This is a genomic window from Serratia quinivorans (assembly GCF_052113645.1).
In the GTDB taxonomy this organism is placed as follows: Bacteria; Pseudomonadota; Gammaproteobacteria; order Enterobacterales; family Enterobacteriaceae; genus Serratia; species Serratia quinivorans_B.
This window is the reverse complement of the sequence record NZ_JBIEIU010000023.1, coordinates 1-50,563: the sequence shown is the minus strand read 5'-3', so window position 1 is coordinate 50,563 and position 50,563 is coordinate 1. Positions and strand designations below refer to the sequence as shown.

At 57.2% G+C, this 50,563-nt stretch carries 46 protein-coding genes and 1 pseudogene; 38 read left to right on the top strand and 9 right to left on the bottom strand.

Going from position 1 to position 50,563, the window contains the following annotated elements; translation table 11 throughout:
- From ftsY to rpoH, 4 genes are all read left to right on the top strand, one after another.
- Nucleotides 1–1,252: signal recognition particle-docking protein FtsY (gene ftsY, locus ACGS9J_RS25185; RefSeq protein ID WP_442233345.1), on the top strand; the 1,252-nt coding region annotated here is incomplete at its 5' end.
- 5 nt (nt 1,253–1,257) lie between these two features.
- Nucleotides 1,258–1,929: a cell division ATP-binding protein FtsE gene (gene ftsE / locus ACGS9J_RS25180; protein ID WP_020824813.1), complete on the top strand. Its 672-nt coding sequence runs from the start codon at nt 1,258–1,260 to the stop codon at nt 1,927–1,929.
- Complete coding sequence (ftsX, locus tag ACGS9J_RS25175) at nt 1,919–2,872, top strand: permease-like cell division protein FtsX (protein ID WP_442233344.1); 954 nt, start codon at nt 1,919–1,921, stop codon at nt 2,870–2,872. Before ftsE ends, ftsX begins: the two co-directional genes overlap by 11 nt.
- A 315-nt stretch (nt 2,873–3,187) precedes the next feature.
- Entirely contained in the window at nt 3,188–4,045 is an 858-nt protein-coding gene (gene rpoH, locus ACGS9J_RS25170) for an RNA polymerase sigma factor RpoH (RefSeq protein WP_020824815.1), read from the top strand.
- A 66-nt stretch (nt 4,046–4,111) separates the two neighbouring features.
- On the opposite strand, the gene ACGS9J_RS25165 is transcribed toward rpoH, so the two are convergent.
- The 3 genes from ACGS9J_RS25165 to panM form a co-directional block, all read right to left on the bottom strand.
- Nucleotides 4,112–6,109: a hypothetical protein gene (locus ACGS9J_RS25165; RefSeq protein WP_442233346.1), complete on the bottom strand. Its 1,998-nt coding sequence runs from the start codon at nt 6,107–6,109 to the stop codon at nt 4,112–4,114.
- A 70-nt stretch (nt 6,110–6,179) separates the two neighbouring features.
- Nucleotides 6,180–7,397: a DUF3142 domain-containing protein gene (locus ACGS9J_RS25160; protein WP_442233343.1), complete on the bottom strand. Its 1,218-nt coding sequence runs from the start codon at nt 7,395–7,397 to the stop codon at nt 6,180–6,182.
- Entirely contained in the window at nt 7,394–7,786 is a 393-nt protein-coding gene (gene panM / locus ACGS9J_RS25155; RefSeq protein ID WP_442233342.1) for an aspartate 1-decarboxylase autocleavage activator PanM, read from the bottom strand. Before panM ends, ACGS9J_RS25160 begins: the two co-directional genes overlap by 4 nt.
- Nucleotides 7,787–8,192: 406 nt before the next feature.
- Here panM and ACGS9J_RS25150 point away from each other — a divergent pair, with 406 nt between their 5' ends.
- The 12 genes from ACGS9J_RS25150 (at nt 8,193) to ACGS9J_RS25095 (ending at nt 20,591) form a co-directional block, all read left to right on the top strand.
- Complete coding sequence (locus tag ACGS9J_RS25150; RefSeq protein WP_442233341.1) at nt 8,193–9,308, top strand: branched-chain amino acid ABC transporter substrate-binding protein; 1,116 nt, start codon at nt 8,193–8,195, stop codon at nt 9,306–9,308.
- Between the two features lie 125 nt (nt 9,309–9,433).
- Entirely contained in the window at nt 9,434–10,360 is a 927-nt protein-coding gene (gene livH, locus ACGS9J_RS25145) for a high-affinity branched-chain amino acid ABC transporter permease LivH (RefSeq protein WP_442233340.1), read from the top strand.
- Entirely contained in the window at nt 10,357–11,640 is a 1,284-nt protein-coding gene (locus ACGS9J_RS25140; RefSeq protein WP_442233339.1) for a high-affinity branched-chain amino acid ABC transporter permease LivM, read from the top strand. The genes livH and ACGS9J_RS25140 overlap by 4 nt, the downstream gene beginning before the upstream one ends.
- Nucleotides 11,637–12,404 (top strand): high-affinity branched-chain amino acid ABC transporter ATP-binding protein LivG, encoded by a 768-nt coding sequence (gene livG, locus ACGS9J_RS25135; RefSeq protein WP_442233338.1) that lies wholly within the window; start codon nt 11,637–11,639, stop codon nt 12,402–12,404. The genes ACGS9J_RS25140 and livG overlap by 4 nt, the downstream gene beginning before the upstream one ends.
- A 3-nt stretch (nt 12,405–12,407) precedes the next feature.
- Nucleotides 12,408–13,109: a high-affinity branched-chain amino acid ABC transporter ATP-binding protein LivF gene (gene livF / locus ACGS9J_RS25130; RefSeq protein ID WP_442233337.1), complete on the top strand. Its 702-nt coding sequence runs from the start codon at nt 12,408–12,410 to the stop codon at nt 13,107–13,109.
- 42 nt (nt 13,110–13,151) lie between these two features.
- Nucleotides 13,152–14,339, top strand: a complete 1,188-nt coding sequence (locus ACGS9J_RS25125; RefSeq protein WP_442233336.1) for an aminotransferase-like domain-containing protein — start codon at nt 13,152–13,154, stop codon at nt 14,337–14,339.
- 190 nt (nt 14,340–14,529) lie between these two features.
- Nucleotides 14,530–15,849 carry a sn-glycerol-3-phosphate ABC transporter substrate-binding protein UgpB gene (gene ugpB / locus ACGS9J_RS25120; protein ID WP_442233335.1) on the top strand — a complete coding sequence of 440 codons (1,320 nt, stop codon included), beginning with the start codon at nt 14,530–14,532 and terminating at the stop codon, nt 15,847–15,849.
- 113 nt (nt 15,850–15,962) lie between these two features.
- Nucleotides 15,963–16,850, top strand: a complete 888-nt coding sequence (gene ugpA / locus ACGS9J_RS25115; RefSeq protein WP_099065493.1) for a sn-glycerol-3-phosphate ABC transporter permease UgpA — start codon at nt 15,963–15,965, stop codon at nt 16,848–16,850.
- On the top strand, nt 16,847–17,692 hold the full coding sequence (ugpE, locus tag ACGS9J_RS25110; protein ID WP_442233334.1) for a sn-glycerol-3-phosphate ABC transporter permease UgpE: 846 nt from the start codon (nt 16,847–16,849) through the stop codon (nt 17,690–17,692). The genes ugpA and ugpE overlap by 4 nt, the downstream gene beginning before the upstream one ends.
- 16 nt (nt 17,693–17,708) lie before the next feature.
- Complete coding sequence (locus ACGS9J_RS25105) at nt 17,709–18,785, top strand: sn-glycerol-3-phosphate import ATP-binding protein UgpC (protein ID WP_442233333.1); 1,077 nt, start codon at nt 17,709–17,711, stop codon at nt 18,783–18,785.
- Nucleotides 18,782–19,528 carry a glycerophosphodiester phosphodiesterase gene (gene ugpQ / locus ACGS9J_RS25100; RefSeq protein WP_269935318.1) on the top strand — a complete coding sequence of 249 codons (747 nt, stop codon included), beginning with the start codon at nt 18,782–18,784 and terminating at the stop codon, nt 19,526–19,528. Before ACGS9J_RS25105 ends, ugpQ begins: the two co-directional genes overlap by 4 nt.
- Before the next feature lie 106 nt (nt 19,529–19,634).
- Complete coding sequence (locus ACGS9J_RS25095) at nt 19,635–20,591, top strand: AEC family transporter (RefSeq protein WP_442233332.1); 957 nt, start codon at nt 19,635–19,637, stop codon at nt 20,589–20,591.
- Here the strand turns inward: ACGS9J_RS25095 and ACGS9J_RS25090 are convergent.
- A complete protein-coding gene (locus tag ACGS9J_RS25090) occupies nt 20,572–20,901 on the bottom strand; it encodes a hypothetical protein (protein WP_442233331.1) in 330 nt (109 codons plus the stop codon). The genes ACGS9J_RS25095 and ACGS9J_RS25090 overlap by 20 nt on opposite strands.
- Nucleotides 20,902–21,051: 150 nt before the next feature.
- Between ACGS9J_RS25090 and ACGS9J_RS25085 the strand changes: the two genes are divergently transcribed.
- A complete protein-coding gene (locus ACGS9J_RS25085; RefSeq protein WP_442233330.1) occupies nt 21,052–21,915 on the top strand; it encodes a carboxylate/amino acid/amine transporter in 864 nt (287 codons plus the stop codon).
- Between the two features lie 33 nt (nt 21,916–21,948).
- On the opposite strand, the gene metR is transcribed toward ACGS9J_RS25085, so the two are convergent.
- On the bottom strand, nt 21,949–22,899 hold the full coding sequence (gene metR / locus ACGS9J_RS25080; protein WP_442233329.1) for an HTH-type transcriptional regulator MetR: 951 nt from the start codon (nt 22,897–22,899) through the stop codon (nt 21,949–21,951).
- 90 nt (nt 22,900–22,989) lie between these two features.
- Between metR and metE the strand changes: the two genes are divergently transcribed.
- Entirely contained in the window at nt 22,990–25,281 is a 2,292-nt protein-coding gene (metE, locus tag ACGS9J_RS25075; protein ID WP_442233328.1) for a 5-methyltetrahydropteroyltriglutamate--homocysteine S-methyltransferase, read from the top strand.
- A 90-nt stretch (nt 25,282–25,371) separates the two neighbouring features.
- Here the strand turns inward: metE and ACGS9J_RS25070 are convergent, their stop codons facing one another.
- Nucleotides 25,372–26,208 carry a dienelactone hydrolase family protein gene (locus ACGS9J_RS25070; protein WP_442233327.1) on the bottom strand — a complete coding sequence of 279 codons (837 nt, stop codon included), beginning with the start codon at nt 26,206–26,208 and terminating at the stop codon, nt 25,372–25,374.
- A gap of 511 nt (nt 26,209–26,719) precedes the next feature.
- On the opposite strand from ACGS9J_RS25070, the gene udp reads away from it, so the two are divergent.
- The 12 genes from udp to hemB all read left to right on the top strand — a co-directional run bounded on the left by udp (nt 26,720) and on the right by hemB (nt 37,536).
- Nucleotides 26,720–27,481: a uridine phosphorylase gene (gene udp, locus ACGS9J_RS25065; protein ID WP_044554459.1), complete on the top strand. Its 762-nt coding sequence runs from the start codon at nt 26,720–26,722 to the stop codon at nt 27,479–27,481.
- A 170-nt stretch (nt 27,482–27,651) separates the two neighbouring features.
- Nucleotides 27,652–28,434, top strand: coding sequence for a tyrosine-protein phosphatase (locus ACGS9J_RS25060; protein ID WP_442233326.1), 783 nt, complete (start codon nt 27,652–27,654; stop codon nt 28,432–28,434).
- Nucleotides 28,435–28,521: 87 nt separating this feature from the next.
- A complete protein-coding gene (locus ACGS9J_RS25055) occupies nt 28,522–29,052 on the top strand; it encodes a DedA family protein (protein WP_442233325.1) in 531 nt (176 codons plus the stop codon).
- A gap of 140 nt (nt 29,053–29,192) precedes the next feature.
- Complete coding sequence (gene rmuC / locus ACGS9J_RS25050) at nt 29,193–30,740, top strand: DNA recombination protein RmuC (RefSeq protein ID WP_442233324.1); 1,548 nt, start codon at nt 29,193–29,195, stop codon at nt 30,738–30,740.
- 79 nt (nt 30,741–30,819) lie between these two features.
- Nucleotides 30,820–31,575 carry a bifunctional demethylmenaquinone methyltransferase/2-methoxy-6-polyprenyl-1,4-benzoquinol methylase UbiE gene (gene ubiE / locus ACGS9J_RS25045; protein WP_442233323.1) on the top strand — a complete coding sequence of 252 codons (756 nt, stop codon included), beginning with the start codon at nt 30,820–30,822 and terminating at the stop codon, nt 31,573–31,575.
- A 13-nt stretch (nt 31,576–31,588) separates the two neighbouring features.
- The gene (gene ubiJ / locus ACGS9J_RS25040; RefSeq protein ID WP_442233322.1) at nt 31,589–32,197 is read left to right on the top strand and encodes a ubiquinone biosynthesis protein UbiJ; all 609 of its coding nucleotides are present in this window, start codon (nt 31,589–31,591) and stop codon (nt 32,195–32,197) included.
- A complete protein-coding gene (ubiB, locus tag ACGS9J_RS25035; RefSeq protein WP_442233321.1) occupies nt 32,194–33,825 on the top strand; it encodes a ubiquinone biosynthesis regulatory protein kinase UbiB in 1,632 nt (543 codons plus the stop codon). Before ubiJ ends, ubiB begins: the two co-directional genes overlap by 4 nt.
- Nucleotides 33,826–33,905: 80 nt before the next feature.
- Nucleotides 33,906–34,169 (top strand): Sec-independent protein translocase subunit TatA, encoded by a 264-nt coding sequence (gene tatA, locus ACGS9J_RS25030; protein WP_006323098.1) that lies wholly within the window; start codon nt 33,906–33,908, stop codon nt 34,167–34,169.
- Nucleotides 34,170–34,172: 3 nt separating this feature from the next.
- Nucleotides 34,173–34,739: a Sec-independent protein translocase protein TatB gene (tatB, locus tag ACGS9J_RS25025; protein ID WP_442233320.1), complete on the top strand. Its 567-nt coding sequence runs from the start codon at nt 34,173–34,175 to the stop codon at nt 34,737–34,739.
- A 3-nt stretch (nt 34,740–34,742) separates the two neighbouring features.
- Nucleotides 34,743–35,513, top strand: a complete 771-nt coding sequence (gene tatC / locus ACGS9J_RS25020; RefSeq protein WP_442233319.1) for a Sec-independent protein translocase subunit TatC — start codon at nt 34,743–34,745, stop codon at nt 35,511–35,513.
- 203 nt (nt 35,514–35,716) lie between these two features.
- Nucleotides 35,717–36,499, top strand: a complete 783-nt coding sequence (tatD, locus tag ACGS9J_RS25015; RefSeq protein WP_442233318.1) for a 3'-5' ssDNA/RNA exonuclease TatD — start codon at nt 35,717–35,719, stop codon at nt 36,497–36,499.
- Nucleotides 36,500–36,513: 14 nt separating this feature from the next.
- Nucleotides 36,514–37,536 (top strand): porphobilinogen synthase, encoded by a 1,023-nt coding sequence (hemB, locus tag ACGS9J_RS25010; protein ID WP_442233317.1) that lies wholly within the window; start codon nt 36,514–36,516, stop codon nt 37,534–37,536.
- 45 nt (nt 37,537–37,581) lie between these two features.
- Here hemB and rfaH read toward each other — a convergent pair whose 3' ends face one another.
- Nucleotides 37,582–38,070 (bottom strand): transcription/translation regulatory transformer protein RfaH, encoded by a 489-nt coding sequence (gene rfaH / locus ACGS9J_RS25005; RefSeq protein WP_442233316.1) that lies wholly within the window; start codon nt 38,068–38,070, stop codon nt 37,582–37,584.
- Nucleotides 38,071–38,314: 244 nt separating this feature from the next.
- Here rfaH and pepE point away from each other — a divergent pair, with 244 nt between their 5' ends.
- The 3 genes from pepE (at nt 38,315) to fre (ending at nt 41,377) form a co-directional block, all read left to right on the top strand.
- Entirely contained in the window at nt 38,315–39,040 is a 726-nt protein-coding gene (gene pepE, locus ACGS9J_RS25000; RefSeq protein WP_442233315.1) for a dipeptidase PepE, read from the top strand.
- A gap of 64 nt (nt 39,041–39,104) precedes the next feature.
- Entirely contained in the window at nt 39,105–40,625 is a 1,521-nt protein-coding gene (gene ubiD, locus ACGS9J_RS24995) for a 4-hydroxy-3-polyprenylbenzoate decarboxylase (RefSeq protein ID WP_442233314.1), read from the top strand.
- Nucleotides 40,626–40,675: 50 nt separating this feature from the next.
- Entirely contained in the window at nt 40,676–41,377 is a 702-nt protein-coding gene (fre, locus tag ACGS9J_RS24990) for an NAD(P)H-flavin reductase (protein ID WP_442233313.1), read from the top strand.
- A gap of 171 nt (nt 41,378–41,548) precedes the next feature.
- On the opposite strand, the gene fadA is transcribed toward fre, so the two are convergent.
- Together fadA and fadB are read right to left on the bottom strand one after the other, a co-directional pair.
- Entirely contained in the window at nt 41,549–42,712 is a 1,164-nt protein-coding gene (gene fadA / locus ACGS9J_RS24985; RefSeq protein ID WP_442233312.1) for an acetyl-CoA C-acyltransferase FadA, read from the bottom strand.
- Nucleotides 42,713–42,722: 10 nt separating this feature from the next.
- The gene (gene fadB, locus ACGS9J_RS24980; RefSeq protein ID WP_442233311.1) at nt 42,723–44,912 is read right to left on the bottom strand and encodes a fatty acid oxidation complex subunit alpha FadB; all 2,190 of its coding nucleotides are present in this window, start codon (nt 44,910–44,912) and stop codon (nt 42,723–42,725) included.
- A 212-nt stretch (nt 44,913–45,124) separates the two neighbouring features.
- On the opposite strand from fadB, the pseudogene ACGS9J_RS24975 reads away from it, so the two are divergent.
- From ACGS9J_RS24975 to hemG, 5 genes and pseudogenes are all read left to right on the top strand, one after another.
- Nucleotides 45,125–46,342: pseudogene (locus ACGS9J_RS24975) on the top strand (MFS transporter); the annotation flags it as partial.
- Nucleotides 46,343–46,459: 117 nt separating this feature from the next.
- A complete protein-coding gene (gene pepQ / locus ACGS9J_RS24970; RefSeq protein WP_442233310.1) occupies nt 46,460–47,791 on the top strand; it encodes a Xaa-Pro dipeptidase in 1,332 nt (443 codons plus the stop codon).
- The gene (locus ACGS9J_RS24965; protein ID WP_442233309.1) at nt 47,791–48,405 is read left to right on the top strand and encodes an IMPACT family protein; all 615 of its coding nucleotides are present in this window, start codon (nt 47,791–47,793) and stop codon (nt 48,403–48,405) included. Before pepQ ends, ACGS9J_RS24965 begins: the two co-directional genes overlap by 1 nt.
- A 34-nt stretch (nt 48,406–48,439) precedes the next feature.
- Complete coding sequence (gene trkH / locus ACGS9J_RS24960) at nt 48,440–49,891, top strand: Trk system potassium transporter TrkH (protein ID WP_442233308.1); 1,452 nt, start codon at nt 48,440–48,442, stop codon at nt 49,889–49,891.
- A gap of 22 nt (nt 49,892–49,913) precedes the next feature.
- Nucleotides 49,914–50,447, top strand: a complete 534-nt coding sequence (gene hemG, locus ACGS9J_RS24955) for a menaquinone-dependent protoporphyrinogen IX dehydrogenase (RefSeq protein WP_442233307.1) — start codon at nt 49,914–49,916, stop codon at nt 50,445–50,447.
- Nucleotides 50,448–50,563 lie beyond the last annotated feature (116 nt).

Sequence of the window (50,563 nt, the reverse complement as noted above, 5' to 3'; positions counted from 1 at the left end):
TGAGCCTGAGCCTGAGCCTGAGCCTGAGCCTGAGCCTGAGCCTGAGCCTGAGCCTGAGCCTGAGCCTGAGCCTGAGCCTGAGCTTATTATCGAGCCCGAACCTGAAGCGGTCGTCGTATCAGAGCCGGAAGTGATCGCACCGGAACCGGTTATCGAAACCGTGCCGGAAGTGATTGCGCCCGAGCCAGAAGTGATTGTGTCAGAACCGGAACCGGAGACATTGCCGGCCAACGTAGCGCTGGAACCGATTATCGTCGCTCCAGCCACTGAAGAAGAACAACAACCTGAGCTGCTGGCCCCGGCGGTGACTCAGGAGCAGGAACGCCCGACCAAAGAAGGCTTCTTTGCCCGCCTGAAACGCAGCCTGGTGAAAACCAAGCAGAATCTGGGCTCCGGCTTTGTCGGCCTGTTCCGCGGCAAGAAAATTGATGACGAACTGTTTGAAGAGCTGGAAGAACAGCTGCTGATTGCCGACGTCGGCGTGGAAACCACGCGTAAAATCATTACCTCCTTGACCCAGCACGCCAGCCGCAAGCAGTTGAAAGACGCCGATGCGCTGTACGGTAAGCTGAAGGAGGAAATGTCTGAAATTCTGGCTAAAGTTGATCAGCCGCTGGATGTTGGCGGTAAAAACCCGTATGTCATTCTGATGGTTGGGGTGAACGGCGTGGGTAAAACCACCACCATCGGTAAGCTGGCCCGCCAGTTCCAGGCGGAAGGCAAATCGGTGATGCTGGCGGCGGGGGATACCTTCCGTGCGGCGGCGGTAGAGCAGTTGCAGGTGTGGGGCGAGCGCAACCGGATCCCGGTGGTGGCGCAGCATACCGGCGCGGACTCCGCCTCGGTGATTTACGACGCGGTGCAGGCCGCCAAGGCGCGCGGCATCGACGTGCTGCTGGCTGATACGGCAGGCCGTTTGCAGAACAAAGCGCACCTGATGGAAGAGCTGAAGAAGATCGTCCGCGTCATGAAAAAACTGGACGACCAGGCCCCCCATGAGGTTATGCTGACTCTTGATGCCAGCACCGGACAGAATGCTGTCAGCCAGGCGAAATTATTTAATGAGGCCGTGGGCTTAACCGGTATCACACTGACTAAACTGGACGGTACCGCCAAGGGCGGGGTGATCTTCGCCATTGCCGATCAGTTCGGTATCCCGATTCGCTATATTGGCGTTGGGGAAGGCATCGAAGATTTGCGGCCGTTTAAGGCTGACGATTTTATTGAGGCACTTTTTGCCCGAGAGGATTAATACGGATGATTCGCTTTGAACAGGTCAGTAAAGCTTATCTGGGCGGACGGCAGGCACTGCAGGGGGTAGATTTTCATCTGCGCCCGGCGGAGATGGCGTTTCTGACCGGCCATTCCGGCGCGGGGAAGAGTACCCTGCTGAAACTGATTTGTGGTATCGAACGGCCAAGCGCCGGCCATATTTGGTTTGGCGGCCACGACATCAGCCGGTTGAAAAACCGCGAGGTGCCGTTCCTGCGTCGTCAGATCGGCATGATTTTCCAGGATCACCATCTGCTGCTGGATCGTACGGTGTATGACAACGTGGCGATGCCGCTGATCATCGCCGGTGCCAGCACCGAAGATATCCGTCGCCGCGTTTCCGCCGCGTTGGACAAGGTCGGGCTGCTGGATAAGGCGAAAAACTTCCCGATCCAGCTTTCCGGCGGTGAACAACAGCGTGTGGGCATTGCCCGTGCGGTGGTGAACAAGCCCGCGGTCCTGCTGGCGGATGAACCCACCGGTAACCTGGACGATGCGCTGTCGGAAGGCATTCTGCGCCTGTTCGAGGAATTTAACCGCGTGGGCGTGACCGTGCTGATGGCTACCCACGACACCGGGCTGATCGCCCGACGCAATTACCGCATTCTGCGCCTGAGTCAGGGCCGCATGGCTGGAGGAGCGCATCATGGCGAATAATGCAAAAACCGCCAAGAGCAAAGCGCTGCGCGGCGGCTGGCGTGAACAATGGCGCTATGCCTGGATGAATGCCGTCAAGGATATGCTGCGCCAACCGTTGGCAACGCTGCTGACGGTGATGGTGATTGCCATCTCCCTGACATTGCCGAGCGTGTGTTACATCGTTTGGAAAAACGTCAGCACTGCGGCGACCCAATGGTATCCCACGCCGCAACTGACGGTTTATCTGGATAAATCGCTGGATGATGACGCGGCGGTGAAAGTGCTCGACGCCATCAAGGCGGAAGCCGGCGTTGAAAAAGTGAATTATCTGTCGCGTGAAGAGGCCCGGGGCGAGTTCCGCAACTGGTCCGGCTTTGGCGGCGCACTGGATATGCTGGAAGAGAACCCGTTGCCGGCGGTTGCTATCATCACGCCGAAAATGAGCTTCCAAAGCTCCGACACCCTCAATACCCTGCGCGATCGCGTTGCGGCAGTTCAGGGGGTGGATGAAGTGCGAATGGATGACAGTTGGTTTGCCCGTCTGGCGGCACTGACCGGACTGGTGGGGCAGGTCGCTGCGATGATCGGCGTGCTGATGGTGGTGGCGGTGTTCCTGGTGATCGGCAACAGCGTGCGGTTGAGCATCTTCAGCCGTCGCGACACTATCAACGTGATGAAACTGATCGGCGCCACCGACGGCTTTATCCTGCGGCCGTTCCTGAACGGCGGCGCGATGCTGGGCTTCTTTGGCGCGTTGCTGTCGTTGCTGTTGTCCGGGGCGATGGTGTGGCGGCTGGAGTCGGTGGTCACCGGCGTGGCCAAGGTCTTCGGCACCACCTTTGCCTTGCACGGCCTGGGTTGGGATGAGGCGCTGCTGCTGTTGATTGTCTCCGCGATGATCGGCTGGATCGCCGCCTGGCTGGCGACGGTGCAACATTTACGCCGATTTACACCACAATAAAGATTTTTTGGTATACTCTTCTCCTGCTGCTCCGAGCGTGTTGCGGGAGAAGAGCTACCGGCACTAACCTAAGCCCCATCCAGTCTCTTCTTAGCGCACAAATTCCCTATCGGCCTAAGTCTTCGTCACGTATTGTCATGCACAATGCGATCGAAAAACTGTGAACTAATAGGGCGGAACGCGGTCAAAATCTGCAGCAAAATGTTAAGGTGCCCGGCGTGTGGACCGCTTTTGCAATAGCAACTGCCGTAGAATCAATCATTTCCCCGCCGTGACAATCACCTGCATGACCTGTTTTTTCAAGAGAGGGTTTGAATGACCAAAGAAATGCAAACTTTAGCTTTAGTGCCCCAGGGCAGTTTGGAAGCCTATATTCGGGCCGCCAACACCTATCCGATGCTGACGGCAGAGGAAGAGCGGGAGCTGGCTGAACGGCTGCATTATCAGGGCGATCTGGAAGCCGCTAAGCAGCTAATCCTGTCTCACCTGCGCTTTGTCGCTCATATTGCCCGCAATTACTCGGGTTACGGCCTGCCGCAGGCAGACCTGATCCAGGAAGGTAATATCGGCCTGATGAAAGCAGTTCGCCGCTTCAACCCAGAGGTTGGTGTGCGTCTGGTTTCCTTTGCGGTGCATTGGATCAAGGCAGAGATTCACGAGTACGTACTGCGCAACTGGCGTATCGTCAAAGTTGCTACCACCAAAGCACAGCGTAAGCTGTTCTTTAACCTGCGTAAAACCAAGCAGCGTCTGGGCTGGTTCAATCAGGATGAGGTGGAATTGGTCGCCCGCGAATTGGGTGTGACCAGCAAGGACGTGCGCGAGATGGAATCCCGCATGGCGGCGCAGGACATGACCTTCGATCCAACGCCGGACGACGAAGCCCGTGACGGCCAGTCAATGGCACCGGTGCTGTACCTGCAGGATAAAAGCTCGGACTTCGCCGAAGGCATCGAGGAAGATAACTGGGAAAGCAACGCCGCAGACAAACTGGCCTATGCGCTGGAAGGTCTGGACGAGCGTAGCCAGCATATCATTCGCGCCCGCTGGCTGGACGACGACAACAAATCCACGCTGCAAGAGCTGGCCGATCAGTACGGTGTTTCCGCTGAGCGCGTACGTCAGCTTGAAAAGAACGCCATGAAGAAATTGAAAATGGCGATCGAAGCCTAATCCCGCATAAGCGTTAAAAAGCCCGGTTAATGATTAGCCGGGCTTTTTTGTGCCTGAAATTAGGCGTTATGGCGCAACTGCGGCGAAGTCTGGCGCCGGGCAGTCATAGCCAAACTTGTTGGCCCAGGGATAGCGCGTCCCGGTATTGATATAGCGTTGATACAGCACCCGACCGGTTTTCGCGTCACGCTTGATCACCCAACCGGCGGCATTGCACAGCACTGCGGCGTAGGCCTGGCTTTTTGGCGGCAGCAAGTCGGCGGCCTGTTGGGCCAGTGCGACCGCCTGCCAGCGATAGTGCAGGAAGCGATTATCCTGTGGCGGTAACGCCGCTTTGGCCCGTGCAGCCTCGGCACTGCTGATCCAACTCTTATGCTTGAGCTCGCGCGTATCAAAGGCATCCCCCAGATAGGAATAACCGGCGTCATAAATTGCATAGTCCGGCGTCATCTCATAACCCGTGAACACCAATCCTTGGCTACGCAGCAGCGTTGCTGCCTGATAGTAGGCTTTGGCCTGCGTCAGCTTGTCTGCGGATTTATCCTGCGCCGTTTTCAGCGTATCGGCGTACTGTTGTGCCGCCTGACGGTAATTTGGAATGTCAAAATAGGCCATCGCCTCTTGAGGGTGTCCTGCGCGCATCAAGCGCCGCGCCAGCAGTTCACGCAGTTGCACCTCTGGCGTCATCGGTTGACCGTTGTACTCGTCCGGAATGACTGGTTTCAATGGCGTAACCGGGGCTGGCACATGCTTATCAACAAAGCCTTTCAGTTCGTCGATGGTCAGCACGCGCTCGGCCACATCGGCGACGTCCGCCCAGTAAATATCTTTGCCGCGATAAAGGAAGTCCATTGCCTGCAGATAGTCGCCGCGATCCAGGGCCAGAATGGCCCGCTCCCCCGCGACCCGGCATTCGGGCACGATGGTTTCTGGCGTAAAGTCCGCGTTGCGCTGTTCGCCCCAGCTTTCACTGGAAGGGAACGCGGCCGCCGCTTTGGCGTAGTCTGCGGTGGCGGCTTTGACATCCCCGTCGCGCAGCGCCATTTTGGCGCGTAACCACCAGGCCAGGCCACTGTCGCCGGCGTGTTTCAGCAGGCTGGCCGCCATCGGGTATTGTCCTGCTCGGTAGGCCAGCGCCGCCAGCCGGTCACTGCCGCTGAAACCGCTTTTCACCGAGGCGTCCAGTAGCGTCAGGATTTGGCCGATGATTTGTGCAGAGCGGGTACCGGTGCCGTCCGTATCGGTCATTTGCAGATTACTGCTGCGGGCAAACAGCTCAATAGTGACCAGTTGTTGGATCAGCGGATCGGCGATTGTCTGCTTCAGAACATCGAAGTGATCCGGATTGACCAGGTAACTGGAGACGTACTGCAGCGACAGACCGCCATCCTGGTCGCCCTGTGCCGCCTGCTGCGCATATAGCCTGGCTGCTTGGGTGATGTTGCCGAGCCAGAAATGAATGCGGGCCTGCTGCCCCAGGCTGCTCAGTGCCAGTTGATCAGGATCGGCCGTACCGCCTTTCACTTTATCAATCACCTGCTGGAAGGCCGCTAGCGCCTGCTCGAGTTGCGGCTTCGCCGGGTGTTTGACCTTGCTGGTCGAGGCGTCACCTTCGTGTTCTGGCGTGCCGTGATCGCCCATCAACAACCGACCGAGTGAATACTGTGCCCTTAGCCCCCAGTCGCCCTGTTCTGCGGCGGGCAAGGCCAGAACTTGCTGGAAGTACTCGCCGGCGCGCGGATCTTTACCGGCGAAGGCCACTGCGCCCAGCAGGTATTGACGTGCCGCGTCAGATAGCCCTTGAGTATTGACCGCATCGGCCTCTTCAACGGTTTTGGCCGCACGCATTTTGCCGATGATGATAGTTTCCGGCGACAATGGCATCGGTTTCGGCGGCGTGGCCGGCGCTGGCGCTTTCCACAACGGCAGCTGTTTATCCACTGCGACCAAACGCCCGGCTTCAAAGGCAAAGTTGCCTTCCGGCATATACAGCAGCGTGCCGTTGCGATCGATCAGCAAACGGTTGGGGAAATCCGGCCCACAGGCGTAGCCATTAAGTGGCATCGCCAGCGCCGAGCCGATCAGGGCAGCCAGTGGAAGAGTTCGGCCGCGCAGAGTCCGTGTAGCGCGTGCATTATGGTGTGACAAGGGTGCCTCCTGGCGTCAGTTGTTGGCAGCGCAGCCAGCCCAGCGGCCGGGATTGCCCGGCGCGCAACTGGTCACTGCGGATCAGCACAAAGCGTTGCCGTTGAGGCTCGCTTTCCAGCCGGTAGTTGCCCGCCGCGTCCGCCGCCAGGCATTTGCCGGCGATGATGATGATTTCACGCGGTAGCGGTGCATCCACCGGCCCGTTATTTTGAATTATCAGATCATTGGGCCCATTTTGCTGTGTCTGAGGGCTAAATTTTACCTGCCAGTCAACGCTGAGCGGCTGCTTTTCTATCACCGCGCGCAGCGTAGCCAGTGACCAGGCACGACGATCGTCTGCCAACGGCAGTCGGAACCAGATCAGGCCTCGCAGGTGGGGCAAGGTCTGCATGTTCAGTTGCTGCAGAAAATCGGCCACCTGTTGCGGCGCCACCGTCAGTTCGCGCGAGGTATCCGCCACGCGCAAAGAGGCTTCGCTTTCAACCTGTGCGCCCTGCGCATCGAACCCGACCAAACCCATGCCATAGGCAGGCAGTGCTACCCGGAAAGGTTTTGGTGTGATTTGTGCGTACTGTTTTATCCAACGCAGCGCCAGCGGGGCGGCAAATAACCCTTGCTCAGGCGACAGCACGGCATGCACCTGCAGTACCGAGCTGTCGGCCTGCTGTAAAACGCCAGGCAGCGCCGCGGAGCCGATCCAGGCCGGCAATGCGGTAATGCCCAGTTGCAGTGAAGAAGGCAACTGTTGACGCAGCTGCTGCAGGAAATGCCGATAGGCGGGCAGGCGGGCGGTAGCGGCGTCATGGTCTATTTCAACGCCGATGACCTGCAGCCCGGCGGCCTGCCAGCGTTGCACCTGTTTGAGCAGCCGCTGGCGAATTGCCGATTCATCCAGCTGCGCCAGCTGTCCGTCCAGACGAGCCACCAGCCACAACGGGCGGCCATCTTGTTTCAGTAAGGGGAGATTGACCGGGATTTCCCGCCAGCCCTCACGCGGGTGCACTTGTAAACCCAGCACCCGCAGCGTAGGGAACAGGTCGCGGCTTTGCGCCAGCGCGGCAACATGCTGCGGCGTCCAAACGCGTTGCCAGACGTAGGCCTGATTATCCCAGGTCGGCTGTATCCGCAGCGCCTGCTGGCGGCCGCCGAACCAGCTGATGAACGCCAGCGCCAGCAGCAATAGTGCGACGAGTCCACGTTTCATTGCTGCCAGAGTTCGCCTTGCTGAGTGAAACCGCAGGCGCGCATAAAGTTATCCACCTCACCGCGCTCGCGTGGCGTCAGACCTGCGGTTGAAAGCTGCCAGTGCGTTATCTGCGGCAACTGGCGTTGCGCGTCCTGCACCAGATACAGCCCGACACCGCGGCGGCGCGTCACTTCACGCACCAGCAAATCCTGCAGTTGAGCACGCTCACCGTCCAGCTCGATTTTTACCGCACCCAGCAGCCGTTCATTGAAGCGGGCGGCAAACAGCGCTTTATCGCCGCTCAACCCGCTCTGCCACTGTTCCGGCTGCTGATGCGGCCAGATTTTGCCAAGGTCGATCAGGTCTTGTGGGGACAGCGTGGTTAATCGCTCAATAGTCAGTTTCATGCAGGATTTCCGAACGGCTAATCAATGCCGACAGTGTAATAGATCTTGCACAGAGCGTTGTGTAAGTTTTTCTGTACGATTACTGCGCGAAATGTTTTTTGCAGGACGCATTTTCCGAGTAAATAGGTAGTAAAGCGATCGGGAACCAGCATAACGCGCTGTACCTGATGCAAAACAGCGCAGATTCAATCCGGATTTTATGCTGTTTACACCGCTTGTTTCTGATTGTGCAAGTTGATTTGCAGCAGAAAATTCCTGTTTAATGGCATGAAAAATAAAGTCTTATTAGAAAATATTGCCGCATAAACACCTAAATCATTATTACTTATGAATAAAAGCAGTAAATAAGGGTCAGGTGCAGGCAAACACAACAGGTACGTTCACAACGACAGATGGGGATTTGCGGATGAAATTAACAAAAGGTAAGGCGCTGTTGGCGGGCTGTATCGCCATGGCTATCGGGCATACGGCAATGGCGAAAGACATCAAGGTGGCGATCGTCGGGGCAATGTCCGGCCCGGTCGCGCAGTATGGCGATATGGAGTTCACCGGCGCGCGTCAGGCGATTGCCGATATCAATGCCAAGGGCGGCATCAAGGGTGACAAACTGGTCGGTGTGGAATACGACGATGCCTGCGATCCGAAACAGGCGGTAGCCGTGGCCAACAAAGTGATCAACGACGGGATCCGCTATGTGATCGGCCACCTGTGCTCGTCTTCGACGCAGCCGGCTTCCGACATCTATGAAGATGAAGGCGTGATCATGATTACGCCGGCGGCCACTAACGCCGATCTAACCACCCGTGGTTACAAAATGATCATGCGTACCACCGGCCTGGATTCCGATCAGGGTCCGACGGCGGCGAAATACATCCTCAGCGAGATCAAACCCAAGCGCATTGCCGTGATCCACGACAAGCAGCAGTACGGCGAAGGTCTGGCACGCTCGGTGCGCGACAGCCTGAAAAAGCAGGGGACCGATGTGGTGATGTTTGAAGGTATCACCGCCGGCGATAAAGATTTCTCTACCCTGGTGGCGCGCCTGAAGAAAGAAAACGTCGACTTCGTTTACTTCGGTGGCTACTACCCGGAAATGGGCCAGATCCTGCGCCAGGCCAAACAGGCCGGCCTGACCACCCGCTTTATGGGGCCGGAAGGCGTGGGCAACTCCTCACTGTCCAACATCGCCGGTGCCGCCTCTGAAGGCATGCTGGTGACCTTGCCTAAGCGTTACGATCAGGTGCCTGCCAACAAACCTGTCGTCGATGCACTGAAAGCCAAAAAGCTGGATCCGACCGGGCCGTTTGTCTGGACCACCTATGCGGCGCTGCAATCTCTGACCACCGGGATGGAGCGCAGCGGCAGCCAGGAGCCGGAAGACATCGTCAAGGATCTGAAAACCGGCAAGCCGGTGGACACCGTGATGGGGCCGTTGAGCTGGGATGACAAAGGCGATCTGAAAGGCTTCGAGTTCGGCGTGTTCCAATGGCATGCCGACGGCACTTCAACGCCGATTAAATAAGCCATAATAATTAGGGTAAGGCGCAGCTAGCTGCGCCCGCAGGCTGGCTTGCCGGCCCGCACCCCTTTACCTGAATTTCTCACCGCGTTCAGGTTTGCTATAAAAGCGCAGCCAAGGGTCAGAGTATGTCAGAGCAGGTTCTCTATTTTCTGCAGCAGATGTTCAACGGCGTCACGTTGGGCAGCACCTATGCATTGATCGCCATCGGTTACACCATGGTCTACGGCATCATCGGCATGATCAACTTCGCCCACGGCGAGGTGTATATGATCGGCAGCTATGTCTCCTTTATTGTTATCGCCGCCCTGATGATGATCGGCATCGACGTCGGTTGGCTGCTGATTGGTGCGGCCTTCCTGGTGTCGATCGTGATTGCCAGCGCCTACGGCTGGAGCATCGAGCGGGTGGCCTACAAGCCGGTGCGCAATTCCAAACGACTGATCGCGCTGATCTCCGCCATCGGGATGTCGATATTCCTGCAAAACTACGTCAGCCTGACGCAGGGTTCGCGCGATCTGGCGTTGCCCAGCCTGGTCACCGGCCAGTGGGTGCTGGGTGAAAGCAACGGTTTCGCCGCCACCATCAGCACCATGCAGCTGATTATCTGGGGAGTCACCTTCCTGGCGATGCTGGCGCTGACGATGTTTATTCGCTATTCACGCATGGGCCGCGCCTGCCGCGCCTGCGCGGAGGATTTGAAGATGGCCGGCCTGCTGGGCATCAATACCGACCGGGTGATCTCACTGACCTTCGTGATCGGCGCCGTCATGGCGGCGGTCGCCGGCGTACTGCTCGGGCAGTTCTACGGGGTGATCAACCCATACATCGGTTTTATGGCCGGTATGAAAGCCTTCACTGCGGCGGTGCTGGGCGGCATCGGCAGCATCCCCGGCGCGATGATTGGCGGCCTGGTGCTGGGCGTGGCGGAAGCGCTGACGTCGGCTTACCTGAGTACCGAATATAAAGATGTGGTGTCGTTCGCGTTGCTGATCGTGGTGTTGCTGATCATGCCAACCGGCATCCTTGGGCGTCCGGAGGTTGAGAAGGTATGAAACTCAATCTGCTCAACGCGCTGATCGCCACCCTGGTGCTGTTTGTGATGGCTTCATTCCTGATGGGCATGCAACTGAGCCTGGACGGTACCAAACTGGTGGTGCACGGCGCGGCGGAAGTGCGCTGGATGTGGATCGGCATTGGCTGCGTCATCGTGTTTTTCTTCCAGTTGCTGCGCCCATTGATGCAGCAAGGGCTGAAAAAGATCTCCGGCCCGACCTGGGTATTGCCGAGCTTTGATGGCACCACTGCGCGCCAGAAACTGCTGGCAGCGGCCATCATTGTCGCTGCGGTTGCCTGGCCGTTTTTGGTATCGCGCGGCACGGTAGATATCGCCACGCTGACGCTGATCTACGTGATGTTGGGCTTGGGCCTTAACGTGGTGGTCGGGCTGTCCGGTCTGCTGGTGCTGGGCTACGGTGGTTTCTATGCCATTGGCGCCTATACCTACGCCTTGCTGAACCACTATTACGGCCTCGGTTTTTGGGAAAGCCTGCCGCTGGCGGGCATGGTCACCGCCGTCTTTGGTTTCCTGCTCGGCTTCCCGGTGCTGCGTCTGCGCGGCGACTACCTGGCGATTGTGACGTTGGGCTTCGGTGAAATCGTGCGTATCCTGTTGTTGAACAACACCGAAATCACCGGCGGCCCGAACGGCATCAGCCAGATCCCGAAACCGACCTTCTTCGGTCTGGAGTTCAACCGCAGCGTGCGCGACGGCGGTTGGGACACCTTCCATAACTTCTTTGGCCTGAAATACGATCCGAGCGATCGCATCGTCTTTCTGTACCTGGTGGCGTTGCTGCTGGTGGTATTGACGCTGTTTGTGATTAATCGCCTGCTGCGCATGCCGCTGGGCCGCGCCTGGGAAGCGCTGCGCGAAGATGAAATCGCCTGCCGTTCGCTGGGGCTCAACCCGACCAGAATCAAACTGACTGCCTTTACCATCAGCGCCGTCTTCGCCGGTTTTGCCGGCACGCTGTTCGCCGCGCGTCAGGGCTTCGTCAGCCCGGAATCCTTTACCTTTGTGGAATCGGCCTTCGTGTTGGCGATCGTGGTCCTGGGCGGTATGGGGTCGCAGTTCGCCGTGATCCTGGCGGCGATCCTGCTGGTGGTGTCGCGCGAATTGATGCGTGACCTGAACGAATACAGCATGCTGTTGCTGGGTGCCCTGATGGTATTGATGATGATTTGGCGGCCGCAAGGGCTGCTGCCGATGAAGCGGCCACAGCTGAAACTGAAGGCGGCGGATATGCAAGCAGGCAAGGGGGAACAAGCATGAGCATGCAACCTCTGCTGAAGGTAGAAGGGCTGTCGATGCGTTTTGGCGGCCTGCTGGCGGTCAATAACGTGGCGCTGGAACTCAACGAGGGCGAGATTGTTTCGCTGATCGGCCCGAACGGCGCGGGCAAAACCACGGTATTTAACTGCCTGACCGGCTTTTACCGCCCAACCGGCGGCACCATCAAACTGCGCGAGCGCCATTTGGAAGGCCTGCCCGGCCAGACCATCGCTCGTATGGGCGTGGTGCGCACTTTCCAGCACGTGCGGTTATTTCGTGAAATGACGGTGATCGAGAACCTGTTGGTCGCGCAACACCAGCATCTGAAAAGCGGTGTCTTCGCCGGGCTGTTGAAAACGCCTGCCTTCCGCCGTGCCGAAGCCGATGCCTTGGAACGCGCCTCGGTATGGCTGCAACGGGTTGGCCTGCTGGAAATGGCTAACCGTTCGGCGGGCAATCTGGCTTATGGCCAACAGCGGCGGCTGGAGATTGCGCGCTGCATGGTCACCCGGCCGGAGTTGTTGATGCTGGACGAGCCGGCGGCGGGCCTGAACCCGAAGGAAACCGACGAGCTGGATCAACTGATCGTCGAGCTGCGCAATCAGCATAAAGTGTCGGTGTTGCTGATTGAGCACGACATGAAACTGGTGATGGGCATCTCCGATCGCATCTACGTGGTGAACCAGGGCACGCCGCTGGCGCAGGGCACCCCGGCAGAAATCCGTAACAACCCGGACGTGATCCGGGCCTATCTGGGCGAATAATTTATGTTGTCATTTAATCAGGTATCCGCCCATTACGGCAAAATCCAGGCGCTGCATCAGGTTAGCCTGAACATCAAGCAGGGCGAGATTGTCACTCTGATCGGCGCTAACGGCGCCGGTAAAACCACGCTGCTCGGCACGCTGTGCGGTGAACCCCGCGCCAGCGAAGGCAGCATCACCTTTCTCGATCAGGACATTACCCAGTGGCAGACTTCGCGCATTATGCGCGAGGCGGTGGCGATCGTGCCGGAAGGGCGGCGGGTATTCGCGCGCATGACGGTGGAAGAAAACCTGGCGATGGGCGGTTTCTTTGCCGATCGCCAGCAGTATCAACAGCGCATTGAAAGGGTGTTCGGCCTGTTCCCGCGCCTGCTCGAACGCCGTGCCCAGCGATCCGGTACCATGTCCGGCGGTGAGCAACAGATGTTGGCGATCGGTCGTGCGCTGATGAGCCAGCCGAAGCTGTTGTTGCTCGACGAGCCTTCTCTGGGGTTGGCGCCGATCATCATTCAGCAGATTTTTGACATCATCCAGCAACTGCGCGAAGAGGGCATGACCATCTTCCTGGTGGAGCAAAACGCCAATCAGGCGCTGAAACTGGCAGATCGCGGTTATGTACTGGAAAACGGCCGCGTGGTGTTGGAAGATACGGGAGCCGCATTGTTAGCAAACGAAGCTGTTCGCTCCGCTTATCTCGGTGGATGATTTGTCCCAGGAACTAATAATAATCAGGAATGAGAATAAGAAATGAACACAGAAGGGTTACTCGCGCAGCGCATCGTAAAAGTAAAAAGCTCGGCAATTCGTGAATTGCTCAAGCACAGTAAAATGGAAAACGTCATTTCGCTGGCGGGCGGCATCCCCTCTGATGCCCTGTTTGATTTCGAAGGGCTGAGCATCGCCACGCATCAGGCGATCACCGATCAGCCGAAAAGCGCCTTTCAGTATGGCCTGACCGAAGGCAGCCCAGTGCTGCGTGAACGCATCTGCGAGCTGTGCGCCCAGCGCGGCGTTACGGCGACCGCCGAAGAAGTGATGGTCACCGCCGGATCTCAGCAGGCGCTGGATTTGGTGATGCGCGCCATCGTTAACCCCGGCGACGTATTTGTGGTGGAGCGTCCGACCTATCTGGCAGCGTTACAGACGCTGGAGCTGGCGGAAGCCAATATCATGTCGGTGTCATCCGACAGCGATGGCATGGTGGTTGAAGAACTGGCCGAGCTGTTGAAAACGCAGCGCATCAAAGGCGTGTACGTGGTGCCGAACTTCGGCAACCCAAGCGGTATCACCCTGAGCGCACCGCGTCGCGAGCTGTTGGTGAAGTTGGCGGCCGAGCACAACTTCCTGATTATCGAGGATGATCCGTACGGCGAACTGCGCTTTACCGAAGAGCGTAACGCGACGCTGCACCAGATTTCGCAGCAGGTGCTGGGCCATACCGATAACATTATCTACACCTCGACCTTCTCCAAAATCCTGGCCCCCGGCCTGCGTTTGGGTTGGGCCATTTTGCCGCCGTTCCTGCTGCATAAAGTGGCGATCATCAAGCAGGCGGCGGATCTGCATGCCAGCGCGTTGTCACAGAGCATCGTAGAATGTTACCTGGGGCTGGATCGCCTGCCGGCGCAGATCGAAAAGATCCGCGCGGCTTACAAGCACAAGGGCGAGATCCTGGCCGCTCTGGTGGAGAAAGAGCTGGGTGACCATATCAGCTTCGATATGCCGAAAGGCGGTATGTTCCTGTGGGCGCGTTTCCGTCAGCCGTTCAACGCCACCGAATGGCTGAAAACCACCCTGCAGCAGGGCGTGGTGTTTGTTCCGGGGGAATACTTCTTCTCGGACAACCCGGATCGCTCGACCTTCCGCCTGTCGTTCGCCACCGCCACTGAACAGCAAATGCAGGAAGCGGTTGCCCGCCTGCGCCGTTCACTGTGATCCCCACGGCGGCGGGGATCTTTCCTCGTCGCCGACATCAAACCGCAATCTGCACTTCACTCTTCCGTCATATGGCTGTCATCTGACGGTTATTTTTCTGTCATCCGAGCATGGCATGTTAGCTTCCGAACAAAAAACTGATTCTTTTCGCTCACGCGCTTATTACACCAGCTTTTTTCAGGAGTTAGGCATGCTCACCTACGCTATTCGCAAAACCACGCTGTGCGTCGCGTTGACCCTGGCGGTCAGCACTCAGGCACTGGCGGCGACCGAGATCCCGTTCTGGCATTCGATGGAGGGCGAACTGGGTAAAGAAGTGGATTCCCTGGCGGATCGCTTTAACCAGTCGCACACCGACGTCAAAATCGTTCCGGTTTATAAAGGCAACTACGAACAGAGCCTGGCGGCGGGCATCGCGGCCTACCGCTCCGGTAAAGCGCCGGCGATCCTGCAGGTGTATGAAGTGGGCACTGCCACCATGATGGCCAGCCAAGCGATCAAGCCGGTGTACGAAGTGTTTAAAGACGCGGGCATCAGCTTTGACGAATCGGTATTCGTGCCTACGGTGTCCGGTTACTACACCGACAATAAAAGCGGACACCTGCTGTCGCAGCCGTTCAACAGCTCCACCCCGGTGCTGTATTACAACAAAGATGCGTTTAAAAAAGCCGGTTTGAACCCGGACCAGCCGCCAAAAACCTGGCAGGAACTGGCGGCGGACACCGCCAAGCTGCGTGCAGCCGGTATGAAGTGCGGCTATGCCAGCGGCTGGCAGGGCTGGATCCAACTGGAGAACTTCAGCGCCTGGCACGGTGTGCCGTTTGCCACGGAGAACAACGGCTTTGGTGGCGCGAGCGCCAAGCTGGAGTTCAACCAGCCGTTGCAGGTCAAGCACATCCAACTGCTGGAAGAGATGAACAAAAAAGGTGACTTCACCTATTTCGGCCGTAAAGACGAATCCACCGAGAAGTTTTACAGCGGTGACTGCGCCATTACTACCGCGTCATCCGGCTCGCTGGCGGACATCAAGCATTACGCCAAATTCAACTATGGCGTGGGCATGATGCCGTATGACGCCGATGCCAAAAATGCGCCGCAGAACGCCATTATCGGCGGTGCCAGCCTGTGGGTGATGAACGGCAAAGATGCCGCCACTTATAAGGGCGTGGCCGAGTTCCTGCAGTATCTGGCTCAGCCGGAAATTGCCGCCGAATGGCACCAGAAGACCGGTTATTTGCCGATCACCACTGCCGCTTACGATCTGACCAAGCAACAGGGCTTCTATGACAAGAACCCGGGCGCGGACGTGGCGACACGCCAAATGCTGAACAAGCCGCCGTTGCCGTTCACCAAAGGCCTGCGCCTGGGCAATATGCCGCAGATTCGCACTGTCGTGGATGAAGAACTGGAAGGCGTGTGGACCGGTAAGAAAACGCCACAGCAGGCGTTGGATGCCGCCGTACAGCGTGGTGACGTGTTGCTGCGTCGCTTCGAGTCGCAGACCAAGTAGCGTCAACCGGGACTCCGTTCCGGCGAACGACACCGATCCACCCCCTCTCCCCTGGGAGCGGGCCGGGGTGAGGGGCTCAGTCAGCCCTCTCCCCACATTAACGGTTAACCCCTATGTCATCTTCCCGTCCCGGTTTCGGCTGTAGCTGGCTGCCCTACGTATTGGTGCTGCCGCAACTGTTGATCACCGCAATCTTCTTCCTGTGGCCCGCCGGCGAGGCACTGTGGTATTCGGTGCAGAGCCTCGATCCGTTCGGCCTGTCCAGCCAGTTTGTCGGGCTGGATAACTTTACCCAGCTGTTCCAGGACCCCTACTACCTGGACTCGTTTTACACCACGCTGATTTTCAGCTTCCTGGTGGCAGGCATTGGGCTGGTGGTGTCGCTGTTCTTCGCCGCGTTAGTGGATTACGTGCTGCGCGGCAGCCGGATTTACCAGACGCTGATGATCCTGCCTTACGCCGTGGCGCCTGCGGTGGCGGCGGTATTGTGGATCTTCCTGTTCAACCCCGGCCTGGGGCTGATTACCCACTTCCTCAGCGGGCTGGGTTACAACTGGAACCACGCGCAAAACAGCGGGCAGGCGATGTTCCTGGTGGTGCTGGCTTCGGTATGGCAGCAAATCAGTTATAACTTCCTGTTTTTCCTGGCCGCATTGCAGTCCATTCCACGCTCTCTGGTCGAAGCGGCAGCCATCGACGGCGCCGGGCCGGTGCGGCGTTTCTTCAACCTGGTGCTGCCGTTAATCACGCCGGTGAGTTTCTTCCTGCTGGTGGTGAATCTGGTGTACGCCTTCTTCGATACCTTCCCGGTGATCGATGCCGCGACCGGCGGCGGGCCAGTACAGTCCACCACCACGCTGATCTACAAGATTTACCGCGAAGGTTTTGCCGGCCTGGATCTGTCCAGCTCTGCGGCGCAATCGGTGATCCTGATGCTGCTGGTGATTGGCCTGACGGTGATCCAGTTCCGTTTTGTCGAACGTAAGGTGCGTTACCAATGATTGAGAACCGACGCGGGTTGGATATCTTCAGCCACGTAATGCTGATTATCGGCGTGCTGGTGGTGTTATTCCCGCTGTATGTGGCCTTTGTCGCCGCCACGCTGGACGACAAACAGGTGTTCCAGGTGCCGATGACCCTGATCCCGGGCGGTCACCTGTGGGAAAACATCAGCAATATCTGGCAGGGCGGTGTGGGAAACCTTAAGGTGCCGTTCTCGCTGTTGCTGTTGAACAGCGTGGTCATGGCGCTGGCCATCACCTTCGGCAAAATCCTGGTGTCGGTGCTGTCAGCCTACGCCATCGTTTATTTCCGTTTCCCGCTGCGCAGCCTGTTCTTCTGGCTGATATTCCTCACCCTGATGTTGCCGGTAGAGGTGCGTATTTTCCCGACGGTGGAAGTCATCTCCAACCTCAACCTGCTGGACAGCTACACCGGCCTGACGCTGCCGCTGATGGCGTCGGCGACCGCCACCTTCCTGCTGCGCCAGTTCTTTATGACGTTGCCGGACGAACTGCTGGAAGCGGCGCGGATTGACGGTGCCGGCCCGATGCGCTTTTTCTGGGATATCGTGCTGCCGCTGTCGAAGACCAATCTGGCGGCGCTGTTTGTCATCACCTTTATCTACGGCTGGAACCAGTATCTGTGGCCGATCCTGATCACCAGCGATGCCTCGATGGGCACGGCGGTGGCGGGTATCAAGAGCATGATCTCCACCTCCGGCGCGCCGACCCAGTGGAATCAGGTGATGGCGGCGATGATTCTGACTTTAATTCCACCGTTGACGGTGGTTCTTCTGATGCAGCGCTGGTTTGTACGCGGCCTGGTTGATAGCGAAAAGTAACGAGAGAAATTTTCACATGGCAGGTTTAAAACTACAGGCAGTCACCAAGTCTTACGATGGCAAAACGCCGGTGATCAAGCAGATTGACCTCGACGTGGCAGACGGTGAGTTTATCGTGATGGTCGGCCCTTCCGGCTGCGGTAAATCGACGCTGCTGCGCATGGTGGCAGGGCTGGAACGTACCACCAGCGGCGATATTTATATCGACAGCCAACGCGTAACGGATATGGAGCCGAAAGATCGCGGAATCGCGATGGTGTTCCAGAACTACGCGCTGTATCCGCACATGAGCGTATACGACAACATGGCCTACGGCCTGAAAATTCGCGGCTTCGGCAAGCAGCATATCCAACAGCGGGTGGAGGAAGCTGCGCGTATTTTAGAACTGGAGCCGCTGTTGCAACGCAAGCCGCGTGAGCTTTCCGGCGGCCAACGCCAACGGGTGGCGATGGGGCGCGCTATCGTGCGTGAACCGGCGGTGTTCCTGTTTGATGAACCTTTGTCCAACCTGGACGCCAAGTTGCGTGTCCAGATGCGTCTGGAACTGCAGCAACTGCACCGTCGGTTGAAAACCACCAGCCTGTACGTCACACACGACCAGGTGGAGGCGATGACGTTGGCACAACGGGTGATCGTCATGAACAAAGGCGTGGCGGAACAAATTGGCACCCCGAGCGAGGTGTATCAGCGCCCGGCGTCGCTGTTCGTCGCCAGCTTTATCGGTTCGCCGGCGATGAACCTGTTGCCCGGTACCCTGAGCGCCGACGGCAGCCAACTGCAGCTGGCGGAGGGGGTGACGTTGAATTTACCGCAGCCCAAGGCGCAGTGGGGCGGCCGTCGGTTGACGCTCGGCATCCGTCCGGAGCATATTCAACTGACTACTTCGGAGCAAGGGGGCGTGCCGCTGGCACTGCAAACGCTGGAGTTGTTGGGGGCGGATAACCTGGCGCACGGGCAGTGGGGCGGTCACGGCGTGATTGCGCGTTTATCGCATGAAACTATGCCGACGGCGGGCAGCACGCTATATTTGCAACTGCCTGCACAGGCACTGCACTTTTTTGATACCGATAGCGGATTACGGATGGAATCATGACCACAGCCTGGCCTTATCCCCACATTGTCGCCCACCGCGGCGGCGGTTCTTTGGCACCGGAAAATACCCTGGCGGCGATCGACGTTGGCGCGCGCCACGGTCATAAAATGATTGAGTTCGACGCCAAGCTGGCGCAGGACGGGCAAATTTTCCTGCTGCACGACGATACTCTGGATCGCACCAGCAACGGCTGGGGCGTGGCGGGTGAGCTGCCGTGGGACAAGCTGGTGCAGCTGGACGCCGGCAACTGGTATAACTCCGCTTACAAGGGCGAACGCTTGCCGCTGCTGGCCGAGGTGGCGGAGCGCTGCCTGCAGCACGGCATGATGGCGAACATTGAAATCAAACCCACCACCGGCAGCGACGATGAAACCGGCCGGGTCGTGGCGCTGGCGGCGCGCCTGCTGTGGCAGGGCCAGACCGATCCGTTGCTTTCCTCGTTCTCGATTGAGGCGCTTGAGGCAGCACAGCGCACAGTGCCGGAGCTCCCACGTGGCCTGCTGCTGGATCAATGGGACGACAACTGGCAGGCGCTGACCGAACGGTTGGGCTGCGTGTCGTTGCACATCAACCATAAAGAATTGACGGCCGAACGGGTGTCGGCGCTAAAAGCGGCGGGATTGCGCATTTTGGTTTATACCGTTAACCAGCCGGCGCGTGCGCGACTGTTGTTGAACTGGGGCGTTGACTGTATTTGTACTGACCGGATAGATTTGATCGGCCCGGACTTTCCCAACGAGTAACCCCCGTTGCCACGGACGCAGGTTGCTGCGTCCGTGAGAAAGCCGTCGGCGCCTGTTGAATATTGCGACGTCAGCCCTTTGCCGCCGCGCTAACGGAAGGGATGTGATGTCTGTTTTCATGGTTTCTTTGTGGCACCAAATAGCGCTGTCCTTGCCGCTGTTTGTGCTGATCGTGCTGGGATATGGCCTGATCCGCTGGGGTAAATGGCCGGCTTCTATTACCGACGGTTTAACGCGTTTTGTCTTCTCTCTGGCCCTCCCTGCCATGTTGTTCCGCATGATGTGCGACTTTTCGCAGCGTCCGGCGGTCGATGCCCGCCTGCTGATCGCCTTTTTCGGCAGTTGCCTGATTGTGTTCGTGATCGGTCGGATCACCGCGCGCCGGGTGTTTAAACTGGATGGAGTGGCGGGATCGGTGTTTGCGTTGGGGGGGATTTTCTCCAATAACGTGATGCTGGGCCTGCCCATCGCCAGTGTGATGCTCGGCGAAGCGGCGATCCCGTCGGTGGCGTTGGTGCTGGTGTTTAACGGCCTGATCCTCTGGACGCTGGTAACCATCTCGATTGAATGGGCGCGCAATGGTTCGCCGACGTTGCAGGGCTTTATCAAAACGGCACGCAGCGTGCTGACCAACCCGCTGATTATCGGCATTCTTTCCGGCACCTTGTTCAGCCTGACCGGCCTGCCGCTGCCGACGTTTGTCGACCAGCCGGTCAGTATGCTGGGCCAGGTCGCCGCACCGCTGTCATTGGTGGTGCTGGGGATGGGGCTGGCGGAATATCGCATCAGCGAAGGCTGGCGCCTCAGCAGCGGCATCTGCTTTCTCAAACTGATCGTCCAGCCGCTGATCATCTGGCTGCTGGCCTGGTTGATGGACCTGCCGCCGATGGAAACCCGGGTGGTGGTGTTGCTGGGTTCGATGGCGGTCGGGGTCAATGTCTACCTGATGTCACGCCAGTTCAACGTGCTGACCGGCCCTGCCGCTACCAGTTTGGTGATGTCCACCGTGCTGGCAGCGGTGACTACACCGCTGATCCTGACCATCATGGGCGTACGGGGCTAGCCGGCAGCGGTGGTTGTGGAACCGCAGGTGTCGTGCGGTTGAATGGGCTGCGCGGCTGGTTGCCATTGGGCAGCAGTTGCCCGCCATTCGGCGCCGTTTGCTGCAGTTGCTGTTGATGGTTATCGAACTGCCGCTGTTGCTGCAGACGGCGCTGATCCAACTGCTGATTATTCAGCATGCGCTGTTGTTGCGCCTGTTGAGTGCGTTGGTTGAGAAACTGCTGTTGCGAGCTGAGCTCGGTGACGCCATTGGCTGCCGTGGCCAATCCGGACAGCAGCAACAGGCCATAGAGCAGATGATAACTTTTCATGATGTTCTCCTTGTCTTTTATTAAGCCTAACTCAGCGGTGAAAATTTGCCGACAGTTTGTATTTTGCGCAGATGTAAACCGCCTTTTCGCCACACCCCCGCTTGCCTTCCGTTACAATCGCCCTTTCTGAATCTTTAGGGTGAACCCATCGTGCTGCTTCTGGTGATTACTACCATCCTGTGGGCATTTTCTTTCAGCCTGATTGGCGAATATCTGGCAGGACAGGTCGACAGCTGGTTCTCGGTGCTGATGCGCATCGGCCTGGCGGCGGCGGTGTTCCTGCCTTTCCTGCGCTGGCGCAACATCAAGCCGAAAGTGATCCTGCTGTACATGCTGGTGGGCGCCTGCCAGCTTGGCATCATGTACCTGTTCAGCTTCCGCGCTTACATGTACCTGACGGTGCCGGAATTCCTGCTGTTTACCGTGCTGACGCCGCTGTATGTCACGCTGATTTATGACCTGATCAGCGGCCAGCGCCTGCGCTGGGGTTATGTGTTCAGTGCGCTGCTGGCGGTGCTGGGGGCCGCGATTATCCGTTACCATCAGCTGAGCGAGCATTTTTGGTGGGGGCTGTTGCTGGTGCAGGCGGCGAACATCAGCTTCGCCATCGGCATGGTCGGTTACAAGCGCCTGATGGAAGTGCACCCGTTGCCGCAACACACCGCGTTTTCCTGGTTCTATCTGGGGGCGTTGGTGGTGGCGGTGGTCGCCTGGTGCCTGTGGGGCAACCCGCAACAGCTGCCGAGCACGAATTTGCAGTGGGGCATTCTGGTGTGGCTGGGCGTGGTGGCTTCCGGGCTGGGTTATTTCATGTGGAACTACGGTGCAACGCAGGTAGATGCCGGCACGCTGGGCATCATGAATAACATGCATGTGCCTGCCGGGCTGTTGGTTAATCTGGCTATCTGGCAACAACAGCCGCACTGGCCAAGTTTCATTATCGGCGGGGCGGTGATTGTCGCTTCGCTGTGGGTACATCGCCGTTGGGTGGCACCCAAAATAATCAGTAAATAAACCGGGCCGCCCAAGCGCAGGCAGCCCTTATTGTCAGGGTTGTGAAGCCAGCGGTTTGACGCTGGCAACACCGGCGCCTGGGCGGTCTGCATCACGCACGAAGGGCAGATGGTTGCAGGCGTGCTGGCGTGCCGAACGGATAAAGGCTTCCGTGACCGCCTGGCGCTGTTCACCGTCGCGCACCGCCGCGTACAGGCGGCTCCACAGGCCGTCCCCCAGGGTTTTGGTGACCACTAACCCCTGACGTTCAAAGCTTTCCACCACCCAATGCGGCAGCGCCGCAATCCCCATCCGCGCCGACACCATCTGGATCAGCAGCAGGGTGTTATCCACGTTTTTCAGCGCCGGGCTGATGCCTGCCGGTTGCAGGAAATGACGCCAGATATCCAACCGCTGACGCTGTACCGGGTAAATCATCAGCGTTTCGTCGATCAAATCCTCAGGCTCGATATGCAGTTTGCCGGCCAACGGGTGATCCGGTGCCAGCACCAGCCGCACTTCGAAATCAAACATCGGCGAATAGTGCAGACCGCTGCGCGGCAGAATGTCGGAGGTCAGCACCAGATCCAGCTCACCCTGCTGCAATGCAGGCTGCGGATCAAAGGTGACGCCGGATTTGAAATCCATCACCACCTGCGGCCAACTCTGACGGAAGTTATCCAGTGCCGGCGTCAACCATTGGATACAGCTGTGGCATTCAATGGCGATGCGCAGCGTGGCCTGATGCGGTTCGTGGCACGTCTGCAACGCCTGCTGGATTTGCGGCAGCACCTGCTCCGCCAGCTGCAACAGGATCTCTCCCTGCGCGGTAAAGCGCAGCGGTTGGCTTTTGCGAACGAACAGCTTGAAGCCCAGACGCTGTTCCAGATCGCTGAACTGATGCGACAGAGCAGACTGTGTCTGATGGAGTTGGGCCGCCGCGGCCGCCAGCGAGCCGGTATTGCGCAGAGCCTGCAGCGTGCGTAAGTGTTTCAGTTCGATCATGAGAGTCCTTCACAGTGACAGTGAATAAATTGCGCTTGTGGTTAATACAGTACCTGCGGATTATGGATGTGTAAACATCTGGACGGCTAAATGGGGAATATGACGATGGCAATTCTAAATCACACACTGGGTTTTCCTCGCGTTGGGCTACGGCGTGAACTGAAAAAAGCTCAGGAAAGCTACTGGGCAGGGAACTCAACGCAGGAAGAACTGTTGGCGGTTGGCCGCGAGCTGCGCGCTCGCCATTGGCAACAACAGCAGCAGGCCGGGGTGGATTTGGTGCCGGTCGGCGATTTCGCCTGGTACGACCATGTATTGACCACCAGCCTGCTGCTGGGCAACGTGCCGGCACGTCATCAGAATGCGGACGGCTCAATCGATCTGGATCAGCTATTTCGCATCGGCCGTGGCCGTGCACCGACCGGCGAACCGGCGGCAGCGGCAGAAATGACCAAATGGTTTAACACCAACTACCACTATATGGTGCCTGAGTTCCACCAGGGTCAGCAGTTCAAACTGGGTTGGACCCAATTGCTGGAAGAAGTGGACGAAGCGCTGGCGCTGGGCCACAAAATCAAGCCTGTATTGCTGGGGCCGGTAACTTATCTGTGGCTGGGCAAAGTGAAAGGCGAGCCGTTTGACCGTCTGTCGCTGCTAAAAGAGATCCTGCCGGTTTACCAGCAGGTGCTGACTGAGTTGGCAAAACGCGGCGTAGAGTGGGTACAAATTGACGAGCCTGCACTGGTGCTGGAACTGCCGCAAGCATGGCTGGATGCTTTCAAACCGGCCTACGACGCGCTGCAAGGCCAGGTAAAACTGCTGCTGACCACTTACTTCGACAGCGTTGGTCACAACCTCGATACGATCCGCGAGCTACCGGTACAAGGGCTGCACGTTGACCTGGTTGCCGGCCATGACGATATCGACGCATTGAACAAGGCGCTGCCAACAGAGTGGCTGCTGTCTCTGGGCGTCATCAACGGCCGCAACGTCTGGCGTGCCGATCTGAGCAGTTGGTTCGAACGCCTGCAGCCGTTAGTGGGTAGCCGTCCGTTGTGGATCGGCACCTCTTGTTCACTGCTGCACAGCCCTATTGATCTGAGCGTGGAAACTCGCCTGGACGAAGAGGTGAAAAGCTGGTTCGCCTTCGCCCTGCAGAAATGCGCAGAAGTGGCCCTGTTGAGCGCGGCGCTTAATGCCCCGGGCGCAGAAAAACAGGCCGAACTGGACGCCTACAGCGCGCCAATCCGTGCTCGTCGCCAGTCCGGCCGCGTACACAATGCGCAGGTAGGCCAACGGCTGGCCGCGATCACCGCGCAGGACAGCGAACGTCAGCGCCCTTATGCCGAGCGTGCCCGGGCACAACGTGAGCGTTTTAACCTGCCGGCCTGGCCGACCACCACCATCGGCTCCTTCCCGCAAACCACCGAAATTCGCGGCCTGCGCCTGGACTTCAAACAGGGGCGTTTGGACGGCAATAACTACCGCACCAGCATTAGCGAACACATCAAACAGGCGATCGTTGAACAAGAACGTTTGGGGCTGGACGTGCTGGTGCACGGCGAAGCCGAGCGTAATGACATGGTGGAATACTTCGGCGAGAACCTCGACGGCTTCGTGTTCACCCAAAACGGTTGGGTACAGAGCTACGGGTCCCGCTGCGTAAAACCACCGGTGATCATCGGTGACATCAGCCGCCCGGAAGCCATCACCGTTGAGTGGGCGAAATATGCCCAGTCGCTGACCGACAAGCCGGTAAAAGGCATGTTGACCGGTCCGGTGACCATTCTCTGCTGGTCGTTCCCGCGTGAGGACGTGACCCGTGAAGTGATCGCCAAACAGATCGCCCTGGCGCTGCGCGATGAGGTGGAAGATCTGGAAAAAGCCGGTATCGGCATCATTCAGATTGACGAACCTGCACTGCGCGAAGGTCTGCCGCTGCGTCAATCCGACTGGGCCGCTTACCTGAACTGGGCGGTAGACGCGTTCAAATTGAATGCCGCTATTGCGCAAGATGACACGCAGATCCACACCCACATGTGTTATTGCGAGTTCAACGACATCATGGATTCCATTGCGGCACTGGATGCGGATGTGATCACCATCGAAACCTCACGTTCCGATATGGATCTGTTGGAAGCCTTCAAAGCGTTCGAATACCCGAACGAAATCGGGCCGGGCGTGTATGACATTCACTCGCCAAACGTGCCAAGCGTGGAATGGATCGAGACGCTGTTGCGTAAAGCTGCGCAGAACATCCCGGCAGAGCGCCTGTGGGTGAACCCGGACTGCGGCCTGAAAACCCGTGGCTGGCCGGAAACCCGCCAGTCGCTGGCCAACATGGTACTGGCGGCACAGCGCCTGCGCGAGCAGCAGGTCTGATAACGTTTTTGGGTCTGATTATTCTGGGCGCTTCGGCGCCCTTTTTTATGTCGCAAGCGACTGCCCGTTCAGGCAGTCGTGGGGGAGAGGTTATTTAACGCCGGGCACACCCTGTTGCGCGAACCAGGCCAGCATGCGTTGCCAGCCGTCTTCTGCCGCTTCGGCGTCATAACTGGGCCGGTAGTCGGCATTGAAGGCATGGCCGGCTTCGGGATACACCACGATTTCGGCATTGGCGTTGGCGGCGCGGATCGCCTGCCGCATGCTCTCCACCGTCTCCAGCGGGATACTGCTGTCCTGTCCACCGTATAACCCCAGCACCGGAGCCGTCAGTTGCGTGGCGACATCAATCGGATGTTTCGGTGAATTCAGCGTTTTTTCACCCACCAGTTTACCGTACCAGGCGACCGCGGCTTTCAACTGCGGATTGTGCGCGGCATACAGCCAACTGATGCGCCCACCCCAGCAGAAACCGGTAATCGCCAGCTTGCCGGCATCGCCGCCGTGGCGCATCGCCCAATGGGCGGCATGGTCCAGATCCGCCAGTACCTGACGATCCGGCACCTTGCTCACCAGCTTCTGGAACAGTTCGCTGATGTCGGTGTACTCCCTGGCATCCCCTTGACGGAAATACAGCTCCGGCGCTATCGCCAGATAGCCCTGCTTCGCCAGGCGGCGGCACACATCCTGAATATGCTCATGAACGCCAAAAATCTCCTGCACCACCAGGACGACCGGGAAGGGGCCGCTGTGGTCCGCAGGTTTGGCGATATAGGCCGGCAGATTGTCACCCTGCGAGGGAATGGTGGTTTCCCCGGCATGAATGCCCTGTTCGTCGGTGTGGAGGGTAGAGGCAGCCAAGGGTGTTACGGCCGGGGTGAATCCCCCCTGAGCCTGTTTTAATGTCATGACATGATCGGTTTTCATTGCGGTCTCCGTGCAATCAATAGAGAAAAGCGCTGAGATTAACTATAGGAAAGATTACCTGTTATTGGCATCGAGTGGAGCATTTTCAGTCAAGTCTGTAAAAAACGATTAATTATCCGGCTTTAGCGCGTTTTTATTGCCTTTTTATCAGGTTATTACGCCAGTTGAGCTGCATAAGTACCATAAGGTGCGTTAGTCCCATTCATTACGGCTAAGTCCGCGATAAAGTAAGGTTATTTTTTTGTCACGGCGTAAAGGTTTTCATTATGAAATCATCCGTACTGACCGCGAGGGCAGAGAAAACGGCGGTGCGATTTGTCGGCTAGACTGGTGGCTATTGGGGCCGTCATAAGGGTCTTTTCGTCAAATCTTGTGACTTTAGTCACAATAATTATGTAGATTGCATTCTGTTTCTTTGCCTGTAGTGATTGTCGTCACGAAATTGAGTGGCGATTTTCAGTAGAGTACTTTTTTGTTCCTCCCAATAAACATGATCTATGAGGAGTCTCGCATGTCTCAATCTGACGTTTTCCATCTCGGCCTGACTAAAAACGATTTACAAGGGGCCCAGCTTGCCATCGTTCCTGGCGATCCGCAGCGCGTAGAGAAAATTGCCAAGCTGATGGAAAATCCGGTGCATCTGGCTTCCCATCGTGAATTTACTTCCTGGCGCGCAGAGCTGGACGGCAAGGCCGTGATCGTCTGCTCCACCGGCATCGGTGGCCCGTCGACGTCTATCGCCGTTGAAGAGCTGGCGCAGTTGGGTATCCGTACCTTCCTGCGTATCGGCACTACCGGCGCGATCCAGTCAGACATCAATGTAGGTGACGTTCTGGTCACCACGGCGGCGGTACGTCTGGACGGCGCCAGCCTGCACTTCGCGCCGATGGAATTCCCGGCCGTAGCCGATTTCGCCTGTACTACCGCACTGGTCGAGGCTGCCAAGGCAGCAGGCGCCACCACGCACATCGGCGTGACCGCGTCCTCCGATACCTTCTACCCGGGCCAGGAACGTTACGATACTTACTCCGGCCGCGTCGTTAGCCGTTTCAAAGGCTCGATGGAAGAATGGCAGTCGATGGGCGTAATGAACTATGAAATGGAGTCTGCCACGCTGTTGACCATGTGCGCCAGCCAGGGCCTGCGTGCCGGTATGGTTGCCGGTGTGATCGTTAACCGCACCCAGCAGGAAATCCCGAACGCGGAAACCATGAAAAACACCGAAAGCAAAGCGGTGCAGATCGTGGTCGATGCGGCGCGTCGCCTGCTGTAATCTCTCCACAATTCAACGGGCCGCCACCTGGCCCGTTTTTCCATTCGACCGTAATCTGTTACGGTTATCGTCATCAGCGCCATCTTACTGGCCGCCTGCTACCCGTTGAGCCCGGTTTTACCGATGCTTTCAGGTTACGTTTTTATCAGACAATAACCACGAGGACGTCTATGACCGCCCAGATCCTGCTTCATCCTTCATTGGCACCGCTTGATGGCGGCATTAACTTTCGCGATCTTGGTGGCAACGGCGTTGCCGACGGCCGCCGCATCAAGCGTGGATTGTTGTTCCGTTCCGGGTCGCTGGAGCGCCTGACGGAAAACGACTGCACCTTCCTGGCCGGTGTGCCGGTGCGTTCGGTTCTGGATTACCGTGACGCCGATGAAGTGCAGGCCAAGCCCGATATTCTGTGGCAGGGCGCGGATTATCACCATGTTCCTGCCAACCCGTTGAGCAACGAGGTTAACGCTAACCTGGAAAAATTGACCAGCGAGACGCTGGCCGGTTTCGATGCACAGGCGTTTATGCTGGAGCTGTACCGCCGACTGCCGTTCGGCAATGCGGCGTACAAACAGTTGGCCCAGTTGCTGAGCAACGCCGATAACGGTGCCATCGTCCAGCACTGCGCGGTCGGTAAGGACCGTACCGGGGTAGGATCGGCGTTGGTATTATTTGCGCTGGGTGCCGATGAGGCGACGGTGGTCGAAGATTATCTGCTGACCGAAACCACGCTGGCGACCTTCCGTGAACAGATGTTGGATCAGCTGTCGATTCGTTTGAACGCCTCGGCACTGGGGCAGTTTGCCTACGTGCTCAGCGCCCGCGAAGAGTTCCTGATGACCGCTCTGAGCTGCATCCGCGACCAATACGGTTCAACCGATCGTTGGCTGGAGGCGGAATACGGGCTGGGCCAAAGCCAGCGAGCAGCACTGCAGGCGTTCTACCTCGAGTAAACCGCGTTGGTGTTTAGCCGGGGTTTAACCGACGCCGGCCGGCATTGCGTATCCTTGGGGCAGTAAATCCCGCATCAGGAGCCCGTATTGAGCCTCAATGACATTATCCACTGGGTCAGCGACACCGTGCGTCAGCACGAAGGCTGGGCCATCCCGATTATCTTCTTCCTGGCGTTCGGCGAATCGCTGGCGTTCCTGTCGTTGCTGTTACCGGCCACGGTGATCTTGCTGGCACTGGGGGCGCTGATTGGCGAAAGCGGCATTGCTTTTTGGCCTATTTGGGCCGCCGCTGCTGTCGGCGCCTTCTTTGGCGACTGGCTTTCTTACTGGATTGGCTACCACTATCAAGATCGCGTGGCGCACATGTGGCCGCTATCGCGTAATCCGCAACTGCTGACGCGCGGCCATGCGTTTTTTGAGCGCTGGGGCGTGTTGGGCATTTTCATCGGCCGCTTCTTCGGCCCGTTGCGCGCCGTGGTGCCGCTGGTCGGTGGCATTTGTGGTATGCCCCAGCGCTATTTCCAGGTGGCGAATATCACGTCGGCGATGATCTGGGCGTTCGGCATTCTCGCGCCGGGGGCGTTTGGCATCAAGTGGTTAAGCCAGTGGTTTGGCTAATCTTTGCCTGACTTGCGCAGCGTTTCGCAATATTGCGCCGTTGAGGCAAAATCAGACTGGACATCCATACAGCATCCCCTTAACGTGACGGGCAACGGGTACGTAAAGTGCCGGAACGGTCAGGTGTAACAGGAGGCAGGGTGGATACCAGTTTGGTTTACGGTATAGGCGGAGTGGCGGTGGGGTTACTGCTGGGGTGGTTAATCGCCAGCCTGCGCGTGCAGCAAACCCATGCGCAGCATGAAACCGAGCTGCGGCTGCTGGAACAATCGCTGCAACAGGCGCAGCAGGAAACCGCGGCCCGGCAAGAGACGCTGCTGCGTAATGAACAGCAAATGCGGCAGAGCGATTTGGAGCTGCGCAATTTGCACAGCCAGTTGGCGGCCGGGCACGAAAAGCTTCAGCAGCTTAATCACTGGCGCAACGAATGTGAGTTGCTGAACCAGGAGTTGCGTGCCCAGCGTGAGGTGAACAGCGCCCAGGAAGCTGAGCTGCGTGAGGTGACCATCCGTCTGGAGGAAACCCGCATGGCGGCGGAAGAGAAACAGCGCCTGCTAATCAACAGCGAACAACGCCTGACCACCCAGTTTGAAAATTTGGCCAACCGCATTTTTGAACACAGCGGTCGCAAGGTGGATGAGCAAAATAAGCAAAGCCTGGATCGCCTGCTGTTGCCGCTGCGCGAGCAACTGGACGGTTTTCGTCGGCAGGTGCAAGACAGTTTTGGCCAGGAAGCACGCGAACGCCATACGCTGACCCACGAAATACGTAACCTGCAGCAACTCAATGCGCAAATGGCGCGCGAGGCCATTAACCTGACCAAGGCGCTGAAAGGGGACAATAAAACCCAGGGCAATTGGGGCGAGGTGGTGTTAAGCCGGGTGCTGGAGGCTTCGGGCCTGCGAGAGGGGCACGAATACGAAACTCAGGTCAACGTACGGCTGGACCACCAGAGCCGCATGCAGCCCGACGTGATCGTTCGCTTGCCGCAGGGCAAGGACGTGGTGATCGATGCGAAAATGTCGCTGGTAGCTTACGAACGCTACTTCAACAGCGAAGATGAAGCGGAGCGTGAGGCGGCGTTGAGCGAGCATATTGGCTCGCTGCGTGGTCATATCCGCCTGCTGGGACGCAAGGATTACCAGCAATTGCCCGGCCTGCGTTCGCTGGACTACGTGTTGATGTTCATTCCGGTGGAGCCGGCTTTCCTGCTGGCGATAGACCGTGAGCCGGAGCTGATTAGCGAGGCGCTCAAGCACAACATTATGCTGGTCAGCCCGACCACCCTGCTGGTGGCGCTGCGCACTATCACCAACCTGTGGCGCTATGAACACCAGAGCCAGAATGCTCAACGCATTGCCGACAGAGCGGCGCGGCTGTATGACAAAATGCGGCTGTTCGTTGACGATATGTCGGCGCTGGGGCAGAGCCTGGACAAGGCCCAGGGGAGTTATCGCCAGGCGATGAACAAACTGAGTGAAGGCCGTGGTAATCTTATCGGCCAGACCGAGGGGTTCCGTGCGTTGGGGGTTGAGGTGAAAAGACCGATCAACCCGCTGCTGGCACAGCAGGCCAGCGCGCAGCATGATGAAGAATTCGAGGCGGCGGGCGACGATGACGTTGACGCGCTGCCGGGGGCGGAGGATGACGACGCCGCAGAGGAACCACGCTCCGCATCGCAGGCATGACAGCCGCTGCGAGGTGGGGTATTCCGTGGGGTTCTGGTACACTCAACCACACTAAATTGACTGAATAGCAGGCAGGACAATGGCAGATCAACCGCAGGAAACCACCGATTTCGGTTTTCGCACCGTAGCTCGAGACGACAAGCAGGCCATGGTGGCAGACGTTTTTCATTCGGTCGCCGCAAAGTATGACGTGATGAACGACCTGATGTCGTTTGGCATCCACCGTATCTGGAAGCGTTTTACCATTGACTGCAGCGGCGTGCGCCGCGGGCAGCGTGTGTTGGATCTGGCCGGCGGTACCGGTGACCTGGCCGCCAAGTTCTCCCGCATGGTCGGTGAGCAAGGGCAGGTGGTCCTGGCGGACATCAACGATTCCATGCTGAAGATGGGGCGCGAGAAGCTGCGCGATCGCGGTATTATCGGCAACGTCAGCTACGTTCAGGCCAATGCCGAAGCGCTGCCGTTCCCGGATAACTATTTCGACTGCATCACCATTTCCTTTGGCCTGCGCAATGTCACCGACAAAGACAAGGCGCTGCGCTCCATGTTCCGCGTGTTGAAGCCGGGTGGCCGTCTGCTGGTATTGGAGTTCTCCAAACCTTTGCTGGCCCCGCTGAGTAAGGCTTATGACGCTTATTCGTTCCACGTGCTGCCGAAAATTGGCGAGCTGGTGGTGAAGGATCCGGAAAGCTACCGTTACCTCGCCGAGTCGATCCGCATGCATCCCGATCAGGAAACGCTGAAGGGCATGATGGGTGCTGCCGGTTTTGACAACGTGACCTATTTTAACCTGACCGGCGGTATTGTGGCCCTGCATCGCGGCTTCAAGTTCTGATATGGACATGCCGATGCTGCTAACCCCTTTGTTGACCGGCGTGCTGGAAACCTCGCTCAACAGCCTGCTGTTCCGCGATCGCAGCATGAAAGCCGCTCGTCTTCGCCTGGCCGGCAAGGTACTGCGCATAGAGTTGCAGGAGCTTGCCTCACCGCTGGTGCTGATCTTCAGTGAGCAGCGCGTCGATGTGCTTGGTCAGTCCGACGATACTGCCGATTGCACGGTGCGCAGCCGCATATCGGTGCTGCTGAAACTGCGGGATCGCCAACAGCTTTCGCCCTTGATGCGCAGCGGTGAGCTGATTGTTGAAGGTGATATTCAGGTCGTACAGCAGCTGGTTGGCCTGCTCGATTTGGCTGAGTGGGATCCGGCGGAATGGCTGGCGCCCTACATCGGCGATATTGCCGCGCAAGGCGTCACTCAGGCTTTCGGCAAGGGCGCGAGTTTGCTGAAGAAAGGCTTGCAGCGTCAACAGCATTATGTGGCCGAAACGTTGACGGAAGAGTGGCGTGTGGCACCAGGGCCACTGGAAGTGGTGTGGTTTAACGAGGAAGTTGACGCCACCGTCCGCAATGCCGAAGCGCTGATGGCTCGCATGGACAAGTTGGAGGGTAAACGATGACCCCTGGCGAACTACGCCGCCTGTATTTGATCGTCCGCGTTTTTCTTAGCTATGGCCTGGATGAACTGATCCCCAAGATGCGTTTGACGCTGCCGTTGCGCTTTGGCCGTCGTCTGCTGTTCTGGATGCCAAACCGCCACGCGGATAAACCGCTCGGAGAGCGTCTGCGCCTGGCTTTGCAAGAGTTGGGGCCGGTATGGATCAAGTTTGGCCAGATGATGTCCACCCGCCGTGACTTGTTCCCGCCACAGATTGCCGATCAACTGACTTTGCTGCAGGACCGGGTCGCGCCTTTCGACGGTGCGCTGGCCCGCAAGCATATCGAATTGGCGATGGGCGGTCCGCTGGAAACCTGGTTCGATGATTTTGACCAACAGGCCCTGGCTTCGGCATCCATAGCTCAGGTACATACCGCGCGGCTGAAAACCACCGGGCAGGAAGTGGTGCTGAAGGTGATTCGGCCGGATATCGGGCCGATCATCAAGGCCGACGTTCGCCTGATGTATCGCCTGGCGGGCTGGGTACCCAAACTGATGCCGGATGGTCGCCGCCTGCGCCCGCGTGAAGTGGTGCGCGAGTATGAAAAGACCTTGCTGGACGAACTGAACCTGTTGCGCGAAGCGGCCAACGCCATTCAGTTGCGTCGCAATTTCGACGGCAGCCCGATGCTGTACGTGCCCGAGGTTTATTCCGATTACTGCCGCGAAAGCGTGTTGGTGATGGAGCGCATCTACGGTATCCCGGTATCGGATATCCCCACGCTGGAGAAGCAGGGCACTAACATGAAACTGTTGGCCGAACGCGGGGTTCAGGTCTTCTTTACCCAGGTCTTCCGCGACAGCTTCTTCCATGCGGATATGCATCCCGGCAATATTTTCGTCAGCTATGAGCATCCTGAAGATCCCTGCTATATCGGCATTGACTGCGGTATTGTCGGCTCGCTGAACAAAGACGATAAGCGTTATCTGGCGGAAAACTTTATCGCCTTTTTCAATCGTGACTACCGTAAGGTGGCGGAGTTGCACGTTGACTCGGGCTGGGTGCCGCGAGATACCAATGTGGAAGATTTCGAGTTCGCTATCCGCACCGTATGCGAACCCATCTTCGAAAAGCCATTGTCGGAAATATCGTTCGGCAACGTGCTGTTGAACCTGTTCAATACCGCGCGCCGTTTCAATATGGAAGTGCAGCCCCAACTGGTGTTATTGCAGAAGACCTTGCTGTATGTTGAAGGTCTGGGGCGGCAGCTCTATCCTCAGTTGGATTTGTGGACGACGGCCAAGCCGTTCCTGGAAAGCTGGATGCGCGATCAGGTCGGTATTCCGGCGGTGATCCGCGCACTGAAAGAAAAAGCGCCGTTTTGGGCGGAGAAACTGCCCGAACTGCCTGAATTATTTTACGATAGCCTGCAGCAGCATAAACTGTTGCAACAAAGCGTTGATAAGCTGACTAATCAGATGCAGGCGCAGCGCGTTCGTCAGGGGCAATCACGTTATTTGTTCGGCGTTGGCGCTACACTGTTAGTAAGCGGTACGATTTTGCTGTTGGGGGAAGTCGACGTGTTCCCCGCATGGCTGATGGCCGCCGGCATCGTATCCTGGGTGATTGGCTGGAAGCGAACCACCTGAATTGACTCGAAACTCTGGTAAAATCTGCCGTATAATGCGACGGATTTTGAAAAAACCCTGTAAAAATAGAGGTAATTGCAATGGGCGGTATTAGTATTACGCAATTGTTGATCATCGCAGTGATCGTAGTGCTGCTGTTTGGTACCAAAAAACTCCGTACTCTGGGGTCTGATCTCGGTGCATCAATCAAGGGCTTCAAAAAGGCGATCGGCGATGACAATACGCCGCCGACCAACACGGCTGAAAAAAGCAGCCTGGACGACGCTGACTTCACGGCTAAGCCTATTACCGATAAGCAGCCGGAAGTGAAAACGGAAGAGTCGAAGAACAAAGAGCAGGTATAAACCGTGTTTGACATTGGGTTTAGTGAACTGCTGCTGGTTCTGGTGATTGGCCTGGTGGTACTTGGGCCGGAACGGTTGCCGGTAGCGGTAAGAACAGTTTCGGGCTGGATCCGCGCGCTGCGTTCGCTGGCGGCTTCGGTGCAGAACGAACTTTCTCAGGAACTGAAGCTGCAGGAATTGCAGGACAGCCTGAAAAAGGTAGAGAAGGCGGGCATGCAGAATTTGTCGCCGGAGCTGAAGGCGTCAATGGATGAGCTGAAAGACGCGGCGGAATCGCTGAAACGTTCTTATCAGGGCGACAGCGACAACAAAACCGATCCTGCGCATACCATCCATAACCCTCTGGCCACTGACCCGGAAGCCATTCATGACGGTGTGACACCGGCGGAAGCCGCGGCCGTCGCATCGTCTCCGGCTGCAGTACCGGAGCCGGCCGCAACGGTAACGCCGCCGGTTGTGCAATCGCCCGCTGTGCCGGTGAAGCCACCGGTCGCGTCGGCTGTTCAGGCAACCCCAGAACCTGTTGCGGATAAAATCCCAGCGTCTCACCAACCTAGTGGCGATCGTTAAAACATGGCTGTTGAAGATACCCAACCCCTTATCAGTCATCTGATAGAACTGCGTAAGCGGTTGTTAAACTCGATTATCAGCATACTGGCGATCTTCCTGGTGCTGGTTTTTTTCGCCAATGATATTTATCAACTGGTGTCCGCGCCGCTGATCAAACAGCTACCCGCCGGGGCGAGCATGATCGCCACCGACGTGGCGTCACCGTTCTTTACCCCGATCAAACTGACGATGATCGTCTCGGTCTTCGTGTCTGCGCCGGTTATCCTGTATCAGGTCTGGTCCTTCATTGCGCCGGCGTTGTATAAGCATGAACGTCGTCTGATGATGCCTCTGCTGGTTTCCAGCAGCCTGCTGTTTTATCTCGGCATGGCCTTTGCCTACTTTATCGTCTTCCCGCTGGCGTTCGGCTTCTTTGCCAAAACCGCGCCGGCCGGGGTGATGATCGCGACCGACATCAATAACTATCTCGATTTCGTCATGGCGCTGTTTATGGCGTTTGGCGTCGCGTTTGAAGTGCCGGTTGCCATTATTTTGCTGTGCTGGAGTGGCGTCACTTCACCGGAAGACCTGAAAAAGAAACGTCCTTACGTTTTGGTCGGGGCTTTCGTGGTTGGCATGCTTCTGACCCCGCCGGATGTGTTCTCGCAAACCCTGCTGGCGATCCCGATGTATCTGTTGTTTGAAGTGGGCGTGTTCTTTGCCCGTTTCTATACGGGCAAACGGCGTCCGCAGCCGGAAGAAGAAGACGAGGGTGACGAAACCCCGGCACCTTAAGATTTGTTAGCAGTCTGAGCCGCCCGATGGGTGGCTTTAGTCTGATGACAAACACCCGAAAAATGGGATTTTCGGATGTTTGGGGTAAAGCGGAAGACATAATCCTTTGTTTTTATTGGTACGCAAAACATGACGTTAAAGTACAGAGGATTTTGTCAGCAGTCTGAGCCGCCCGATGGGGCGGCTTTTGCTTTGGGAAAACCATGTTTGATATCGGCGTAAACCTCACGAGTTCACAGTTTGCCAAAGACCGCCCGGCGGTGGTGGATCGCGCACGCACAGCCGGCGTGAAAGGGCTGTTGATTACCGGCACTGATTTGCAGGAAAGCCAGGCTGCCTGTGAGCTGGCGCAGCAGCATACTGGTTATTGCTGGTCCACCGCTGGCGTGCATCCGCACCATGCCAGTAGTTGGGATGAGCAGACCGCGGAGCGGATCCGCGAGTTGGCCTCGCAGCCACAGGTTGCGGCGATTGGCGAATGCGGGCTGGATTTTAACCGTAACTTTTCTACTCCAGATCAGCAGGAGAGAGCATTCAGCGCTCAACTGGCGCTGGCTGCGGAGCTGGCGATGCCGGTTTTTCTTCATTGCCGCGACGCGCACGCACGTTTTGCCGCTCTGCTGGCGCCGTGGTTGGATAAACTGCCCGCGGCTGTGGTGCACTGCTTTACCGGCACCGCCGAAGAATTGGAAAGTTGCTTGTCGCTTGGCCTGTCGATCGGGATCACCGGTTGGGTCTGTGATGAGCGACGTGGCTTGGAATTGCGCGCCCTGCTGCCGCAGATCCCCGCCGAACGTCTGTTGCTGGAAACCGACGCACCCTATCTGTTGCCCCGGGATTTACATCCGAAACCTGCATCTCGCCGCAACGAACCCTGTTTTTTGCCTCATATCGTCCGGCAGGTGGCCGCCTGGCGACAAGAAGACCCCGAATGGCTGGGGCAGAAAACCGATGAGAACGCCCGCCGGCTATTCCGGCTGGAATGAGTTAGGAGAAAACTATGAGCTATGCATTTCCGGGCACCTTCCCAGGTCGCCGTATGCGCCGTGTGCGCCGTCACGATTTCAGCCGTCGCCTGGTGGCTGAGAACCAACTGACGGTTAACGACCTGATCTACCCGGTATTTGTCATGGAAGGCAGTAACCGTCAGGAAGCGGTGGCATCGATGCCCGGCGTATCGCGCATGAGTATCGATCTGCTGATTAAGGAAGCGGAAGCCATCGCCAAGCTGGGCGTGCCGGTGATTTCCCTGTTCCCGGTGATTGAGCCTGGCCTGAAGTCACTGCATGCGGAAGAAGCCTACAATCCTGAAGGTTTGGTACAGCGTACCGTACGCGCATTGAAAGACGCAGTGCCTGAATTGGGCATTCTGACTGATGTGGCGCTCGATCCCTACACCACTCACGGTCAGGACGGCATCATTGATGAGCAGGGTTATGTCATTAACGACATCACCAAAGAGATCCTGGTACGTCAGGCACTGTCCCACGCCGAAGCCGGGGCGGAAATCGTGGCGCCAAGCGACATGATGGACGGCCGTATCGGCGCGATCCGCGATCGTCTGGAGCACCAGGGCCTGATTAATACGCAGATCATGGCTTACTCCGCCAAATATGCATCTTGCTACTATGGCCCGTTCCGCGATGCGCTGGGTTCCAGCGGTAACCTGAAAGGCGGTAACAAGAAAACCTATCAGATGGACCCGGCCAACAGCGACGAAGCGCTGCAAGAAATTGCGCAGGATCTGCAGGAAGGTGCGGATATGGTGATGGTGAAGCCAGGTATGCCGTATCTGGACGTGGTGCGTCGGGTGAAGGACACCTTTGGCGTACCGACTTTCGCCTATCAGGTGTCCGGTGAGTATGCGATGCACATGGCGGCGATTCAGAACGGTTGGCTGCAGGAGCAACCGGCGGTGATGGAATCGCTGATGTGCTTCAAGCGTGCCGGTGCAGATGGCGTACTGACTTACTTCGCCAAGCGGGTCGCTCAGTGGATGCATGAAGAAGCTATGCAGCGCTAAGGCGTAAGTCATCTATATAAAAGGCGCCCTGGGCGCCTTTTTGCATTACAGTTTTTGGAATTGCCGGTTATCCACGCTTTGGCTTACCTGCTTGTTGATCAGATTCAGCAGCAGCATCGAACGGGCTTCGCCGTCAGGCTCGGTGTAAATCGCTTTCAGCCCTTCAAACACGCCGTCGACGATCAACACGCTATCGCCCGGCTGCGGTGTTTCCGGATCGACGTAGGTTTCGCCGGTATGCATCTGCAACTCTTCGATGACATCCTGTGGGATGGTGGTCGGCGTCGAACCAAAGCGCACGAAGTGGCTGACACCACGTGTTGCACTGATGGTGGTGGTGTGGATGCACTCCGGATCGAACTTCACAAACAGGTAGTTCGGGAACAGGGGTTCGCTGACCGCAATACGTTTACCGCGTACGATCTTTTCCAGCGTAATGATCGGGCTCAGACAGTTCACTTCCTGCCGTTCCAAATGATCCTGCGCCCGTAAAAGTTGGCCGCGTTTGCAATACAGTAGGTACCAAGATTCCATAATTTCACATGCCTTGCTGTCAGCCGGTAAGCATATCAAAAGCCATTACGGATACATAGTGATGCAAGTTTCAGCATGTAACAGCCGCTATCTGCATGAATTTTTGGCAATTAGCGAGGGGTCACACACTTATTCGCACGGCTTGGGTATAACAGAGGGCTAAAAATTTGTTACCGTCGCAGTATGCCTTGGGCTGCTGTCGCCGGGTGTGACGCTATTCATCGTTTTTGATTGAGGGGGAAAAATGGAGTTATTTCTGTTGAGCAACGGCAAGCTGTCCGGCGAGGATGAACTGTTGGGCTATGCCAAGAGCCGGCTGTTGGCGATGATCGCACGTCGTGGCATCAAGTCTGCCGTATTTATCCCTTATGCCATGATCCGCAGCGATTACGATCAGCGTGCACAAGAGCTGGCGCACATTCTGGGCATCAAAGTCACCAGTATTCACCACGCGGAGTCCCCTGCAGCGGCGATTGAACAGGCAGAATGCATTTTGGTTAGCGGCGGCAATACCTGGATGCTGAACCAGATGCTGCATGAGAAGGGCCTTATCGTCCCGATTCAGCGGGCGGTTCGTGAACGCAGCGTGCCCTATGTGGGGTGGAGCGCCGGGTGTAACGTTGCCACGCCAAGTATCCGCACCACCAATGACATGCCAGTGCGCAACAGCGTCGTGCTGCCGGCACTGAGCCTGTTCCCGGTGCAGATTAACCCGCATTATATTGACGCTCATATCAGCGGTCACATGGGCGAAACCCGTGATGAACGCCTGGCGGAGTTCTGCGCGGTCAATCCAGGCGAATCCGTGGTGGCACTGCGTGAAGGCAGCCTGTTGCACGTTGAAGGTAATGATCTGCGTTACTTCAGCGTCAAGGACCAAGGTTTCAAGGTGTTCCGCCACGGTGTGGAGACTCAGGAATATCACGATACTCAGGCATTGCGCCCGCTGGTGCCGTTCACGTGCCACTGAGCGTCGGCGATGTCTTTACCTGTGTTTAACAAAAGTGCAGCAACAACCGTGAAGAGGGCTTATAATGCCCTCCCCACTGGCCGTTATAATGATCAGCATGAAATACCGTGACTTACGCGATTTCCTCTCGTTGCTGGAAAAGAGAGGGGAACTAAAACGCATCAGCCAGCCGATTGATCCCTATCTGGAAATGACAGAAATTGCCGATCGTACTTTACGTGCGGGCGGCCCGGCACTGCTGTTCGAAAACCCTAAAGGGTACGATATGCCGGTGTTGTGCAATCTGTTCGGTACCGCCAACCGCGTTGCGATGGGCATGGGCCAGGAAGATGTCAGCTCGTTGCGCGAGGTCGGCAAGTTGCTGGCGTTCCTGAAAGAGCCAGAGCCGCCGAAGGGCTTTCGCGATCTGTTCGACAAACTGCCGAAGTTCAAACAAGTGTTGAACATGCCGACCAAGGTGTTGGGTTCAGCCCCTTGTCAGGAACAAGTATGGCAGGGCGATGACGTTGATCTCAGCCGTATCCCGGTGATGCACTGCTGGCCGGAAGACGCTGCGCCGCTGATCACCTGGGGGCTGACGGTAACCCGCGGGCCGCAAAAAGAGCGCCAGAATCTGGGCATCTATCGCCAGCAGGTGCTGAGCAAAAATAAAGTGATCATGCGTTGGCTGTCCCACCGTGGCGGTGCGTTGGATTATCAGGAGTGGTGTCAGGCGCATCCCGGTGAGCGTTTCCCGGTTGCGGTCGCGCTGGGCGCGGATCCCGCCACTATCCTCGGCGCGGTGACACCGGTGCCGGATACCCTGTCAGAATATGCCTTTGCCGGGCTGTTGCGCGGCAATAAAACCGAAGTAGTCAAATGCATCTCCTGCGATTTGGAAGTGCCGGCCAGCGCGGAAATCGTGTTGGAAGGCTACATCGAGCCGGGTGAAATGGCGCCGGAAGGGCCGTATGGCGATCACACCGGTTACTACAACGAGATCGACCACTTCCCGGTATTCACCATCACCCACATCACCCAGCGCCGCGATGCCATTTATCACTCGACCTACACCGGCCGTCCGCCGGATGAACCGGCGGTGTTGGGTGTGGCGCTGAATGAAGTCTTCGTTCCCATTCTGCAAAAGCAGTTCCCGGAAATTGTCGACTTCTATCTGCCGCCTGAGGGCTGTTCTTATCGCCTGGCGGTAGTGACCATCAAGAAACAGTATGCCGGTCATGCGAAACGCGTAATGATGGGGGTCTGGTCGTTCCTGCGTCAGTTTATGTACACCAAGTTCGTTATCGTCTGTGACGATGACGTCAATGCACGTGACTGGAATGATGTGATCTGGGCGATTACCACCAGAATGGATCCGGCAAGGGATACCGTTATGGTGGAGAATACGCCAATTGATTATCTGGACTTCGCCTCGCCGGTTTCCGGTTTGGGATCGAAGATGGGGCTGGATGCCACCAATAAATGGCCGGGTGAAACCGCGCGCGAATGGGGCCGTCCGATTCAGATGGATGAAAAGGTGCGTGCGCGCATCGATGATATCTGGGATGAGCTCGCAATTTTCAGTGACAGAGAACCGACTCTATAGCGCCAGGCTCTGTTCTCAGTTTTGCATTGATGACCCGACAGAGGGAACGCATGACAATATTGAGCTGTAAAGTGACCTCCGTAGAGGCCATTACCGATACGGTTTATCGGGTACGTTTGGTGCCTGAGGCGCCGTTTTCTTTCAAGGCAGGGCAGTATCTGATGGTGGTGATGGATGAGCGCGACAAGCGCCCGTTCTCGCTGGCATCGACCCCGACAGAGCAGGAATATATTGAACTGCACATCGGCGCTTCGGAACTGAATCTGTACGCCATGGCGGTGATGGATCGCATTCTGAAAGAGCAGGCGATTACCGTTGATCTTCCGCACGGCGACGCCTGGCTGCGTGAAGAAGGCAGCCGTCCGCTGGTGTTGATCGCCGGCGGTACCGGGTTCTCTTATGCGCGCTCGATTCTGTTGGCCGCACTGGAGCAGCAGCCTGACCGCGATATCTCCATCTACTGGGGCGGACGTGAACTCAAGCACCTGTACGATTTGAGCGAGCTGGAAGCGCTGTCGTTGCAGCACCCGAACCTGAAAGTGATCCCGGTGGTCGAACAGCCGGAAGAAGAGTGGCGTGGCCGTAGTGGCACGGTACTCAGTGCGGTGTTGCAGGACTTCGGCACGCTGGCGGAGCACGATATCTATATTGCCGGTCGTTTCGAGATGGCGAAAATCGCTCGCGAGCGTTTCTGTGCCGAGCGTGGCGCGCAGGAAGCGCATATGTTTGGCGATGCTTTCTCGTTTATCTAAGCGACGCAGCGGGTATAAAGCGGGGTAGCCAATGGCTACCCTTTTTTATTAGGGGCGCCTACGGATTTCAGGCACAAAAAACCCGCCCCTGACAGGCGGGAAGTACGGCAACTAAACTTGTTGGCATGCCTGCGGTTTAAAGTGTGACGCAGTCAGGCCAAATAGACAGACTCAAATGCGTTCAAAGACGGTGGCAATCCCCTGGCCCAGACCGATACACATGGTCGCCAGACCGAATTGCACGTCACGGCGTTCCATGTTGTTCAGCAGGGTGGTCGAGATGCGTGAGCCCGAGCAGCCCAGCGGGTGGCCCAAGGCAATGGCACCGCCGTTCAGGTTGATCTTGTCGTCGATGCTGTCCAACAGGCCCAGATCCTTGATGCAAGGCAATGACTGTGCGGCGAAGGCTTCATTCAGTTCGAACAGGTCGATGTCCTGCACGGTCAGGCCGGCGCGCTTCAGCGCCAGCTTGCTGGCCGGCACCGGGCCGTAGCCCATAATGGACGGATCGCAGCCGACTACGGCCATTGAGCGAATGCGTGCGCGGGCTTTCAGGCCGAGCGATTTAGCACGCGACTCACTCATCAGCAGCATGGCGGACGCTCCGTCGGACAAGGCCGAAGAGGTGCCGGCGGTCACGGTGCCGTTGACCGGATCGAATGCCGGGCGCAGAGCTGCCAGGCTGGCCACGGTGGTTTCCGGGCGGATCACTTCGTCGAAGTCATAGCGCGTCAGCACACCGTCGGCATCGTGGCCGGTGGTCGGGATAATTTCATTCTTGAAATAGCCGGCCAGGGTGGCGGCATGCGCACGTTGGTGCGAGCGTGCGGCAAACTCATCCTGCATCTGGCGGCTGATATTGTGTATCTTGGCCAGCATCTCGGCGGTCAGCCCCATCATGCCCGCGGCTTTTGCCACGCTGCGGCTCAGCCCCGGGTGGAAATCCACACCGTGATTCATCGGTACGTGGCCCATATGCTCGACGCCGCCAATCAGGCTGACGTGTGCATCGCCGACCATAATGGCGCGCGCAGCATCGTGCAACGCCTGCATGGACGAGCCGCACAAGCGGTTGACGGTCACTGCCGGTACGCTATGCGGGATCTCTGCCAGCAGCGAAGCGTTGCGGGCGATATTAAAGCCCTGCTCCAGGGTCTGCTGCACACATCCCCAGTAAATGTCGTCAATTTCGGCCGCGTCCAGCGCCGCATTACGGCTCAGTACGGCGCGCATCAGGTGAGCGGAAAGATCTTCGGCGCGGACCTGGCGGAAGGCACCGCCCTTGGAGCGGCCCATCGGCGTGCGTACGGCATCAACAATAACTACGTTTTCCATCTTTATGACCTCATGCCGGTTGGCCAGTGGAGACATCGGACAGCGGCGCTGCCACCGGGTAGTAGCTTTCATTACGTTCGGCTTTGGCGCGCAGGCCGGCAGGCACCTGATACAAAGCGCCAAGATGCGCATAACGCTGGGCCAGTTCGACGTAATTAGTGGTGCCAAGCGTATCCAGGTAGCGGAATACCCCCCCGTGGAACGGCGGGAAACCGATGCCGTAGACCAGCGCCATATCGGCTTCGGCCGGGCTGGCGATGATGTTTTCTTCCAGGCAACGCACCACTTCATTGATCATCGGGATCATCATGCGGGCAATGATTTCTTCGTCGCTGATGGTCTGACGCGGTTGACTGACGGTCGCCAGCAACTCATCGGTTTGCTCATCGTTGTCTTTACGCGGCTTGCCTTTGTTGTCTTGGCTGTAGCGATAGAAACCCACCTGATTTTTCTGACCGAAACGCTGGTTATCGAACATCACGTCGATGGCGTCACGGTAATCTTTACCCATGCGCTCAGGGAAACCGGCTGCCATCACCGCTTGGGCATGGTGCGCGGTATCAATCCCCACCACGTCGAGCAGGTAAGCCGGGCCCATTGGCCAGCCAAACTGCTTTTCCATGACTTTGTCGATCTGGCGGAAGTCGGCCCCGTCGCGCAACAGCATGCTGAAGCCGGCAAAATACGGGAACAGCACGCGGTTGACGAAGAATCCCGGGCAGTCATTAACCACGATCGGCGTTTTACCCATGCGGCTGGCATAGGCCACCACGGCGGCGATGGTGCTGTCGCTGGTCTGCTCACCGCGGATGATTTCCACCAGTGGCATGCGGTGTACCGGGTTAAAGAAATGCATGCCGCAGAAGTTTTGCGGGCGTTTCAGCGATTTTGCCAGGTGATTGATTGGAATGGTTGAGGTATTGGACGCCAGCACGGTATTTTCACCGATCAGGCCTTCCACTTCGGACAGCACTGCCGCTTTAATCTTGGGGTTCTCGACCACGGCTTCGACAATCACCTGTGCGCGTTCGATACCGGCATAATCCAGCGTCGGTTGAATGGTCGACAGCACCTGCGCCATCTTCATACCGTCCAGCTTGCCACGTTCCAACTGCTTGTTCAGCAGCTTGGCGGCTTCATTCATGCCGAGCGTCAGGGATTTGTCGTTGATATCTTTCATGATCACCGGCACGCCTTTCAGCGCGGACTGGTAGGCGATGCCGCCACCCATGATACCGGCCCCCAACACCGCAGCCTGCTTCGGTGCTTCGATACCTTTTGCCAGCTTCTTCGCCTGACCCTTCACAAACTGGTCATTAAGGAAGATACCGACTAATGCGCGGGCCTCTTTGGAACGGGCCAATGGCACAAAGCTGGCGGTTTCCAGCTTAAGAGCTTCATCACGGCCCAGCTTGGCGGCGGCCTCAATGGTTTTGACCGCTGTCATCGGTGCCGGGTAATGTTTGCCCGCGGTTTGCATCACCATGCCTTTGGCGGTGGTGAAACTCATGGCTGCTTCGATAGGGCTGAGTTTTAACGGCTCGAGTTTTGGCTGGCGATAGGCGCGCCAGTCCAGTTTGCCGTCGATCGCTTGCTGCAGCATTTTCAGCGCAGCGTCTACCAATTTCTCCGGTGCGACCACCGCATCCACCAGGCCGACCTTCAGTGCGTCTTTGGCGCTGACGTCTTTACCGGCGGCGATGATCTCCAGTGCGCTGTCATTACCCAACAGGCGTGGCAGGCGAACGGAACCGCCGAAGCCCGGCATAATGCCCAGTTTGGTTTCCGGCAGGCCAATACGTGCATCCGGTGAGGCGACGCGGAAGTCGGTCGCCAAAATGCATTCGCAGCCGCCGCCGAGCGCATAGCCGTTAATGGCCGAAATGGTCGGCACCGGCAGATCCTCCAACCGGTTAAAGATGGTATTGGCAAAAATCAGCCATTCCTGCAGCTTTTCAGCAGGGGCAGCAAACAGCGAAAGGAATTCGGTGATATCGGCGCCGACAATAAAGGCGGCTTTAGTGGAACGCAGCAGCAGGCCTTTCAGCTCGGTCTGCTTTTCCAACACCGCGAGCGCTTCGCCCAGGCTGGCAACGGTGCGGGTATCCAGCTTGTTTACAGAGCCTGGGGCATTGAACACCAACTCGGCGATGCCGTTGTCGAGCCAGTGCAGTTGTAATGTTTCGCCTTGGTAGAGCATGTCTATCTCCTGAATCAGCGTTTGATCTGGTATGACCAGATGATGAGGAGTGTGGTTTTTATGTTAACAATATGCAAATGAGAGATTGCATTTTTGCAGGGCGGATCACATGGCAATGGGTTAATATTCTGATTTAAAACGAAGTTATATTTTATGCGTTATGGTGATTTGCTGGTGTCGGCAACCCTTCATACACTTGCCGGAGCAGAGCGTTACACACCAAGAGGTACGAAATGAGTAAAGCGGTATGTGCAAAACAGAGCGGTTTTTGGAGCGTTCCCGCCAGAACCATGACCCTATCCTGCTTGTTGGTCTTTATGGCGCAGATGGCGACAACGGTGTATCTGCCTTCGTTACCGACGGTGATGCAGGAATTGTCGATGACGCGTCGTGCCACCGAGTTGTCGATATCGATATTCGTCATGGGGGCTGCTCTGCCGGTACTGTTCTGGGGCGCCGCCGCCGATCGCTTTGGACGGCGCCTGCCGCTGACGCTGTCTTTGGCGTTATTTATCAGTTGCAGCGCACTGTTGGCGTTTTGCAGTAATGGCACTCAATTATTGGTACTGAGAGCGCTGCAGGGCATTGCCGCCGGGGGGGCCGCGATCATCGCGCGCATTATTGTTCGCGACAACTGGAGCGGCGACGAGCTGGCACGACGCCTCTCGGTGCTGTCGATAGCCTTTATCGCTGCGTTGGGCGGTGGGCAATTTATCGGTGGGTTGCTTAGCCAATATTCGCACTGGCAAATGGGCTTTGTACTGATGGGGCTGACCGGGTTGGCGATCCTGCTGCTTATGCAGACACTGCCGTTGGAGGCGGGCCGGGCCGTGGGCCTGCGTCCTGCCATGGCGGCGACCTATTGGCGCATTCTGCTTCGCCCGGGTTTCTTCTGGCCGGCATGCGTCGGCGGGTTGGGGTTTGCTACCACGGTGACCTTACAGGAGATCAGTCCGTTTATTATGCAGCAGGGGTTTGGTCTAAACGTGACCGCCTTTGGGGCGCTGGGGCTGGTGATCGGGGTGGCTTACTTTACCGGGGCGATGGTGGTGAATCGGACGGTAGCGCGTTTCGGCGGCAAGCGATTAATGCAGGTGGGGACGAGTATTGTTGCTCTGACGACCGCTGCGATCATGCTGTTGTGGTGGAGTGACGTGCTGGTGGGACTTTCCGGCATGACGTTATTTATTACGCTGTATTGCCTGACGATTTTTGGCCAGGCGGTGTTGTTTCCTAACAGTATGGCGCTGGCCGTCAGCGATGCTAAAGAGCATGGCGCCTATGCCATGGCGTTATGTGGTTTTCTGCAGCAGTGCCTGGCGGGTCTCGCTGCCGCCGGCGCGGTTTTGCTTGAACATCAGGGTCTGTGGGCGGCCGCGATCGCTTTGTTGGGTTTGATCGCCTGGTTAATTGTCAAGCTACGGATGTAACGACATTGACAACGATTTGCGAAGCGCCCCGCATGCCAGAGGCGATGGGGTTGGTGCGCCTGAACGGTGTGCTAAGATGAGGCATTCCGTTCTAATGGTATGTAAAAGGGTATTGTGATGGAAACACTGGCTTCTTTGTATAACGACCACCTGGCAGAGCTGCAAAAACGGGCGCGTGAAGTGTTAACGCGCAACAAACTGGATGCATTGCTGATTCACTCCGGGGAATTGCAGCGGATTTTCCAGGACGATCGCAGTTATCCGTTCAACGTGAATGCGCACTTTAAAGCCTGGGTGCCGGTCACCTCGGTGCCAAACTGCTGGCTGTGGGTGGACGGCGTTAACAAACCGAAGCTGTGGTTCTATTCGCCGGTCGATTACTGGCACAGCGTTGAGCCGTTGCCGGATAGTTTCTGGACCAAGTCGATTGAATTGATGCCGCTGGCCAATGCTGACGATATTGCACAGCAGCTTCCTGCCCAGCGTGAACGTGTGGGGTATATCGGTTATGCACAGCAGCGCGCTCGCGATCTCGGTATCTCTGCAGAAAACGTCAACCCGAAAGCGGTGCTGAACTACTTCGACTTCCATCGCTCAATCAAAACCGGCTATGAGCTTGCCTGCATGCGTGAAGCGCAGAAGACCGCGGTTATGGGGCACCGTGCAGCCCATGAAGCTTTCCTGTCCGGTATGAGCGAGTTTGATATCAACCTGGCTTACCTCACGGCGACAGGTCATCGCGACACCGATGTGCCTTATGACAACATCGTCGCGTTGAATGAGCATGCATCGGTTCTGCATTACACCACGCTGGATCACCAACCGCCGGCCGAAACGCTGAGCTTCCTGATTGACGCCGGTGCGGAATATAACGGCTACGCGGCCGATCTGACACGGACCTACGCAGGGCAAAGCGGCAGCGATTTTGCCCAGTTGGTAAAAGACGTTAATGACGAACAGTTGGCGCTGATGGATACCATCAAAGCCGGCGTGCGTTACACCGATTACCATGTGCAGATGCACCAACGTATCGCCAAACTCCTCAAGAGCCATAAGCTGGTGAGCGGTATCAGTGAAGAAGCCATGGTGGAACAAGGGCTCACTACGCCGTTCCTGCCTCACGGTTTGGGCCATCCGCTGGGCCTGCAGGTCCACGACTCCGCCGGCTTTATGCAGGATGAACAAGGTACCCATTTGGCTGCGCCTGCTAAATACCCCTATCTGCGCTGCACCCGTGTGTTGCAACCTGGCATGGTATTGACCATCGAACCCGGCCTCTATTTTATTGAATCCCTGTTGGCACCATGGCGCAGCGGCGAATTCAGTCAATACTTTGCCTGGGATCGCATTGATGCGCTGAAACCTTATGGCGGTATTCGTATTGAAGACAATATCGTGATCCACGAAAAGCGTATTGAGAACATGACGCGCGATTTGAACCTGGCCTGATGCAGTCCTATCCGATCCCCGCAGCGCCCATCAGCATCAGCGAGGAAATAAAGAAGAGCCGTTTTATCACCCTGCTGGCACCGACCAGCGGGGTGGATGCGGCAAAGGCGTTTATCCAGCAGGTTCGTGATGAGCACCCGGCGGCCAGGCACCATTGCTGGGCATTTGTCGCTGGGCCGCCGAGCGACTCGCAGCAGTTGGGTTTTTCCGATGACGGGGAACCCTCCGGCACGGCGGGTAAACCCATTCTTGCGCAGCTCATGGGCAGTGGTATAGGTGAAATCACCGCCGTGGTGGTACGTTACTACGGCGGTATCAAGTTGGGCACTGGCGGTTTGGTGAGAGCCTACGGCAGCGGGGTGCAGCAAGCATTAAAAGAGTTGGCCGTGAGCTACAAGATCCCGCAGGCCGAATATACTTTGCAATGCGACTATGCTCAGTTGGCGCTGGTAGAGAACCTGTTGCAGCAAACAGAAGGGCGGATTGTTCAGGGGGAATATGGTGCCTCCGTCATGCTGCACCTGACTTTACCGGTCACCGGCGTTGAGGCGTTCGGGAATAAATTACGTGATCTCAGTCGCGGTAATTTGCAATTAACCCCCATTTCGCAATAATTCCCCCAACTGAATTGCTAAGGATCGTGCTGAAATGCATTTTCGCGCTATTACCCGTATCGTTGGTTTGTTGGTCATCCTGTTCTCCGGGACGATGTTTATTCCTGGTCTGGTGGCATTGATATACCGCGATGGGGCGGGGCGGGCGTTCAGCCAAACCTTCTTTGTGGCGGTGACCATCGGCCTGATGCTGTGGTGGCCTAACCGTAAACAAAAGCATGAACTGAAGCCACGCGAAGGCTTTTTGATCGTGGTGCTGTTCTGGACGGTGCTGGGTAGCGTCGGGGCATTGCCATTTTTATTTTCGGAGCGGCCTAACCTGTCGCTGACCGACGCCTTCTTCGAGTCGTTTTCCGGGTTAACCACCACGGGAGCGACAACGCTGGTGGGATTGGACTCGTTACCCAAAGCCATTTTGTTCTATCGGCAGATGCTGCAATGGATGGGCGGGATGGGGATCATTGTGTTGGCAGTAGCCATACTGCCGATCCTCGGCGTCGGGGGGATGCAGCTATACCGGGCAGAAATGCCAGGCCCGCTAAAAGATAACAAAATGCGACCGCGCATTGCCGAAACGGCCAAAACCCTGTGGCTGATTTATGTTTTGCTGACCATTGCCTGTGCGTTGGCGCTTTGGGGGGCCGGTATGTCGATATTCGACGCCATAGGCCACAGTTTCTCGACCATCGCCATTGGCGGCTTCTCTACCCACGATGCCAGCATTGGCTACTACGCCAGTCCCACCATCAACACCATTATTGCTGTTTTCCTGCTGATCTCCGGTTGTAACTACGGTTTGCACTTCGCCCTGTTGAGCGGCCGCAGCCTGAAAGTGTACTGGCGTGATCCTGAGTTCCGCATGTTTATCGCCGTACAGTTGACGCTGGTGGTGGTATGTACTGGCGTGCTGTGGGGGCATGGGGTTTACAAAACCGGTATGGAAACGCTCAATCAGGCATTCTTCCAGGTGGTATCGATGGCGACGACGGCGGGCTTTACCACCGACAGCATTTCCAAGTGGCCACTATTCTTGCCGATGTTGTTGCTGTGCTCTGCTTTTATCGGTGGCTGTGCCGGTTCGACCGGTGGTGGCTTGAAAGTCATCCGTATCCTGCTGCTGTATTTGCAGGGCTCACGTGAGCTAAAAAGGTTGGTGCACCCTAATGCGGTTTACACTATCAAATTGGGTAACCGCGCATTGCCGGAACGGATCCTGGAGGCGGTATGGGGATTCTTCTCGGCTTATGCACTGGTCTTTATCGTCAGCATGTTGGCCATTATCGCGACTGGCGTTGATGATTTCTCCGCCTTCGCTGCCGTGACGGCGACCCTTAACAACCTGGGGCCGGGATTGGGCGTGGTGGCGGATAACTTTACTACAATGCCTGCACCGGCGAAGTGGATACTGGTTCTGACGATGCTGTTTGGCCGCCTTGAGGTCTTTACACTGCTGGTTCTGTTTACGCCGACGTTCTGGCGCGAATGATCCTGATAGAAGGAGTAACGCCGTGAAGGCACTGATTCTTTATTCTAGCCGTGATGGGCAAACACGTTCTATCGCTTCTTATATAGCAAACAAACTGCAGGATACGCTGCGCTGCGACGTGATCGATTTGCTGCAGGCGGGTGATATTGACCTTACTCAGTATCAACAGGTACTGATTGGCGCCTCGGTGCGTTATGGCCATTTCCATCCGACTCTGGAAAAGTTCGTTAAGCGTCATGCTGAACAGTTAAACCGGATGCCGAGCGCATTCTTTAGCGTCAACCTGACCGCCCGGAAAGCGGACAAGCGTTCCCCGCAGACCAACGCCTATACTCGCAAGTTTCTGTTGTCGTCGCCCTGGCAGCCAAAACAGTGTGCCGTATTTGCTGGCGCACTGCGCTATCCGCGTTATCGCTGGTTCGACCGAATCATGATTCAACTTATTATGCGTATGACCGGTGGAGAAACAGATACCAGTAAAGAAGTGGAATACACCGATTGGCAGCAAGTGGAACGCTTTGCTCAGGAGTTTGGCCATATTCAGTATGAAAAGTGACGAAAACGCTGGCTTGTTCAGCGTTTTGTCGAAAAAAGGCGCGCTTGAAAAGTTTTTTGCATTTAGGGGTTGCGGCCTTCTGAGAACTCCCTATAATGCGCCTCCACTGACCGGGA

Excerpts from the sequence above, each read along its gene's own strand:
- ftsE (WP_020824813.1), top strand. The coding sequence starts at position 1,258 with ATGATTCGCTTTGAACAGGTCAGTAAAGCTTATCTGGGCGGACGGCAG.
- ftsX (WP_442233344.1), top strand. The coding sequence starts at position 1,919 with ATGGCGAATAATGCAAAAACCGCCAAGAGCAAAGCGCTGCGCGGCGGC.
- rpoH (WP_020824815.1), top strand. The coding sequence starts at position 3,188 with ATGACCAAAGAAATGCAAACTTTAGCTTTAGTGCCCCAGGGCAGTTTG.
- ACGS9J_RS25165 (WP_442233346.1), bottom strand. The coding sequence starts at position 6,109 with ATGCCACTTAATGGCTACGCCTGTGGGCCGGATTTCCCCAACCGTTTG.
- ACGS9J_RS25160 (WP_442233343.1), bottom strand. The coding sequence starts at position 7,397 with ATGAAACGTGGACTCGTCGCACTATTGCTGCTGGCGCTGGCGTTCATC.
- panM (WP_442233342.1), bottom strand. The coding sequence starts at position 7,786 with ATGAAACTGACTATTGAGCGATTAACCACGCTGTCCCCACAAGACCTG.
- ACGS9J_RS25150 (WP_442233341.1), top strand. The coding sequence starts at position 8,193 with ATGAAATTAACAAAAGGTAAGGCGCTGTTGGCGGGCTGTATCGCCATG.
- livH (WP_442233340.1), top strand. The coding sequence starts at position 9,434 with ATGTCAGAGCAGGTTCTCTATTTTCTGCAGCAGATGTTCAACGGCGTC.
- ACGS9J_RS25140 (WP_442233339.1), top strand. The coding sequence starts at position 10,357 with ATGAAACTCAATCTGCTCAACGCGCTGATCGCCACCCTGGTGCTGTTT.
- livG (WP_442233338.1), top strand. The coding sequence starts at position 11,637 with ATGAGCATGCAACCTCTGCTGAAGGTAGAAGGGCTGTCGATGCGTTTT.
- livF (WP_442233337.1), top strand. The coding sequence starts at position 12,408 with ATGTTGTCATTTAATCAGGTATCCGCCCATTACGGCAAAATCCAGGCG.
- ACGS9J_RS25125 (WP_442233336.1), top strand. The coding sequence starts at position 13,152 with ATGAACACAGAAGGGTTACTCGCGCAGCGCATCGTAAAAGTAAAAAGC.
- ugpB (WP_442233335.1), top strand. The coding sequence starts at position 14,530 with ATGCTCACCTACGCTATTCGCAAAACCACGCTGTGCGTCGCGTTGACC.
- ugpA (WP_099065493.1), top strand. The coding sequence starts at position 15,963 with ATGTCATCTTCCCGTCCCGGTTTCGGCTGTAGCTGGCTGCCCTACGTA.
- ugpE (WP_442233334.1), top strand. The coding sequence starts at position 16,847 with ATGATTGAGAACCGACGCGGGTTGGATATCTTCAGCCACGTAATGCTG.
- ACGS9J_RS25105 (WP_442233333.1), top strand. The coding sequence starts at position 17,709 with ATGGCAGGTTTAAAACTACAGGCAGTCACCAAGTCTTACGATGGCAAA.
- ugpQ (WP_269935318.1), top strand. The coding sequence starts at position 18,782 with ATGACCACAGCCTGGCCTTATCCCCACATTGTCGCCCACCGCGGCGGC.
- ACGS9J_RS25095 (WP_442233332.1), top strand. The coding sequence starts at position 19,635 with ATGTCTGTTTTCATGGTTTCTTTGTGGCACCAAATAGCGCTGTCCTTG.
- ACGS9J_RS25090 (WP_442233331.1), bottom strand. The coding sequence starts at position 20,901 with ATGAAAAGTTATCATCTGCTCTATGGCCTGTTGCTGCTGTCCGGATTG.
- metR (WP_442233329.1), bottom strand. The coding sequence starts at position 22,899 with ATGATCGAACTGAAACACTTACGCACGCTGCAGGCTCTGCGCAATACC.
- metE (WP_442233328.1), top strand. The coding sequence starts at position 22,990 with ATGGGGAATATGACGATGGCAATTCTAAATCACACACTGGGTTTTCCT.
- ACGS9J_RS25070 (WP_442233327.1), bottom strand. The coding sequence starts at position 26,208 with ATGAAAACCGATCATGTCATGACATTAAAACAGGCTCAGGGGGGATTC.
- udp (WP_044554459.1), top strand. The coding sequence starts at position 26,720 with ATGTCTCAATCTGACGTTTTCCATCTCGGCCTGACTAAAAACGATTTA.
- ACGS9J_RS25060 (WP_442233326.1), top strand. The coding sequence starts at position 27,652 with ATGACCGCCCAGATCCTGCTTCATCCTTCATTGGCACCGCTTGATGGC.
- ubiE (WP_442233323.1), top strand. The coding sequence starts at position 30,820 with ATGGCAGATCAACCGCAGGAAACCACCGATTTCGGTTTTCGCACCGTA.
- ubiJ (WP_442233322.1), top strand. The coding sequence starts at position 31,589 with ATGCTGCTAACCCCTTTGTTGACCGGCGTGCTGGAAACCTCGCTCAAC.
- ubiB (WP_442233321.1), top strand. The coding sequence starts at position 32,194 with ATGACCCCTGGCGAACTACGCCGCCTGTATTTGATCGTCCGCGTTTTT.
- tatA (WP_006323098.1), top strand. The coding sequence starts at position 33,906 with ATGGGCGGTATTAGTATTACGCAATTGTTGATCATCGCAGTGATCGTA.
- tatC (WP_442233319.1), top strand. The coding sequence starts at position 34,743 with ATGGCTGTTGAAGATACCCAACCCCTTATCAGTCATCTGATAGAACTG.
- tatD (WP_442233318.1), top strand. The coding sequence starts at position 35,717 with ATGTTTGATATCGGCGTAAACCTCACGAGTTCACAGTTTGCCAAAGAC.
- hemB (WP_442233317.1), top strand. The coding sequence starts at position 36,514 with ATGAGCTATGCATTTCCGGGCACCTTCCCAGGTCGCCGTATGCGCCGT.
- rfaH (WP_442233316.1), bottom strand. The coding sequence starts at position 38,070 with ATGGAATCTTGGTACCTACTGTATTGCAAACGCGGCCAACTTTTACGG.
- pepE (WP_442233315.1), top strand. The coding sequence starts at position 38,315 with ATGGAGTTATTTCTGTTGAGCAACGGCAAGCTGTCCGGCGAGGATGAA.
- ubiD (WP_442233314.1), top strand. The coding sequence starts at position 39,105 with ATGCCCTCCCCACTGGCCGTTATAATGATCAGCATGAAATACCGTGAC.
- fre (WP_442233313.1), top strand. The coding sequence starts at position 40,676 with ATGACAATATTGAGCTGTAAAGTGACCTCCGTAGAGGCCATTACCGAT.
- fadA (WP_442233312.1), bottom strand. The coding sequence starts at position 42,712 with ATGGAAAACGTAGTTATTGTTGATGCCGTACGCACGCCGATGGGCCGC.
- fadB (WP_442233311.1), bottom strand. The coding sequence starts at position 44,912 with ATGCTCTACCAAGGCGAAACATTACAACTGCACTGGCTCGACAACGGC.
- pepQ (WP_442233310.1), top strand. The coding sequence starts at position 46,460 with ATGGAAACACTGGCTTCTTTGTATAACGACCACCTGGCAGAGCTGCAA.
- ACGS9J_RS24965 (WP_442233309.1), top strand. The coding sequence starts at position 47,791 with ATGCAGTCCTATCCGATCCCCGCAGCGCCCATCAGCATCAGCGAGGAA.
- trkH (WP_442233308.1), top strand. The coding sequence starts at position 48,440 with ATGCATTTTCGCGCTATTACCCGTATCGTTGGTTTGTTGGTCATCCTG.